The sequence below is a fragment of the Parabacteroides sp. FAFU027 genome (assembly GCF_022808675.1).
Lineage (GTDB): Bacteria > Bacteroidota > Bacteroidia > Bacteroidales > UBA7332 > CAXXIC01.
In genome coordinates this window covers 1-57,671 of the sequence record NZ_JAKZKV010000003.1, presented here as the reverse complement: position 1 = coordinate 57,671, position 57,671 = coordinate 1, and the positions used below count along the sequence as shown (strand labels likewise).

Here is a 57,671-nt window from a genome sequence, read left to right as displayed (position 1 = left end):
AATCCGGGTCGATGGGGTATTTGAGAATGGCTTCCGGATTGGTTTTAGCGACCTCTTCGATTTCCATGCCACCCTCTTTACTGGCCATTACCAATACCGATTTGGAAATCCGGTCAATGGTAAGCCCGACGTAGAATTCGGATTTAATCTCTACCCCATCGGCTACAATGACCTTTTCAACAGTGTAGTCTTTGATGTTCATGCCGAGAATATTACGGGCGGCATCCTGTGCTTTTTCGAGAGAAGTGGCAAATTTTACCCCGCCTGCTTTACCCCGCCCACCTGTCAAGACCTGAGCCTTGACCATAACCGGGAGTCCTATTTTCTCGACGGCGGCTGTTACTTCCGCTTCATTGTAGCACAGCACCCAGTCAGTGACCGGGATTCCGTAACGGGCAAAAATTTCCCGGGCTTGATACTCGTGAATCTTCATATCCTATAAGGTTAAATAAATGAGCAATGTTTATACGGTTTTATCACGCATTGTTTTTAAACGTTTTAAATAACGGGGTTGTTTTGTGGCAGAATATGTTTTACAAAACAAATTTTCGTTTCCGGATATGCTGTGAGAGGCCAGTGCCCGTATTACAGTGAAATGGTTACCTTTGTACTTCAAAATAATAACCGATATGGCTCAAATACTGTTTTTCCTGATAATCATTTTTGTTATTGCTGATTTTGCACTGGAACAAACGCTTTCCATTCTGAACCGAAAAATGCTCTCTCCTATCATTCCCGAAAAGCTAAAAGGAATATACGAGGAGGAGAAGTATGCCAAACAGCAAAACTATACGTTGACCAATAGCCGCTTTTCGGATTATACCCGACTGTTTACACTCGCGATTGAACTGGCTATGCTGTTGCTGGGTGGTTTTGCCTGGGTGGATGAATGGGTGAGAAGCTTTCCCCAAAATGAAATAGTGGTGTCGTTATCCTTTTTCGCCGTATTATATATAGGTAATGAAATACTGACTTTGCCATTTGCTATTTATAATACATTTTGGATTGAGGAGAAATTCGGGTTCAATAAAACCACTCCGAAGACTTTTGTGCTGGATTTGATTAAATCGCTGGTTTTGAGTGTTGTATTGATGGGTGGGGTATTGTGGTTAGTATTGTGGCTGTATCAAAAACTGGGAGATAGTTTCTGGTTGGCTACCTGGGGCGCATTGTCCCTGTTTTCGTTGGTCATGCTGCTGTTTTATTCCGAATGGATAGTTCCTTTGTTCAATAAGCAAAAACCATTGGAAGAGGGAGAGCTTCGCACGGCCATTGAGTCATTTTGCGGGAAAGCCGGATTTAGCCTGAAAAATATTTTCGTGATAGACGGCTCTAAACGCAGCACCAAGGCAAATGCCTATTTTACCGGTTTTGGCAAGAAGAAACGGGTGGTGTTGTTTGATACGTTGATAGAGCAACTCAATACCGAAGAGGTTGTGGCTGTTTTAGCGCACGAAGTCGGACACTACAAGCGCAAACATGTGGTTTCGTCGTTGATTATCTCTTTTGTGCAGTCGTTTGTCTTGCTTTATCTGTTGTCCATTTTCCTGAAATATCCTGTTTCTGCTGAAATATTAGGTGTGGCACAACCTTCGTTTCATATCGGTGTAGTGGTGTTTGGCTTACTTTACCAACCGGTTTCAACTGTATTGGGATTGGTGATGAATCTGTTTTCCCGTCGTAATGAATATCAGGCAGATGCTTTTGCAGGCAATTACGGATTGGGTGACGCTCTGGTAAGCGGATTGAAGAAAATTTCGGTGCATGCCCTGAGTAATCTTAATCCTCATCCGGCGTATGTTTTTGTGCACTATTCGCACCCAACACTTTTGCAAAGGATGGAGAAAATAAGAGACCTCACCCCGGCCCTCCCCAAAGGGAAGGGAGACGAGATGCTTATACTTTCGAAATGATTCAATCTAAATACATTCTAATAGCCCTTCTTGGGAGGTTTTTATGAAAACAGAAATAATAACCATAGGAGACGAACTGTTGATAGGACAGGTCGTCGATACGAACTCTGCATGGATGGCTAAGGAGCTGAATAAAATTGGCTTTGACGTGTTTCGTATTACTACGATTGGCGATGAGCGGGAAGAATTGCTCGAAGCCTTTGAAGCAGCATTAAGCCGTGTAGATGCTGTCCTCGTTACCGGAGGCATTGGCCCGACCAATGATGACATCACAAAAAAGACATTATGTGAATTTTTCAAGACCGAACTGGTTTTCAATGAATCGGTTTTGAGAAATATCGAGGAGATGTTTGCTCACCGGAATATGTCAATCAACGAACTAACCCGTGGACAGGCGAATGTGCCAAAGGATTGCATCGTGATTCCCAATACGGCAGGAACGGCTCCTATTACCTGGTTTGAACGGGGTGGAAAAGTGCTGGTTTCGATGCCTGGCGTTCCGTTTGAGATGAAAACGGTAATGACCAACGAGGTTCTTCCCCGCTTGCAAGCTAAATACGCGAAAGATATTCATATTCTCCACCGGACCTATTCGGTAAAGAATTATTCCGAGTCAGGGCTGGCTATGCACATTGCAGAGTGGGAGAGTGCTTTGCCTGATTTTTTCAGGTTGGCTTATTTGCCGGCTCCCGGAATTGTCCGTCTTCGTCTGACCGGACGGTCTGAAGATTGGGATACCCTTGTAGCTGCCGCAGATGAAGCTGAGGTTTGGTTGAAGGAATTGTTGGGAGAGAGTATCTTCGAATCTTCCGATGCTCCCATCGGTGAATTTATCGGTGCATTGTTGAAAAAACAGGGGCTGACTTTTGCATCCGCTGAAAGTTGCACCGGAGGTTACATTGCGCATCTGATTACGGCTGTTGCCGGTAGTTCAGCCTATTATAAAGGTGGAGTTGTGGCTTATGCCAATGAGGTAAAGCAAAACGTGTTAGGTGTCTCTGAATCGGATTTAATTGAACATGGCGCAGTAAGCGAGCAGGTGGTCCGTCAAATGGTGGAAGGTGTTGCCCGGATAACGGGAGCCGATGTGGCGGTAGCGACTACCGGAGTGGCAGGTCCGGATGGCGGTACACCGGAGAAACCTGTCGGTACGGTTTGGATTGCTGCAAAAGTCGGAGATAAAATTCGTGCGGAGCGTTTTCGTTTCGGAGCGCAACGAGAGGCAAATATTCAACGTTCTGCCAATGCTGCGCTGTTTATGGCTGCAGAAATGATTCAGAAGCGAAAATAAAGATTTGAACAGTATTTGCACTTTTGTTGGGTAATCTGTTGATTTTTAGTGGTGAGATTTTCTTTTTGCTCTTTTGGGGTTCTTCTAAATAAGAGAAAAAAGTACGTGGATATTTGTGTAGTTCGGAAGAAATGATTTACTTTGCGGACTGTTTGAGAAAATAGGAGAAAATAATAATAAAACACAAGATAGCAATGTCGAAGATTTGTCAAATTACCGGAAAAAAAGCGATGGTTGGCAACAACGTATCACACTCTAAAAGAAGAACAAAAAGAGTGTTCAATGTCAACTTGTTCAAGAAAAAGTTCTATTGGGTAGAGCAGGAAGAATGGATTACCTTGACCCTTTCAGCTGCAGGATTGAGAACCATCAATAAAGTTGGTTTGGATGCTGCAATTAAAAAAGCAATCAGCGGTGGTCATTTAAACGAAATTCGTATTTTAGGATAAGGGAGAGCATAAAAAATGGCAAAAAAAGCAAAAGGCAACAGAATCCAGGTTATCCTGGAGTGCACCGAACACAAAACTAGTGGCATGCCGGGTACATCTCGTTACGTAACCACTAAAAACAGAAAAAACACTACTGAGCGTTTGGAGTTGAAAAAATACAACCCAATCCTGAAAAAAGTGACAGTTCATAAAGAAATTAAATAAGCTAGACCATGGCAAAGAAGACCGTAGCATCATTACAAACAGGTGAAGGCCGTACTTATTCTAAAGTAATCAAAATGGTGAAATCACCAAAAACAGGCGCCTACACTTTCCAGGAAGAAATGGTTCCTAACGAAAAAGTAAAAGAATTTTTCGCGAAATAATTCTGAACACCATATACATGAAAAGCTTCTCATTACGGGAAGCTTTTTTTGTATTGCTATTTTGATTACTTTTGTTGCTGATAAACAGTATTTTGAATTAACATCATGGGAATATTTAACTTTTTCTCCAAAGAGAAGAAAGAAACCCTCGATAAGGGATTGGAAAAAACTAAAACCAGTGTTTTTTCTAAACTTTCAAGGGTTCTTGTCGGGAAATCAACCGTTGACGAAGATGTGCTTGATGAACTCGAAGAGATTCTGATTACCTCCGATGTAGGCGTTGAGACAACGCTGAAAATCATCAACCGGATTGAGAAACGTGTCGCTACGGATAAATATGTTGGACAGTCAGAGCTGAATGCGATTCTCCGAGATGAAATCGGGGCGTTGCTGACCGAGACCAATGCCGAAGATGTTGAGGAATTTACTGTACCAGCCGGAAGAAAGCCTTACGTAATCATGGTAGTGGGCGTTAACGGTGTGGGGAAAACTACGACTATCGGTAAACTCGCATACCAATTCAAGAAAAACGGATATTCGGTTGTGCTTGGTGCGGCTGATACTTTCCGTGCGGCAGCTGTGGAGCAGTTGGTGATTTGGGGAGAGCGAGTCGGTGTACCGGTGGTTAAGCAGAAGATGGGCTCTGACCCGGCTTCTGTGGCTTATGATACCCTGAGTTCTGCCAAAGCCGGTAATGCTGATGTCGTGATTATTGACACTGCGGGTCGTTTGCATAACAAAGTTGGCCTGATGAATGAACTATCCAAGATTAAAAACGTTATGAACAAAGTCGTTGAGGGAGCTCCCGATGAGATTTTGTTGGTATTGGACGGTTCCACCGGACAGAATGCTTTCGAGCAGGCTAAACAATTTACAGCAGCTACCGAGGTAAATGCCCTGGCAATTACGAAATTGGACGGCACTGCAAAAGGTGGTGTTGTTATTGGAATTTCAGACCAGTTCAAGACTCCGGTGAAATACATTGGACTTGGAGAGGGAATGGAAGATTTGCAGGTTTTTCGCAGAAAAGAATTTGTGGATTCCCTTTTTGGAGAATAACGACCTCCTTATCACTCGAATGGAGAGGGTGAAAAGTAATATTTCGATTGTGAAATTTGGACTGAAACTATATAGCAGATAAGATTTGACAGGGCTTTCTCGCAACTCTTCCTTTGAGGAGTAAGGGGAGCTCTTTTTTTATTTATGAAAAAGAACAAAGTTGATATTATTACCTTAGGCTGTTCCAAGAATCTGGTGGACAGCGAACAACTGATGCGCCAGTTTACGGCTAATGGCTATCAGGTAGAGCACGATTCGGAGAATCCGAACGGAGAGATTGTTGTTATTAATACCTGCGGATTTATCGGGGATGCTAAAGAGGAGTCTATTGATATGATTCTCCAGTTTGTGCAGGCTAAGAAAAAGCGTAAAATTGGTAAGTTGTATGTAATGGGTTGCCTTTCTGAGCGATATGTTTCAGAATTACGTGAAGAGATTCCGGAAGTGGATAAATTTTACGGAAAATTCAACTGGAAGGAGTTGCTTGGTGATTTGGGTAAGTCTTATGACCAGAATCTGGCATTGGAGCGTACTCTCACCACGCCGCAACACTATGCTTACCTGAAAATTGGTGAAGGATGTAACCGTACCTGTGCATATTGTGCTATACCTATTATTACCGGAAAATACCAATCGCGTCCGATGGATGAGATTGTAGAGGAGGTAAAAGGCCTGGTCGCAAAAGGCGTGAAGGAGTTTCAGGTAATAGCGCAGGATTTGACTTTTTACGGACTTGATTTATATAAGGAAAATAAGCTTGCCGAACTGATTGAACGCATATCAGATGTTCCGGGAGTAGAGTGGATTCGCCTGCATTACGCTTATCCGGCGCATTTCCCGATGGATTTGCTGCGTGTGATGCGTGAGCGTGATAATGTCTGCAAATATTTGGATATTGCGTTGCAACACATCAGTGACTCTGTTCTGAGCCGTATGCGTCGTAATGTGACCAAGGGGCAAACTTACGAGTTGCTTCGTGCGATGCGTCGTGAAATTCCCGGTATTCATTTGAGAACCACTTTGTTGGTGGGATTTCCGGGAGAGACGGAGCAAGACTTTGCAGAGCTGTTGGAGTTTGTACGGGAGATGCGTTTTGAGCGTTTGGGTGCATTCCCTTATTCGGAAGAAGAGGGTACTACCGCGGCGAAAGAATTTACTGACGATATTCCATTCGAAGTCAAACAGGCGCGTATGGATGAACTGATGACCGTACAAGAGCGTATTGCCGGGGAAATCAGCCAGGCTAAAATCGGACAGACATTGCGTGTGATTATCGACCGTGAAGAAGAGGATTTCTACGTGGGTCGCACTGAATTCGACTCACCAGAAGTTGACCCTGAGGTTTTAGTATCCAAAGATAAACCGTTGCAAATCGGGGAGCTGTATCCGGTATTGATTGAAAATGCCGATGTGTTTGATTTGTACGGTATTGTAAAATGATAAGTTTAAAATACACGATATGAAAACTTTAATCAAAAATGCAACCATCATCAATGAAGGAATCCGTTTTGTCGGTTCCGTATTGGTGGAAAACGATATAATTTCAGCTATTTATAAAGGAGAAATTCCGGCTGATGCAGAAGTAGCTAATGCAACTATCATTGATGCTACAGGTAAATGGTTAATTCCGGGAGTAATTGACGACCAGGTGCATTTCCGTGAGCCGGGGCTGACACAGAAAGGTGATTTGACCACAGAGTCACGTGCTGCTGTAGCCGGAGGTGTTACCTCTTTTATGGATATGCCTAATACTAAGCCGCAAACGACTACTATCGAAGCGTTGAATGTAAAGTTTGACCGCGCGGCAGAGGTTTCGGTAGCGAACTACTCCTTTTATATAGGAGCGACCAATGATAACCTTGACGAGGTGAAAAAGGCTGACCCGAAAAGAACCTGTGGGGTAAAGGTATTCATGGGTTCTTCTACCGGAAATATGCTGGTGGATAATAGAGATGCGCTGACCCGAATTTTCTCTGAGGTGGAAATGCTGATTGCCACCCATTGTGAGAAAGAGGAGGTCATCCAGGCGAATATTGCTAAATACAAAGCGCTTTACGGTGAAGATTTACCGGTAAAATACCACCCTCTGATTCGAGATGAAGAGGCTTGTTACCGTTCGTCATCCGAAGCTGTGGAATTGGCTGCAAAATGCGGAACCCGTCTCCACGTTCTTCATTTATCTACCGGCAAGGAGATGGCTTTGTTTGAAAACAAACCGCTTGCAGAAAAGAAGATTACCGGCGAGGTGTGTGTGCATCACCTATGGTTTAACGATTGCGATTACGAAAAATACGGTAACCGCATTAAGTGGAACCCGTCTATCAAGAGCAATTTCGATAAAGAGGCTCTGATTCAGGCTCTGAGAAATGGTCGCCTGGACGTAGTGGCTACCGACCACGCACCGCATTTACCCGCTGAAAAAGAGGGCTCATGCTTCAAGGCTGCATCAGGTGGTCCATTAGTGCAACACTCGTTAGTCGCTATGCTGGAATTGGCAGCACAAGGCGAGTTTACAACAGAATTAGTGATTGAGAAGATGTGTCATGCACCGGCTATATTATATAAGGTGGAAAAACGTGGATTTATCCGTGAAGGCTACTTTGCCGATTTGGTACTGGTCAATCCGGATAGCGAATGGACCGTTTCTCCGTCCAATATATTATACAAATGTGGCTGGTCTCCTTTTGAAGGAACAGCCTTCAAAGCTAAGGTTGAAAAGACATTTGTCAATGGCATTATCGCTTATGAAAACGGTCAAATCAACGAAAACTGCCGTGGCCGGGAATTGAGATTTGCATAAAGGTTTTGAGTCGATAAATTGAAGATGCCGTTTCACTCTATTGAATGAGGAAACGGCATTTTTTATGTGAATAGAGCTGAAAAACGAGGTTGTTATTTAGGGCGAATCTTGATAGTGGTCTGTTTTTGAGCGAAAAAGCCATTTTATGAAGGAAATCAGGCAGGTTGCTTAAAAAATATTCTCTCACTTAAGGCGCTGTAAATAAGGTTTTAAAAGTTGTGTTCTGCACACTTTTGGTTTGGTGTGTGCAAAAAAACTGGCCGTTTAACACTTCGGAGAGCAAAAACCCTTAATTTTGCATCGCTTTTTTTGAACAATTCAACAAGCTGTATTAGGTGTGTCGTTTGATATACATAATACTAAACTCAGACAAGGTATGATTAAAAAGATTTTGGTAGCTAACAGAGGCGAGATTGCCATTCGTGTAATGCGCTCCTGTAAAGAGATGGGAATTAAAACAGTTGCTGTTTATTCCGAAGCCGACCGTACATCGCGTCACGTATTTTATGCTGATGAGGCATGCTGTATCGGTCCAGCTCCTTCCAAAGAAAGTTATCTGGTGATTGACCGAATCATCGAAGCGGCAAAACGTTTCGGTGCAGATGCCATTCACCCCGGATATGGATTCCTTTCAGAAAGTGCAGAATTTGTTCGCCGTTGCGAAGCTGAAAATATCATTTTCATTGGTCCAAGCGCCGAGGCGATGATTAAGATGGGGGATAAGATTTCTGCCCGTCAGACTATGATTGAAGCAGGAGTGCCTGTTGTTCCCGGAACCCAGGAGAACATGGAAAACCTCGAACAGGTGAAATCCGTTATCGCTTCCATCGGTCTTCCCGTAATGTTGAAAGCATCTGCCGGAGGTGGCGGTAAAGGGATGCGTCTGATTCGCCAGGAGAGCGAAATCGAAAACGCATTCAACACTGCAAAATCCGAAGCGATGTCTTCATTCGGCGACGAAACCGTTTATATCGAAAAATACATTGAATCGCCACACCACATCGAATTCCAGATTCTGGGCGATAAACACGGCAACATTATCCACCTGTGTGAGCGTGAATGCTCGGTACAGCGCCGTCACCAGAAAATCGTAGAGGAGAGTCCGTCTCCATTGATGACCGACGCACTTCGCAAAGAGATGGGTGAAAAAGCCGTTGCCGCTGCTGCAGCAGTGAACTATGTTGGTGCAGGAACCATCGAATTCCTGGTGGATGACAACCATAATTATTACTTCCTTGAAATGAATACCCGTTTGCAGGTAGAGCACCCGATTACCGAAGAGGTGTTGGGCATTGACCTGGTGAAAGAACAGATTCACGTGGCAAACGGAGCTCCCCTCAGACTAAAACAATCGGATGTGGTACAACGCGGTCACGCTATCGAGTGCCGTATCTGTGCCGAAGATTCGGAAAATAACTTCATGCCATGTCCGGGTGTCATCAAACAGTTGACTGACCCGCTGGGTATCGGTACCCGTGTGGACAGCTACGTGTATGAAGGCTATGAAATCCCGATGCACTACGACCCGATGATTGGTAAGCTGATTGTTTGGGCGGTGACCCGTGAGTACGCCATCGAGCGTATGCGCCGTACTTTGTTTGAATACAAGATTACCGGTATCAAGACCAACATCAGCTACCTGCGTAAAATCATGGATACGCCTGATTTTGTACAGGGCAATTACAATACGCACTTCATCGAGAAAAACAGCGAAACCCTGCTGAAGACCCAATATGAGGTTTCAAAGGATGAAGATGAAGATGTGGCAATTATTGCCGCTTATATGGATTACCTTGTTAATCTGGAAGAGAATGCACCCAAAACTGCCGACAACTTGCCAATTAGTCGCTGGAGGGAGTTTGGTAAACGTAACGGAATGGTTCGCATTTAAGCCGACCTTTCCCTCAATTATTTTTCAACGATAAAAGCATTTAAGATTATGGAAATACATATCGGAGACAGAATTGCCAACGTCGAACTCGTTAGCAAAGACGACAATAAAGTGGTCATCAAAATCGACGAGAAGACTTACGAACTCGATGTCGTGATGGCTGAAAACGGAATCTGCTCTATTTTGCATGATGGCAAATCGTTTACAGCCGAATTGAAACGTGCCGAGAATGGCAAGAAATATACCGTAAATACGGCTTTCAACACCTTTCCTGTAGAGATTGTGGATACTCAGGCCAAATACCTCCGCAACCGCCGCAAAGACGAAACGGACGAGTCTCAGGACCGCATCTACTCGCCTATGCCCGGTAAAGTGGTGAAAATCCTGGTGGATAAAGGCACCGAGGTAGAAGCCGGCCAGCCTGTTATCGTGATTGAAGCGATGAAGATGCAGAGCGAGTACAAGGTGAAGAAAACCTGTACCATCAAGGATATTCTCGTGAAAGAGGGCGACGCAATCAACAGCGACCAGACCCTGATTACGCTGAACTAATTTACCCCGGCAATTATTATTTGACAACAACTAAAGCAAAAAACAATGAGTAAGATTGCTCAAATTCATAATAAATTCATTGAGAAAAACCGCGTAGCCGAATTGGGCGGCGGATCAGATAAAATCGTTAAACAACACCAGTCGGGTAAACTGACGGCTCGCGAACGCATCGACGTGTTGCTTGATAAAGGCACTTTCGTGGAGCTGGATAAGTTTGTGGTGCACAAGTGTACCAACTTTGGCATGGACAAAACCAAAATCCCCGGAGACGGTATCGTATCGGGTTATGGAAAAGTGGATGGACGTCTGGTGTACGTTTACGCGTATGACTTTACCGTGTTTGGCGGTTCGTTGAGCCGTACCAATGCTGATAAAATCGTGAAGCTTCAGAAGATGGCGCTTAAGATGGGTGCTCCCGTTATCGCGTTGAACGACTCGGGTGGTGCGCGTATCCAGGAAGGTGTTTCCAGCCTTGCCGGATATGGCGATATCTTCTTCCAGAATACTATTGCATCGGGGGTAATTCCTCAGCTTTCCGTGATTCTTGGCCCATGTGCCGGTGGTGCGTGTTATTCACCTGCATTGACCGACTTTATCTTTATGGTGAAGGAGAAAAGCCACATGTTTGTGACTGGTCCCGATGTCGTGAAGACTGTGACCCACGAAGATGTAAGCAAAGAAGAGCTTGGTGGCGCTGTTACCCACAGCACGAAGAGCGGTGTGGCTCACTTTATGGGCAATACTGAAGAAGAAACGCTGATGATGGTGCGTGAATTGTTGAGCTTCCTGCCTTCCAATAATATGGAAGATGCGCCGGTAGAGCCAACGATGGACGACGTTACCCGCGAAGATGTCAGCCTGAACGACATCGTTCCTGCTGACCCGAACAAACCTTACGACATCAAAGAACTGATTGAAGCAGTTGTTGACGATAAATATTTCTTCGAAGTGATGCCGGGTTTCGCACAGAATATCGTGGTAGGTTTTGCCCGCATGGGTGGAAAGACTGTCGGTATCGTGGCTAACCAGCCTGCATTCTATGCCGGAGTTCTTGATATCGACGCATCAGACAAAGGAGCTCGTTTCATCCGTTTCTGCGACTGTTTCAATATTCCGATTATTACTTTCGAAGATGTGCCGGGCTTCCTGCCGGGAACGCTTCAGGAGCAAAACGGTATTATTCGCCACGGTGCTAAAATCGTTTACGCTTACGTGGAGGCTACTGTGCCGAAGATTACCATCATCACCCGCAAGGCTTACGGCGGCGCTTACATCGTGATGTCGAGCAAGCATACCGGTAGTGATGTGAACTTTGCTTATCCGAATGCGGAGATTGCTGTAATGGGTGCTGCCGGTGCGGTTAATATTCTGTACCGTAACTCCAGCGAAGAAGAGAAAGCGGCTGCCCTGAAAGAGTACGAAGAGATGTTCTCCAACCCGTACCGCGCAGCTGAACTGGGCTACATAGACGAAATCATCCTGCCTCAGCAGACCCGTGCCAAAATCATCCAGGCGCTGGATATGACTCATACTAAAATCCGGACTAATCCGGCTAAGAAACACGGAAACATTCCGTTGTAATTCATCAGTTTACTTTTTCCAAAAGAGAAAGCCTTTCGGGTCCGGCGACGGACTTTGAAAGGCTTTTTTCTTGTTGGGTTGTTTCGAGTATATTGTTGTAAGAATCCGTTAGGATATCAGGGCTTTAACTTGCGTTAGAAGAATTTCTACTTCACGGAAATATTGTTGAGCCTGTTCTAAATCGTCATGAATAATGTTGTATCTCCCCTCTACAGCGAAGTCACTCAGTTCGATAAGCAGTTCAGTATCGGCTTGCAATTCAATTTTTAATGGATGAAGGAGATTTACCAATAGCTCTAGGTCATGTACTTTGGGAAAATTGACCTGATGGTAGGAGAGAATTGATTTAAAACATTTTTCGGCGCATTGCTGCAAGTGGAAATAGATAACTTCCAAATCAAGTTCGCTATCCCCCCGATTGAAGCTTTGAAATAAAACCTGTGCAGCATGATAATCTGTTCGGGCCTTATTGAATAGTAGCTGGTATTGACTCAGGAATTCTGCCATAACACTCGTCCTTTCATATCAATATCCATAAAAACCGAACCATATTGTTTGCGATAAAACTCATATTCTTCTTCCGATGGGATAAGAATATCCTTGGCGACCTCAATATCTTTCAGCTTTTCCCTGATTTCCCGTTTTTCTTTTGTTTTGGAAAGAATTTGTTTCTTGACTACACAAATATCCAGGTCACTATCTGATGTTGGTGTACCATAGGCATAGCTGCCGAAAAGAATAATTTTGGAAGGATTGAGTGGCAACAGTCTCTTTACGATTGTTCCCAATAAGGCTTCGATATTTTCGCGATTGATTTCCATTTCCCTCTTATTATGAATACAAAGATAACAAATATCTTATGCAATCAGTTGAACTGTTTGTCAGGCTTACTTTTCCAAAAGAGAAAGCCTTTCGGGTCAGGCAACGGATTTTGAAAGGCTTTTTTGTATAGGTTGTTTCGTAGTTTTATTCACAGGGGACTTCAAGTTACCAGGTGGATAGTGTGTAGTAAAAGACTCTAACAAACCGGGACAGACCTTGTCCCAACCCGGACGAAAGCTGTCCCAACTGGGACGGACTCTGTCCTACTTCGGACGACTCTTGTCCTAACTAGGACGAACTCCGTCCTACTTGGGACAAGTCTTGTCCTACTTGGGACGAACCTCGTCCTAAGTAGGACAGTGTCTGTCCGACTTGGGACAAACTCTATCCGGGATAAATTGAGCAATATCCCGATAAATTCTTTGGCAAATCGGGGTCTTAGATAGATTGTCCAATTAAAATATCCCATACCCTACATCTTTTTTATGGCAATATGTGTGCAACAATGTCTGCATTTAGTCGCCCCTATATTTCCACCTCATATCCGCAACAAAACCACTCCAATTTTATACCCATCTTTTCCATAAGAATCAGCCGGGCAGTCTGTCCGGTACAGTGCCCCGTAATCAATCGGATTCCCGGAAAATCAGTTGTCAGGGCATTTGCCATAGCCTTAATCTCGTCTTCACTTTCAAAGCTCTGTCCCTCCCGAGGGTCAATCAGGTGAGTGCCGCCGATGGCTGCAATGATAGGCGCTTCGGGAGCGAAACGGTGGGCTACGTGCAGGATGTTGAGCAATCCGTTATGGGCGCATCCGGTAAAGACGACGTTGCCTCTGCCGGTACGAACGACCAGTGCTATTTCATGCTCGAAGGTGTCGGGATGGTCTCCGTGATAGAGCATGCGATTCCCTTGGGGTTTGGGGTAATCGTTTCCGAAGTCGGAAATCACCGCTACCTCGGGAGTTATCCAACGATTGCCGGAGAGCCGGAAGAAGCGCTCCGGATACTGCTCAAACAATTCGTGGCGGATACCGATGTTTCGTTTGCCGTCATTGCGTTTGGAATAGTAGCTATTGTCGGTGATTTTATCGGATAGGAATACCGGAGCGTGGTCATTTTCCTTTAGAAAAACCTCCAGACCGCCGGTATGGTCGTAATGCGCATGAGTAAGCACGAGGTAGTCGATGTCGTTAAGGTCGATACCCATCTGTCTGGCATTTCCGGCAAAGAGTCCGGTAGCGCCGGTGTCGAGCAGCCATTGCTGACCGCCTATGCTGAATGTCAGGCTCAGCCCGTGTTCACATTGCAGCCGGCTTTCGCTATCCGGCGTGTTGTCCATTAAAATCCTGCACTTCATGGTGATAAGCAAATTGAAAGGCAAATGTAGAAAGTTTAATCCATTGAGAATAGCTATATTTGTGAGAGCTTCCATTTTGCTTCAAATAAAATCGCTATGAAGACCGCTATCATTTACATCTCCCACCACGGCACCACTGAGAAGGTTGCAAATTTTCTTGCCGAAAAATCCAAACAGGACGTTGAGGTTATCTCTCTGAAAAAGGTGAAGAATCCCGATTTGAGTACGTATGACCGCATCATTCTTGGCGGTTCCATTCATGCGGGAGGAATTCAAAAACGGATGAAGAAGTTTGTGGAAGCTAATCTGCAGACACTATTACAAAAAGAGTTTGGCCTCTTTATCTGTTGCATGGACCCACACAAGGAGAAGCAGGAGCTGGAGTTTGAGCAGGCTTTCCCCAATGAACTGAAAGAAGCCGCTAAAGCCAAAGGCATAATGGGCGGCGAGTTTTGTTTCGAGCGGATGAATTTCCTGGAAAAGATAATAGTGAAGAAAGTGGCAGGAGTTTCGGAGTCCGTTTCCCGCATCGACTGGGATGCCGTGACCCGCTTTCTGAACGAAATGGAACGGTAGCTAATTTCCCCTTAATAAACTCCCGCGAGCTGAACATCCGAAAGAATATTCGTGTTTAATGGAGAATCCGGCGCAGCAGATGCGGTCGGTTTTTTTATCTACCCTTATGATTTTTAATAAAATGAGATTGACAAACTATTCGACAATAACACCTGATACCCCTGTAGCAGAATTGGTCCTCTCCAATCCCTACGGGACTTTGATGCTCGAGCATTTCGAGGTCGATTTGATGCTTCAGGAAAAAACGGTGGCGCAGGTGTGTGCCGAAGCAGGGATTTCGCTAGAGCTTTTTTTGACCGTTGCCCAACTCTTTAATGGTGAACATAATTTCCCCAACCTGAAGTTCCAGCTGACCGACGTGCAACAGATAATCAGCTATCTGAAGCATTGCCACTATTACTATACGGAGGAAAAATATCCGCAGATAAAGGCCTACATCCAGCTCCTGAAGAAGTTTAACCCGGCGCCAGAAATCATTATGCTGGAACGTTTCTTCCAGGAATATTTCAATGAGGTAAAGGAGCATCTGGAGTACGAGAATAACTCCGTCTTCCCTTATGTGACCGCTCTTCTGGATAAATTGGCGGGACGAAATCCCCAAATCAGCTTTTCGGAATATGAAGTGTCGGACTACAAAGACCACCACGATAACATCGAGGAGAAGCTTTCCGACTTGAAGAACCTACTGATTAAATACCTTCCGGCACAAAATGACCGTCAGGTGCGGCGCAAACTGCTGTTCAGCCTTTCAGAGCTGGAGTTTGACCTGCATATTCACTCCGAAATTGAGGATTTGATACTGGTACCACTTGTTGAACAGATTGAAAACGAGCTGAAACGTAAGCATGAGAAATAGTCAGATACATATTATACTGGCCGAACCATCGCCCATCGTTCAGACCGGCATCGTGGAGCTGCTTGCCAAAAGCGGCCTGCACATCAAGTGGTATGAAGCGGACAGTTTTGCCGAGGTACAGCGATTGATAAAGATGGAAGCCATCAATCTGGTGATAATTAATCCTCAGTTGGTGGTCAATCTGGAGAAGAGCCTGCAAAACCTTCGCAGTGAAGATGAAAATATACATTGGATTGCACTGGTCTATGCGATGTATGATACACCTTTGATGGCTATGTTTGATGGTTCGGTACATCTGGGGGATTCGCCTGAGGCGATAGCATCGCTGATTCGTCACAGCATCAATGAAGATAAACCGGAGGATTCAGCCAACCGACAGCCATTGTCAGAACGAGAGATTGATGTACTGAAACTTCTGGTAACCGGATTTTCCAATAAAGAGATAGCTGATAAACTCGCCATAAGTACTTATACCGTTATTTCTCACCGAAAGAATATTACCCAGAAAACCGGAATCAAATCCGTCTCCGGGCTCACCATTTATGCCGTAGTCAAGGGAATTATTACCCTGAATAGTGTCGCTGAGTAGCACCTTATCCCCACATTTGGGGAGCGGAAGGATATGATTTCATCATTTTATGGGATTGTCAATCGTAGAAAAATGCACCAATTTTGCATTGTGAAATTGAAACTATACGATTTGATGATGAATGGTCGGTCATACTTGCTTGTCATATTTACCTGGGTGATGTCAATATATTCGCTTTCTGCGAATGAAAATATTGAGCTAAAGGATTCGCCTTTTTCTCTTCAGGGCGTTTATACAGGCGATGCTGTGGCTAATCTCTCTGGAGGAATCAAGACCGGAACAGCTTACCTGGGGATGGCTAATCTTCGGGTTGGATTCGATGCCGAAAAGGCAAAGCTATGGAAGGGAGGCTCATTTTATGCTAATCTGGCCAATACACATGGTGATACCCCTTCCGAAACGCTGATAGGCGACTTCCAAGTGGCATCCAACATCGAAGCCGGTGACCACACCTACATTCAGGAGTTGTGGTATGCACAGCAAATCGGACATGTGAAAGTCACCCTCGGACTTCAGGACCTGAATGTAGAGATGGCTAATTCAGAACACGGGGCGCTTTATCGCAATAGCTCGTTCGGCATTCACTCCACCATCTCGGATAATGTTCCCGCTCCGGTATTTCCATTGACCTCTCCCGGGGTCACAATATCCTGGGATTTCCTGCCTAAATGGAATTGGCATACGGCGGTCTATGACGGCACTCCTCTCGATTTTGACCGCAATCCGCACAATCTGGTCTGGAATTTTACTTCTCAGGATGGCGTACTTGTCGTGAATGAGTTAGAGCGGGAAGATATCATAAAATCATTACCCCACGGGATGTACAAAGTCGGCTCTTATTTCCATGACCATAAGCTGACCGCAGAGGAAGAGGCCGAAGGATTATCCGGAATCAACTATGGATTTTACGGGGTTGCAGACCAGATGATTTGGGCGAAAAAGGACCATCAGGGAGTTTCAATTTTTGCACAGGGAAGCTTCAGCCCGAAGCTTCAGAATGACCACTCTTACTATTGCGGAGGAGGAATTAACTGTTACGGCATTGGTAAGCGGGAAAAAGATATTGCTGGTATTGCATTGGCTCATGCCGGTTTTCGTGACAAAAAGAAAGAGGAAACTATAATAGAACTTACATATAAGGCTGCTTTGGGTGAAAATTTCTATCTTCAACCGAATTTTCAATATATCATACATCCGGCAGGTACCGATGAGGTACAGAAGAATGCAACAGTCGCAGCCCTGCGTTTCGGATTGAATTTTTAAGGTAAAATGAGAGTATGGAAGATCAGTTAATAATATCGCAATATTTATCAGAACTACGGACCGGTGAAGAGTGTGTGATTACCAAGGTAATGGGACACGGAGCGTTTCGTCGCCGCATCACCGAGATGGGTTTTGTCAAAGGTAAAAAGGTAAAGGTCATCAAGAATGCACCTTTGCAGGATCCTGTGGAATACGAAATCATGGGCTACCACGTGTCTCTTCGCCGCAGCGAAGCCAAACTGATCGAGGTGGTACTGGTGGATGATAGCGAAAACATTGGTAAATCGATCTACAGCGGAACGTTTGCGCTGGAAGCGATGCGCAAGATTCAGGAAAAGACCAAGGTGATCAACGTAGCGTTGGTGGGTAATCCCAATTGCGGTAAAACGTCGCTCTTTAACTATGCCTCTGGATCGCACGAGAAGGTTGGTAATTACAGCGGCGTAACGGTCGATGCCAAGTCGGCAGTACTGCAACTCAAAGGCTACACGATCAATATCGTTGACCTTCCCGGGACTTACTCCATCACCGAATATACACCGGAGGAGCTTTACGTCCGCGAACACATCTTCAATGAAATGCCCGATGTGGTGGTCAACGTGGTAGATGCTTCCAACCTCGAACGTAATCTTTTCCTCACCACCCAGCTTATCGATATGCACGTCAAAGTGGTGATGGCGCTCAATATGTACGATGAACTGGAACGTTCGGGTGCGCAGTTTGATTACGATTACCTGGGTAAAATGATCGGTATTCCTATTATCCCCACCGTGGCGGCCAAAGGTAGGGGCATTGACGATCTGTTTACCCGTGTGATCGAAGCGTTTGAAGACAAAGACCCGGTAGTGCGTCACGTTCACATCAACTATGGCGAAGAGATCGAGGGGGCAATCAAAAAGATTCAGGACGAGATCTGGAAAAACAAAGAGATTACAGATAAATATTCCTCCCGTTTCCTCTCCATCAAGTTATTGGAAAACGACCGGATTTTCCGCCACATGATTGATGAATTGCCGAATGGCAAAAAGATTCAGGAGCTTGTGGCTAAAGAGATCCACCGGTTGGAAAAGATGTACAAAGAGCCGGCCGACACGGTGATTACCGATGCCAAATACGGTTTCGTAGCGGGAGCGATCAATGAGACGCTGACTCCGGCTGTGGAGGAGAAACGCAGACGGACATCGGACCTGGATAACCTGTTGACCCACAAAATACTTGGTTTTCCCATCTTTATCTTTTTCATGTGGGTGATGTTTCAGGCCACTTTTACGCTGGGCAGTTATCCGATGGGTTGGATCGATGCCGGAGTTACCTGGTTTAGCAACTCGGTCTCGTCATGGATGTCGGAAGGCTCCCTGCGCGACCTGATTGTGAACGGGATCATCGGTGGGGTAGGTGGTGTGATTATATTTTTGCCTAATATCCTGTTGCTTTTCTTCTTCATTTCACTGATGGAAGATACCGGTTACATGGCTCGTTCGGCCTTTATCATGGACAAGCTGATGCACAAGATCGGATTGCACGGAAAGTCTTTTATACCCCTGTTGATGGGCTTCGGTTGCAACGTGCCTGCTGTGATGGCTACCCGCACGCTGCAAAGTAAGAAAGATCGCCTGCTCACCATGCTCATCACTCCGTTTATGTCGTGCAGCGCGCGTCTGCCAGTGTATGTATTGCTCATTGGAGCTTTCTTCCCGAAGAATCAGGGACTGGTGCTTTTCTCCATCTACGTGATCGGGGTGTTGACGGCTATCGTCGCTGCCACGGTGCTGAAGAAGACCTTCTTTTCAAAACGGGAAGAGCCGTTCGTGATGGAGCTGCCTCCATATCGTGTGCCGACGCTGAAGAATACCACCGTGCACATGTGGCACAAGGCAGTGCAATATTTGAAAAAAATGGGTACGGTGATCCTTACGGCCTCGATTCTAATCTGGGCATTGAGCTATTTCCCTAAAAATATTACCTTCTCTAAAAACTATGATGCCCTGTCGGCTCAGGTAGCGAATACCGCCGGATTGACCAAGGTGCAGAAGGAGGCTAAAGTTTCCGAAATTGAGCTACAGAAGGAGGCCGAACGCCAGGAGAAGAGCTACATCGGACAGATTGGCCACGCCATTGAGCCGGTCATTCGCCCGCTGGGCTTTGACTGGAAGATCGGGGTGAGCCTCGTGACCGGACTGGCTGCAAAGGAGATTGTGGTGAGTACGATGGGGATTCTTTACCAGGCCGATAAAAATGCCGGTGAAACCTCCGGACACCTTAAGAAGAAACTGATTGAACAGGTGCACAATACGGGTGACCACATCGGCGAACGGGTATTTAATCCGCTGGTAGCTTACGGTATGATGATATTTATCCTGATTTACTTCCCCTGCATCGCAGTGATTGCGGCCATTCGCAAGGAGGCCGGCTGGGGTTGGGCATCATTTGCGATGGTCTATACGACCGCTACGGCGTGGATTATGTCGTTCATAATCTATCAGGTAGGGAGTTTATTTATATGAAAATAATAGCTGGCAGGTTTTGAAAACCTGTCAGGTGTAAAAATCAACAAATCAACAAAACTATGACACAAGAGATAATTGTCATCTTGATAATTGTATTAGCCCTGACTTATGTTGGTTATAAGACTTATCGGAAAATGAATCCCAAAGTTTCGGATGATGGATGTGATTCGGGATGTGGGGGATGCGATTCTGATGATTGTGCATTGCGGAATGTGAAGAAAAGTGCTCCTCGTTCAAAGTCGCACGATTGCCATTAACTTATTTGGTGTTTAAATATAGTGATTTGAATTTTGGCCTCTCCGCCGTTTGGTGGAGGGGCCTTTTTTGTGTGCTGTACGGGTAGAGACGCGTCACGTGGCGCGTCTCTACGTGGGACGTTGTACGGCAGGTTTGGGTATTAATTCTGCCCGGTTGTCGGTGTCGTTGCACCTTCTACCGTTTTTACCGCACGTCCCTTACGGGCAGCCAGCGTGGTTTTGTGGTAGCTGATCAGTTGGTTGATGCGGTCGATTATCCCACCATACAGGGCTTCGTTGCGTTTAGCCAGGTAATTGATGGCATCCACCACTTCCTGAAATGCCGGGTCCACAGCTGCGCGTGTTTCCCGTACATTGCCTATCGAGCGGGAGGCAATGTCGTTGTTGCGGTCATTAAACAGGGTGATGAAATGGTTGTTAGCCTCTTCCACTTTGGCTGTCCATTCCACTCCGCCAAGGAGCGTGTTTTCGGCCAGGTAAGTGGTGGTCAATTCCCTGACCAACGCGGTGAGGGCGGCGCTCTCTTCATTATAGGGTTTTATTCGAAGGTTACCATATTGGCCAAAGAGGCGCGTGAGCTTACGGGCAGCCTCCCTTTTGGCCTCATCATAATGATAGGTGAATGAGTCAAAGTTAGTTTCCAGCCCTTTGTGGAGCTGGTCGCGGTAGGCATCGGCATCCACCAGTGGTTTGGTCAATACACTGCCCAGTTCGCTCTGGATGGCGTTACCCTCTACCTCCAGTACTTGTTTAAAAGAGGTGAATTCAGCAACTATCGCCAGCTTTTCAGGCATTTCGGTTTCGATTTGAGTTTTGACGTCACTCATCAGCTGGTAATGTTCTTCGTTGCGAAGATTGTACAGGTTGATTGATTGGATTTGTTTCATAAAGCTTTTCATTTAAAAGGTTACAAAAAATATCTCTGTGAAATTGCGGATTCTATGTTTTGAAGCCGAAGAAACCTCTTTGCGCTTGCGAAGACCCTGTTTCAGAACTCATTTGCCTTCTTCGCACTTGCGAATTCCTTGTTTTAGAATCAAAACATGACGTTCGCAAGCGCGAAGATCCTGTTTTAAGTCTGGTTTGTCCTCTTCGCAGTTGCAAAGTTCTTGTTTTAGATCCGGTTTGCCATATTCGCAAGTGCGAAGGGCTTTCCTGAGTATTGGTTTGCCAAATTCGCAAGGGAAGAGGTCTTAAATCATCATTTTAGCACCACTTTGCCACAAGCTGCATTCCTTCCGGAGGATGTGATCCGATAGAGATAGATGCCTGTAGACAGGTTCTGCAGATTCAACTCGTTGACGATATTGCCGAGTTTTGATTTCTGAACGGCCGTACCCGCCAGACTGATCAATTCCAATATGCAGGGAAGTTGCTCGGGAGCTACTTTTACAGTCAACTGTTTATTCTCGTTTATATTTACGGAAATGGGATTCTCTTGCACCGGTGTTGTCACGCCTGTGATTATGAGTTTGTTTCCCCATTCGGTGCTGCCTTTTTTGTAATAGACTAGATCACGCCTTGCTATACTAAAAGCGTCAAAACCATCGCAATAAAAATAAGGACCGCCCAATCCCCTTTGATAGTTTTTAGCGGCAAAACAACCATCGGCCATTATTTCATTCCAGCACGATTGAAGATTAACTAATGGAACTGCATTCGATTGTTTAGAATTTGAATCTGACTGAATCATGCAATTGAATTCATTTTTGGGGTATGAGCTGTTGTTTTCTTTTGATAGAAAATCAAATTGGAGATTAGGGTAGATTTTGTCCGTAATTATACCGTGAGTGATTTGTGTAGTTTTTTCTCCTACAGAGTCAATGCAAAAGCTCTCGGTTCTGTCAATGGTATATATAATTGTATCTGCTATTTGAGTTCGGGCAAGATATTTATCAATAGTTTTTGAGAATAATCTAATCGGACTCGGAATGCCGGCATAGTTTTCGGTAGTAATATGCAACTCATCCCCTGGCTGAAAATCCCACACATCCTTCCATGTCAGGTTTTGCACGCCCACTTGGGGATTGTCCATTCCTTCGAGTGAGTATGTGCTCAGGAAGCGGTTGGGGAAGTTGTAGAAATTGAGAGACTGAATAATGCCGTAATGTTTGCTTAACAGGATCGTTAGCGTATCGAGCATATGCGGGGTAGGCTTCATGGTGGCATCATATACCTTGAATGAAATGGTTTTGACTGAATCTTTCAATCCGAGAAAAACTCTCTGATCAAGGGCTGTAACTTCAGCGATCACGGTGGTCAGGTTTTGCTGATAAGCTGTCCAACTCTCCTTTAGGCCCGCTTGCGCCTTTAAACGGATGGTATCTCCGTCACAATTAATAAAGAAAACGGTTTCATCGGGCCGTACAATCACCTTTTTGCCAATCCACGACCATTCCGGAGAGTAACATTGGCCCCCATTATACTGAATGACAGGGTGGGGGAAGAAAACAGAGTCACAGTTAATCACCTTTGTTGAGTCGAATCGGAGGGAGGTGTAACCTTGTTCGTATTCTGCAAGATAAGCGTTTGGATCATGATGTTTAGCCAGATAGAGGCAGGTGCGTTTTGAGTAGACGGCCTTATAGGGTTGAGCCGAAAGGTTCATTATTAGAACCAGGCAAGAGAGTAGTAGGTAGAACTGTTTCATAGCGTACTTAAGTGTGGTGTTTATAGTATAAAAGCCAAACAATGACAACAAAGATATGGAATTTCATGAAATATTGCTTTTGATATTGTGAATAAACAAAAAAAAGCCGATGATCACTCACCGGCTTCCCTAACTAAATCTAATGTATATCTATGGCAATTAATTCTTAATGTTTGCTGAGGTAATCAGCAATACCTTCCTGGGTGGCTTTCAGGCCTTCTTTGCCTTTTTGCCAACCGGCAGGGCAAACTTCACCGTTTTGTTCGAAGAACTGCAAAGCTTCCACCATACGGATTGCTTCGTCAATATTGCGGCCAAGCGGCATATCATTCACCACCTGATGGCGTACGATACCTTGTTTGTCAATCAGGAAAAGGCCGCGGTATGCTTGTGGGTTACCCACAAATACGAAGTTGCCTTCTTCATCATAGTCGAACTCGCCGGCCAATACGTCGTAAGCGCGGGAGATATTCATGCTGGCATCAGCCACCAATGGATATTTCACCCCTTTGATGCCGCCCTGTTTTTTCTCGGTTTGCAGCCATTTCCAGTGTGAAAATTCAGAGTCGGTCGATACACCAATTACAACGGTGTTCAGTTGCTCGAATTCCGCCAGTTTTTCCTGGAAGGCAATGATCTCTGTCGGACATACGAAGGTAAAGTCCGCTGGATAGAAATAAAGAACAACATATTTATTGCCAATATACTGTTCCAATGAAAAGTTGTTTACGATTTCACCACCGTTTACTACTGCGTTTGCTGAAAAATGCGGCGCTTTTTTCCCTACCAATACTCCCATAATATTCTTACGTTTTTATTTATGATTAAAGTTCTGATTCAACTTTCAATCAAACAAGCGTTTTGCGGGGATGGTTCACGGTGTAAATTGTAATAAATACAAATTAATGGTTTTGAGGATAGTACCACTAAGGCACAAAGGACACAAAGTTTCACTAAGGAGAAGATTTAAAGAAAAAGCGCTGACTTCCCGTTTGTATAGAGAAATCAGCGCTTTGCAGTATTATAGCCCTTCCCTTTGGGGAGGGTTGGGAGAGGTCTTATTAGTTTACGCGGAAACGGTCAACACCATCTTTCAGGAAGCCAACGATTTGTTTCGCCGCAGCGATACCTGCGTTGATGTTTGCTTCAGCGGTCTGAGCACCCATTTTCTTCGGAGTGAAGAATACACGGCCTTCGAATTTTTCCAACAATTCAGCTTTGTTGTCCGGAGCGATGTCTGAAACGTATTTGAAGTCAGGACGTTCTTCCATAACTTTAACCAACTCCTCTTCGTTGATCACCTCTTTACGTGCAGTATTTACCAACATTGCACCTTTAGGCATTTTAGTCAACAAAGCGTGGTTGATTGATTTTTTAGTTTCTGGAGTAGCCGGGATATTGATAGAAAGGTACTGGCAAGAGCTGTACAATTCTTCAACAGAAGCAACTGGAGTAACGCCTTCTGCCTGCATAACTTCTGGTTTCACGTATGCATCGAAAGCACAAACTTCCATGCCGAAACCTTTTGCTACGCGAGCGATGTTGCGACCTACGTTACCGTAAGCGTGGATACCCAGTTTTTTGCCCATCAACTCAGTACCTGAAGTGCCGTTGTATTGGTTACGAGCCATGAATACCATCATACCCAGTGCCAATTCAGCTACTGCGTTAGCATTCTGACCCGGAGTGTTCATTGCTACGATACCTTTAGCAGTACATGCTGCCAGGTCAATGTTGTCGTAACCTGCACCTGCACGAACTACGATTTTGAGGTTTTTAGCAGCTTCCACTACCTCAGCATCAATAATATCGCTACGGATGATGATTGCGTTTGCATCTTTTACTGCGTCAAGCAGTTGAGCTTTTTCAGTATATTTTTCAAGCAAAGCCAATTCGAAACCGGCTGCTTCCACCACCTGGCGGATACCGTTTACAGCGACTGCTGCAAATGGTTTGTCTGTTGCAACTAATACTTTCATTTTCTTATTGTGGTTTGAAAACACAAAGACGCTAAGTGTAAAGCCGAAACAACTTTATGACTTAGCGTCTTCGCATATGGTGAAATTAATTAATGAGCTTTTTCGAATTCCTGCATAACGTCAATCAATGCCTGAACGCTTTCTTTCGGCAATGCATTGTAAGTTGAAGCGCGGAAACCACCTACTGAACGGTGTCCTTTGATACCCAACATACCTTTAGATTTTGCAAATGCTGCAAATTCAGCTTCAAGTTCTTTGTACTCATCGTTCATAACGAAGCAGATGTTCATGTAAGAACGGTCTTCAACTGCAGCAGTACCTTTGAACAGTTTGTTGCGGTCGATTTCGTTGTAAAGCATCATTGCTTTTTCTTCGTTCATCTTAGCAAGAACTTCGATACCACCCAATTGTTTGTACCATTTCAAAGTCTGAAGAGCTGCGTAAATAGGAAGTACAGGAGGAGTGTTGAACATTGACTCGTTTTCGATGTGAGTTTTGTAGTTCAACATGGTAGGGATTTTACGGGTAACGCGTCCCAAAGCATCTTCGCGAACGATAGCGATAGTTACACCGGCAGGAGCCAGGTTTTTCTGCGCACCGGCGTAAATCAAATCGTATTTAGAAATGTCGATCGGACGAGAGAAGATGTCAGATGACATATCTGCAATCAGACGGGTTTTTACATCCGGATCGAAACGCATTTGAGTTCCGAAAATGGTGTTGTTTGAGCAAAAGTGGAAATATTCTGCGTCTTCCGGAATAACGTAATCTTTTGGAATATAAGAGTAGTTTGCATCTTTTGAAGAAGCAACGATGTCAACTTCACCAAAAAGCTGAGCTTCTTTAAGTGCTTTTGTTGCCCAGGTACCTGTTTGCAGGTAAGCCGCTTTTTTCTCAAGAAAGTTGAAAGGAACCATGCAGAATTGCAAGCTTGCCCCACCGCCTAAGAAAACTACGTCGTACCCTGCAGGTACGTTCAAAAGTTCTTTTACTAACGCGCGAGCTTCGTCCACAACTGCGATGAACTCTTTCTCTCTGTGAGAAATCTCCAAGATAGACAATCCTGTTCCTGCGAAATCCAATACAGCAGCAGCTGTGTTTTTAATGGTGTATTCGCTTAGAATAGACGGTCCTGCAAAAAAATTGTGCTTTTTCATCTGAATTTATTTTAGTATATTCTGATACAGGGAAAAATGTGGGGCGAAATTAATACATTTTTCGCGTACCACAATCATTTTGTATTGCAAAATCTTCCAAAATTGCTTTCGGATATTGATTTGAAATTGAATTCTTTATCGGGAATACTTGTTGTTGCACAGTGTTTAAAACTTTGCGCAACAATTTTTACTGGAAGCGGTCTTTCCAAAGGCGGTTGAGGTGTTCTTTGAGCTTGGCTTCTGCCGGATTAGCTTGCGGAGTCCAGATGGTTTTACCTTTCAATTCGCGGGGAAGAAAGTCCTGTTTCACGAAGTTATTGGCAAAATCGTGAGAATATTTGTACTCTTTGCCGTAATCCAACTCTTTCATCAGTTGGGTCGGAGCATTTCGCAAATGAAGCGGGACCGGTAAATCTCCGGTTTCACGTACCATTGCCAAAGCGTCATCAATAGATAAGTAAGCCGAATTACTCTTGGGACTGGATGCCAGGTAAATTGTCGTTTCTGCCAATATGATACGACCTTCCGGCCATCCGATTTTCTGCAATGCATCGAATGTCGCATTTGCCAAAAGCAAAGCGTTTGGATTTGCCAGACCAATATCTTCGGCTGCTGAAATGACGAGGCGTCGGGCAATAAATTTCGGATCTTCACCACCCGCTACCATGCGAGCCAACCAATATATTGCTGCTTCGGGGTCACTGCCGCGGATTGATTTGATGAATGCGGAAATGATATCGTAATGCATTTCACCGCCTTTATCATACGCTGACGGATTCTCCTGAAGGCGTTCGGTGACTATCTGGTCGGTGATTTCGATGGCATCGCCGTGTTCGGCATTGATGACCAGTTCCAGAATATTGAGCAGTTTACGGGCGTCACCTCCGGAGAAACGAAGCAGAGCGTCAGTCTCCTTCAGAACGATATTTTTTTCTTTCAGCTCAATATCGGTGGTGATGGCTCTTTCCAGTAGTTCGAGCAGGTCTTTCTTTTCCAGCGATTTGAGCACATACACCTGTGCACGGGAAAGCAATGGACGAATGACTTCGAAAGAGGGATTTTCGGTGGTTGCACCGATTAGGGTAACCGTGCCGTTTTCCACCGCGCCGAGTAGCGAGTCCTGTTGCGCTTTGCTGAAACGGTGGATTTCATCTATGAAAAGAATCGGGCTGCGGGTATTGAAGAAGCGTTGGCTCTTTGCTTTGTCAATCACTTCACGAACATCCTTCACCCCTGCATTAATGGCACTCAATGTATAAAAAGGAACATCGAGTTGTGTGGAAATAATGCGGGCGAGCGTAGTTTTTCCCACTCCGGGAGGGCCCCAGAGGATAAACGACGATACATTTCCGGCATCAATCATCCGGCGAAGAATGGCATTTTTGCCTACCAGATGTTTTTGCCCGATGTATTCATCGAGGTTTTTGGGTCGAAGTCGCTCGGCTAAAGGTAAAGACATCGTTTATTTTGAGTTTTTGCATTTTTTCGGATAGTCGATGGTATAATGGAGTCCGCGGCTCTCTTTACGCGCCATGGCGTGCATGATGATGATGTATCCGCAGAATATACTGTTACGCAATTCGCAGATTTGCTTTGACACCACAGAGCGCTGGAACAGGCTTTCGGTCTCTTTATAGAGAATTTCAAGACGCTCAAATGCGCGTTTCAGACGAAGATTGCTTCGCACTATACCCACATAAGTGGACATAATCTGATTGACCTCCTTTACACTCTGGGTGATGAGTACCATCTCCTCATTCAGGGACGTACCTTCATCATTCCAGGCCGGAACTTTTTCATTGAAACTGATGGAGTCTATGATGGAGCAGGAATGTTTTGCTGCCGCATCGGCATAAACAATTGCCTCCAGAAGAGAATTGGATGCAAGTCGGTTGGCTCCGTGGAGGCCGGTACAACTACATTCTCCGGCAGCGTAAAGGCGGTTGATGGATGAACGGGCGTTCATATCCACTTCGATTCCACCACAAAGAAAGTGGGCAGCCGGTGCGACCTGGATATAGTCTTTGGTAATATCAATGCCCAGACTCAGGCATTTCTGGTAAATGTTGGGGAAGTGCGCTTTGGTCTCTTCCGCATTTTTATGGGTGACATCGAGATAGACATATTCGTCTCCCCGGTTTTTCATTTCGTTGTCGATAGCACGGGCTACAATGTCGCGGGGCGCAAGAGATTTGCGCTCATCGTATTTTTGCATAAACTCTTTCCCGTCCTTGGTGCGCAATACGGCTCCATAACCGCGCATGGCTTCCGTAATCAGGAAACAAGGGCGTTCATTCGGGTTGTAAAGCGCTGTCGGGTGAAATTGGATAAATTCCATATCCCTGACGGTGCCCTTTGCCCGGTAAACCATGGCAATACCATCGCCTGTGGCAATTGCCGGATTGGTTGTCGTTTGGTAAATGTTTCCGACGCCGCCCGTTGCCATCAGGGTGATTTTGGCCAGTATTGTATCAATATGGTTGGTTGCTTCGTCCAATACGTAAGCTCCGTAGCATTCAATATTTGAAGTTTGACGGGTTACCTTTTGCCCCAGGTGGTGCTGGGTGATTATCTCGATGGCAAAATGGTTTTCGAAAATTTCGATGTTCGGATGCTTCTTGATTTCTTCAATCAATGATTGCTGAATCTCGGCGCCCGTATTATCCTTGTGGTGCAGGATCCGGAATTCAGAGTGTCCACCCTCTTTGTGCAGGTCAAATTCACCGGATTTCTTTTTGTCGAAGTTAACGCCCCAATCTACCAGTTCCTTAATCTGGTCAGGTGCGTTTTTTACCACCATTTCCACGACCTGTTTGTTGCAGAGTCCGTCTCCGCAAATCAGGGTGTCTTCAATATGCTTTGTGAAATTATCGGTCAGTTCGTTTGTTACGGAAGCAATTCCGCCTTGCGCATAGTAGGTGTTGGCGTCTTCCAGCTCAGTTTTGCAGACGATGGCTACTTTTCCTTTTTGAGCTACTTTGAGGGCAAAACTCATACCGGCTAATCCCGAGCCGATCACCAAAAAGTCGAATTTTTTTACCATGAAATTTCCTTTTGAGAATGCAAAGTTAAGAATAATGTGGCTTAGGTGGCGAAAGTAACTTCTAATTTATATTTATAGTCAAGCGTTGTATAGCTGATGAAGAACTTCGTGAAGAAGTTCTTCATCAGCTATACAACTTCAATCCCTGTTCGGGGTTGTGTATAGGTTTAGCATTGGTTGACTTTATGTATTGATGATATTTTTGTGGTTGAATAACAATGTTATTACATAGATAAGATACTCCTTATAAAGAGTGTTTTATCACTATTATATCTCTATCTAACTACTGTGATATCACTATTATACCACAAAGTAAACTTTATCTGAACCAAAAGTAAACTTATTGTGAATCATGGTGGGACCTATCTCTGGCGCCAGGAAATCTTATTTCCCAATCCGAATAATTCAGACTATAAGCTTGTCAGAATTGGCCTTGCAACCGGGCCTTGTAAATGGCCGGATATTCTCTGCGGTGATCAATAACCTTGCTTTCGAATAAGATAATCTCGCGAACGAAAAACTCAGCACTTTTCTTCAGAAGGGGAAGTTGTTCCGCAAGTCTAGGGCGGGAAAGCAAGGTGATGTGCGGTACAAATGATGAAGATTGCACCTGAATTCCCTTTTCTATCAGAGCCGAATGGATTTCATTTCTGATTTGATTTAATATGTCTGTATCTCCTTTTACGTCAGCCCATAAGGTGTGGGCTCTTTTTATATTGGGAAAAGCATTGAGCCCTTCAATCATCAACCGGAACTCGTTCTTGTCGGATGCAGCCTGCTTCAGGATTTCGGATAATATTGGAACACTATCTTCCGGTAATTCGCCCAAAAACTCCAACGTAATGTGGAATGTCTCCTTTGATTTCCAGCTACCATTAGTTCCGGTCGTTTTGAGTTTGTGTTGGAAATGTTTGAGCTTGACCTTGATTTTTGGAGGAAGGTCTATTCCGATAAAGAGTCTCATAAATGGTCGGGATTATCTTTTTTGAGGAAGTGGCTGATGATAAATAATACCCCGACCACTACAAACGGAACCGTAATAATCAGGATAATGCCCAGACTCATCAGTACAGAATGATTCATGCTGAAATTGTGCTGGTAGATAACCGGGCTTAGAATACAACCGATTAAGGTAAATAAGATTCCTCCGAGAAGTTCTTTCTTCCAGGATAGAATCAGTAAGGCCAGTAGAATGAAGCTGGGAATTAAATGGATAAAGAACCCGCTGAGCTGTTGCCACAACGTGAATGTCGGGTTGAAGGCATCCAACGCAAAGATGCTGATAAAAAGGATGGCCAATATGCAGATGATACGGGGAGCCCAGTGGATTATCTTGATTCGGTTAAACATACGGAAAGATTTACTGAGGTTTATCTTATAACAAATAAGAAAGCCGGTCAGTTTTCCTGACCGGCCTGGGCGAGTATCTTGATGGTAGATGCCTTGGGTTTCATCCAATTACAAACTAGCTTAACACGAACTACCATAAATTTTCACCACGAATACATCTGTTTTTTTCATTCAGACTTTTTTCTGATTTCTGACAGACAACTCAGGTGTTATGAACTTGCGTCTTGTCGAAATCATCGTGGAACTGATTTTACCATAACGGCTTTCTGCCGCTGAGATGAATAAATTACCTTTAACCTGTAGTTTTGTTGTTGGCCAAAATCAGTCCCCGTATATGTTTCGATCATTTTCCTGATTGTCTGCAAGATTCCGATTTGATTTTACTTTCTTCTATAGAATAAAGAATTAGTTAAACTTTTAAAGGTTACCGCCCTCAAGCTATTGCTCGTGAAGGGCATTACTCAGTTTTAATTCACGATTAAAAATGGGTTTTGTTTCATAGGCAAAATGGCTAAGGGTTACATTCAATACTATAACAAAAGCGTTGAGAGAAAGGTTGTCTAATGCCTCTGTTTTCGGTGTTAAAATAACACTATTTAGACAAGTATAAAAATAGTGCCCTCGAAGGCAATATCCCGAGTAAGTCCTTTTTATCAAAATGCTGAAAAACAGGCCTCGAAAAAATGGCGTTTGGTCTTTGTCTTTTGATTTATTCCTATAAATTTGCGACTGAAACTTTGAAAAACACACTATGGCATTTGATGTAGCGATTATAGGCGGTGGCCCCGCCGGCTATACAGTAGCCGAACGTCTCGCAAAGGGCGGATTGAAGATAGTCCTCTTCGAAAAAAGAGCCCTGGGTGGAGTATGTCTCAATGAGGGTTGTATCCCGACTAAAACCATGCTCTACTCTGCTAAAATACTCGATACCATCAGGAACAGTGCCAAATATGGTATCACCTCCCCGGAACCTTCCTTTGATCTTCCCAAAATACTTCAACGCAAAACCAAAGTCGTCAAAAAGCTGACTGCCGGTATCCGTGCAAAACTTACAGCTCATAATGTTACGATGATCAACGGTGAAGCTAAGGTATTATCTGCTGCCAACGACCAGATATCAATAAAATGTGGAGAAGAAACGTATTCTGTTTCAAAGCTGATTTTGTGTACCGGCAGTGAAACTGTAATTCCTACTATTCCGGGATTGACAGAAACTGTTTACTGGACAAGTCGTGAAGCATTGGAAAGTAAAGAGGTGCCGGAATCGTTGACCATTGTGGGTGGCGGTGTAATCGGATTGGAGTTTGCCTCATTATACAATAGCCTTGGCTCCAGAGTGACCGTAGTGGAAATGCTTGATGAAATTCTGCCTGGTATGGATTGTGAAGTATCGGCTTTGCTCCGGGAAGAGTATACGCGCAAAGGTGTAAAATTTCTGTTGGGCACTAAAGTAACGTCCATAAATCAATCGGAAATCACCCTCGAAAAACAAGGTGAACAAACGGTTATGCCTTCGGAGAAAGTGCTGATCAGTGTTGGACGACGACCTGTATTAACCGGTTATGGCCTGGAAAACCTCACATTGGAGCGTTTCCGCAATGGTATTGCTGTAAATGAGGTTATGCAAACTTCGCAATCCAATATTTATGCTTGCGGCGATATAACCGGCTTCTCGTTGTTGGCCCACACAGCAGTGCGTGAAGCGGAGGTTGCTGCCAATCATATACTCGGCATTTCCGATAAAATGAATTACCCGTCGGTTCCGGCTGTAGTTTATACGAACCCCGAAATAGCCGGAGTGGGTGAGACTGAGGAATCCCTGAAAGAGAAAAACATCACCTATTCGGTTAAAAAACAGCCCATGACCTTTTCGGGACGTTTTGTGACTGAAAACGAACTGTTTAATGGCCTATGTAAGGTCATTATTGGTGAGAATGAAAAGATACTGGGTGTTCACATTTTCGGAAATCCGGCTTCTGAAATTATTGCTTTGGCGGGAATGGCCATTGAGCATGGCCTGACCCTTTCACAGTGGCAACGAACCGTTTTCCCGCATCCGACAGTCGGGGAAATTTTCAAAGAGGTTTAAGCCTCTTTTTTTACATGTCTTTTGAAAACACACTTATATTAATCTTTAAAACTAAATTCGATCAATGAGTTTGAAAATCATTGTTTTAGCAAAACAGGTGCCTGATACACGAAATGTGGGAAAGGATGCCATGAAAGCCGACGGTACAGTAAATCGTGCCGCGCTTCCTGCCATTTTCAATCCTGAGGATTTGAATGCGCTCGAACAGGCTTTAGCGTTAAAAGAAAAACACCCGGGTACAACCGTTCATTTGCTGACTATGGGGCCGGGACGCGCAGCCGATATCATTCGTGAGGGGCTTTACCGCGGTGCTGATGGTGGCATTTTGCTTACCGATAGGGCTTTTGCCGGTGCCGATACGTTGGCGACTTCCTATGCGTTGGCTTGTGCCATCCGGAAGTTGGGTGAATATGACCTGATCATTTGCGGTCGTCAGGCTATTGATGGCGACACAGCACAGGTAGGACCACAGGTGGCAGAGAAGTTGGGTATTTCGCAAATTACTTATGCTGAAGAAGTCCAGTCTGTTGATGCCGATAAAATTCGGGTGAAACGACGTCTGGAACGAGGTGTAGAAGTCGTGGAAGCCAAATTACCGATTTTGATTACGGTAAACGGAACTGCGCCGGAATGTCGCCCGCGCAATGCGAAGCTGATTCAGAAGTACAAGTATGCCAAGACCGTGACTGAAAAGCAGAATATGAATGTCGATTACACGGATTTGTTTGACAACCGTCCGTATCTCAATCTTATAGAATGGGGAGTGGCTGATGTGAATGCCGAACTGGAGCAGGTTGGTCTGTCGGGATCGCCCACTAAGGTGAAAAAGATCGAGAATGTGGTCTTTCAGGCGAAGGAAAGTCTCGTGATTTCTCCGTCTGACCGAGATATTGATATCCTGATGTATGACCTGATTGCCAACCATACTATTGGATGATTTCATCATAGCTAAACTCCTCAAACAATGAATAACTTATTTGTATATTGCGAAATAGAAGACGGCATCGTGGCTGATGTCAGTCTGGAACTGCTGACAAAAGGACGCAGCCTGGCCAACCAACTCAAATGCAAGCTCGAAGCGATTGTGATTGGTTCGAAACTCGAAGGGATAGAATCCCAGATATTCCCTTACGGAGCCGATACAGTCTATCTGGCAGACGATTCCCGTCTTTATCCGTACACCTCCCTTCCTCATACTTCGGTTTTGGTCAACCTGTTTAAAGAACAGAAACCACAAATCTGCCTGATGGGAGCGACCAGCATTGGCCGTGACCTGGGACCACGCGTTTCTTCAGCATTGCACAGCGGTCTGACTGCCGATTGTACTGCGCTCGAAATCGGGGACCATGAAGAGAAGAAGGAAAATAAAGTTTACAAAGACCTGCTTTATCAGATCCGTCCTGCGTTCGGTGGAAATATCGTAGCAACGATTATCAATCCGGAGTGTCGTCCGCAGATGGCAACCGTACGTGAAGGGGTGATGAGAAAAGAGATTTTCAACCTTCAGCACAAGGGCAAAGTGGTCAAACTGGACGTTGCAAAATATGTATCAGATGCCGACTTTGTGGTGGATGTGATCGAGCGTCATATAGAGAAGTCAAAAGTGAATCTGAAAGCTTCTCCTATCATTGTAGCCGGAGGTTACGGGGTAGGTTCGAAAGAGAATTTCCAGTTGCTGTATGATTTGGCTGCAACAATCGGGGGAGAAGTTGGCGCATCACGTGCTGCAGTTGATGCCGGATATGCCGGCCATGACCGACAGATTGGCCAGACGGGAGTGACTGTCCGTCCGAAACTGTACATCGCTTGTGGTATTTCCGGCCAAATCCAGCACATTGCTGGTATGCAGGAGAGCTCTATTATCATAGCTATAAATAATGATGAAAATGCGCCGATCAACACCATTGCTGATTATGTAATCAACGGCACGGTGGAAGAGGTGATTCCGAAGATGATCAAGTATTACAAGAAAAACAGTAAATAAACATTTTCATCAAAAGTAATATGTGCGGTTTGGGGATTTACCCTAAAACTCCTTTTACTCCCTAAAACTCCTTAAAGAAATAAAACAATGAACTTCTATCTCGATAATCCCGATTTAAAACACCACCTGGATCATCCGCTGATGCGGAGAATCGTGGAGTTGCGCGAGCGTAACTATACCGATGCGCAGCAATTTGATTATGCCCCTATGGATTTTGAAGATGCCATGGACAGTTACGAAAAAGTCCTTGACATTGTCGGCGAAATCTGCGGTGATATTGTCGCGCCTAATGCCGAAAGTATTGACCAGGAAGGTCCACACGTGGTGGATGGTCGTGTAGTGTATGCCAAAGGTACTAAGGAAAACCTCGATGCATTGGTAAAGGCCGGCCTGATGGGTATTTCCCTGCCTCGCCGTTATAACGGTATGAACTTTTCTCTTGTCCCATACATCATGGCGGCTGATATGGTGAGCCGTGCCGATGCCGGTTTTGTAAATATCTGGGGTTTGCAGGACTGTGCCGAGACAATTTACGAATTTGCCAATGACGATCAGCGCAAAAAATTCCTCCCACGCGTATGTGCCGGTGAAACGATGGCAATGGACCTGACAGAACCGGATGCAGGATCAGACCTTCAGGCTGTAATGCTCAAAGCCACATACAGCGAGCAGGATGGATGCTGGTATCTCAATGGTGTGAAACGCTTCATCACTAACGGTGACGGACACATTTCCCTCGTACTGGCCCGTTCGGAAGACGGAACCAAAGATGGTCGCGGTCTTTCCATGTTTCTTTATGATAAATACGATGGCGGTGTGACTGTGCGTCGTATTGAAAATAAAATGGGTATCAAAGGTTCGCCTACTTGCGAGCTGGTGTTCCGTAATGCAAAAGCCGAGCTTTGTGGCGACCGTAAAATGGGACTTATCAAATACGTAATGGCGTTGATGAACAGTGCCCGTCTGGGAATCACGGCTCAGTCTGTCGGCGTTTCGGAATCGGCTTATCGTGAAGCGTTGGCTTATGCCAAAGAGCGTAAGCAGTTTGGAAAATCCATCATTGAGTTTCCTGCTGTTTATGAAATGCTTTCAATCATGAAAGCAAAACTGGACGCTACCCGTTCGTTGCTTTATGAAACTACCCGTTTTGTGGATATGTACAAAACGCTGGAAGATATTGCCCGTGAGCGCAAACTGACTCCGGAAGAGCGCAACGAAATGAAGAAATATCAAAAGCTGGCTGATGCTTGCACGCCGCTGGGCAAAGGAATGGCCAGTGAGTATTGCAACCAGAATGCCTACGATTGTATTCAGATTCACGGTGGCTCAGGCTTCATGAAGGATTATGCCTGCGAACGCATCTACCGCGATGCCCGCATTACCTCTATTTATGAAGGTACAACACAGCTTCAGGTCGTGGCAGCCATTCGCCATGTAACTACCGGCTCTTATCTGGCGATGATTCGCGATTATGAGACACAGGAGATTGCACCGGAACTGACCAGCCTCCGCACCCGTTTGATTGCAATGACTAATGCTTTTGAAAAGACGGTAGAGGATGTCAAAGCCGTAGGGGATAATGAGTTTATCGACTTCCATGCCCGCCGTATGGTGGAGATGGCCGGCCATATTATTATGGGATATCTGCTGCTGCACGATGCCTCACGCTGTGAGGATTTCCGCAAGTCAGCAGAGGTTTACATCAATTTCGGAGAAGCCGCCGTTCAGGGGCATGCTCAGTTTATCGAAGGATTTACGGTAGAGTGCCTGGATATTTACCGGAAATAATAGTTGCTTAAACAATCTCTAAAAAAGCGGGATCGAACGAATAGTTCTTTCCCGCTTTTTGCTTTGGGAAAAGCTGATTTAGCCTTTTTGTTCTTCTTTCTTTCCCGGAAAATACTTCTCCAGCAATACTATCACCAGGTAAAACAGCAGCATAAAGATAAAAATGCTCAACATTCCTATCGCGGTTGCTGTCAGCGCTTTGAAAAAGTTGTCGAGTATCATAACCATCTTATATCTGATTAAAGGTTAGCTAAGCAAAGGGATGATAGCCAGGATAATACCTCCGGCAATGACCGACCCGATTTGACCGCCTACATTGGCGCTGGCTGCATACATCAGTAGGTAGTTATTCGGGTCATTATCCTGCCCCATCTTTTGAATAACACGGGCAGACATCGGAAAGGCAGATATTCCTGCTGCACCCACCATCGGGTTAACCTTCAGGTGTTTGGGTAGAACAAGATTTAAAAGTTTGGCAAAGAGAACCCCACCGGCTGTATCAAATATGAACGCAAACAACCCCAGCCCGAGAATCATCAGTGTATCTACTTTTAAAAAAGAATCGGCTGTCATGGTTGAGGCAATGGTAATACCCAACAGGATGGTGACCAGATTTGCCAGTTCATTCTGGGCAGATTTCGAAAGTGAATTCAATACCCCACACTCCCGAATCAGATTCCCAAACATCAGAAAGCCAATCAACGCGACCGAAGTGGGTGCAATTAATCCGGCAATCACAGTAACGATAATCGGAAAGAGAATCAGCGTCGTTTTGGAAATAGGCCGGCAATGCCCCGTCATTCTGATCATACGCTCCTGTTTGGTCGTTAGTGCGTTGATGATGGGAGGTTGAATAATGGGAACAAGCGCCATATAAGAATAAGCTGCAACAGATATCGGTCCGAGTAGATTTTGGGCAAAACGGGTCGCCACATAAATGGAAGTTGGCCCGTCTGCTGCACCGATAATGCCGATTGAGGCGGCTTCCTTGAGGTCGAATCCCAGCAACGTTGCAAAGGCCATCGTCATGAAGATGCCAAACTGGGCAGCCGCACCGAAAAGCAATAGCATCGGATTCCGGAACAGCGGTGTGAAGTCAATCATGGCACCTACCGCAACGAATATTAAGAGGGGAAATATTTCGGTGATAATTCCTGCATTAAAAAATACCGTCAATGCTCCGTCATGGCCGACAGCGGAGGAGAAAGGGATATTGGCCATGAGTGTACCGAATCCGATTGGGAGAAGCAGGGCCGGTTCATAGTTCTTTTTGATGGCCAGGTAGATAAGCGTAGCACCGACCAATAGCATGATAATCTCTCCAATACCAAGAGAAAGTATTCCGCTGAAGAAGGAGGTGAAAAGTCCTGAATTCATAACGGGCGTGTTATTGTGAACAATTCTTTATCCGTTATAACAATTCAAAACAGACTTTTCCCTCGGTTATGGTGATTATTTTCGGATGTCTTAAAGATAGACGTAGGTTAATGCTCCGGCGATATATCCGAGGGTCGCCAGCCAGGAGAAGTATTTCAGGTAGTACCCGAAGGTGATTTTCTCCATCCCCATCACGGCAACACCCGTAGCAGACCCGATAATGAGGAGGCTTCCTCCGTTTACTGCACAGTAAGCAATGAACGTCCAGAATCCGCCATCTGCCACAAAGTAATGAAGATGTTGTGTTATTGCGTCCGCTGCCGGTATGACATGATACATGCCCATCGTACCTGCCACCAACGCGACATTATCTATAAATGAAGACATGACCCCGAGGATGAAACTGACAATAAACGGGCTTTTGACGTGAGTGTCGATAAATCCGGCAATATCACCTAACTGACCTGCGGATTGGAGCGCGGCAACCGACATCAAAATGCCAAGGAAAAACAGAATAGTGGGCATGTCAATCAGGGAGGTCATTCGCGAAACTTTCAGCTTTTGATGTTCCTCGATGTCAATGATTTTTCTATATAAAAAGTCAGTGTAAATCCACAATAGTACCAACCCAAACATCACACCCATGAAGGGGGGGAGTCCGGTCAGTTCCCGGAAAACAGGAACCAATGCTAACGAGGATATTCCGATGGCCAGGATGGTTAATCTGGATTTTGAGGATAGATGAAATGATAATGGATTATCACTTAAGTCGGATGGCATTACATCCCATTCCTCTCCTTTTTTGTAATGAAAGGTCATAATAGAAAGTGGGATCAACATTGTGATTAGGCTCGGTATAAAAAGATGGACGATTTGATGCAATGCCGAAATATTTCCTCCCGTCCAGAGCAGAATGGTGGTTACATCGCCAATAGGAGAGAATGAACCGCCCGCATTGGCCGAAATAATAACGAGGCAGGCGATTTTGATTCGTTCCCGGTGGTTGTGTGGGATAAGTTTGCGCAGTAGAGCGATGATAACGATAGCACAAGCCATATTATTGATTAAAGCTGCCATAAAGAAGGTCAGCAGCGAGATTATCCATAGTAATTTTCGCTTGTTTCGGGTTGTAATAAGTGATGAAACTGCTCTGAAACCACCGTGGGAGTCTATCAACTCTATGATAATCATGGTACTCATCACGAAAAAGAGTGTTTGGGAGACATCCCCGATGTGTGTCAGCATCGCATTATCGACAATGTATTGCATGTATTGCTCCTTTTTGGGCAGTGACATTATATCCTGGTGATGCATGAAGAATTCACGGAAGTAAGCATTGGGATGGGAGTCCAGTATATGAACAGCATCCAGTGCAAATAAACACCAGAGAAGTAAAGCCATCAGCAGGGCCGAGGCTGCTTTGTTTATCTGAATTTTCTCTTCCAGGGCAATCGCCAGGATCCCCAGCAGAAAGAGGACAGGCATGAGTGTGTAGATCATCTCAGAGTAGTATTCCGTTTGTCCTATAACCTTGGAAACAGATGTTTTGTTTTAGCTGGGTTGATTTCCTGAACTTTCCTGTCGAATACAACTTGAATTTGTAGCTATCAAACTATTCGATAAAACCAGCAAAAGCTAATAAACCTAATTTGTCCACTTTATATGGGGAGCAATTAACGAAAAAAATCTACCTTTGCGAATCAAATTGGAACTGAGGATATTCAATCATATTTATTTAGAGATAATGGAAAATATAAATTGGTCAGAGTTGTCTTTTGGCTATATGACAACGGACTGTAATGTTCGTTGCAGCTATAAAGACGGGGCCTGGGGAGACCTGGAGTTTACCTCTTCAGAATACATCCCCATGCACATGGCGGCCACATGTTTACATTACGGACAAGAGGCTTTCGAGGGATTGAAGGCTTTCCGTGGAAAAGACGGTAAAATCCGTGTTTTCCGTATAGAAGAGAACGCCAAACGTATGCAGCATACCAGCGAAGGTATCCTGATGGCAAAGTTTCCAATCGATAAATTCCGTGAGGCAGTGATTGAGGCGGTCAAAAGAAACGAGCGTTTCGTACCGCCTTACGAAAGTGGTGCCTCTTTATATATTCGTCCGTTGTTGATTGGTACCAGCGCCCAGGTAGGTGTGAAACCGGCTACGGAATACATGTTCCTGATTTTTGTTACTCCTGTTGGTCCTTACTTTAAGGAAGGATTTAAACCGACACCTGTAGTGATCCTGCGCCAATATGACCGTGCAGCTCCGCTGGGTACAGGTAAATACAAAGTGGGCGGTAACTATGCGGCAAGTCTTTCTGCTGGTGAAAAAGCGCATGAGATGGGTTATTCGATGGTACTTTACCTCGATGCCCGTTATAAGAAATATGTGGATGAATGTGGTCCTGCAAACTTCTTCGGAATCAAAGATAACACCTATATCACTCCGCAATCAGAATCTATTCTGCCTTCCATTACCAACGACAGTCTTCAGCAGATTGCCAAATCAATGGGCATGAAAGTGGAACAGCGTCCGATTCCGGAAGAGGAGTTGGCTACATTCGAAGAGGCCGGTGCTTGTGGTACTGCGGCTGTTATCAGCCCAATCCTGCGCATTGATGACATCGATGAGAACAAGTCGTATGTCTTCTCTAAAGATGGAGAGGCGGGCCCAACCTGTCTGAAACTTTACAACAAGTTACGTGCAATCCAGTATGGTGATGAGCCGGATACATTCGGATTTGTAACTGTAATCGAATAATATCAGAAAGGATGCTTTGGCATCTTTTGGAGAGCAAACCTCCAAGGTTTTTGAAACCTTGGAGGTTTCTTTCTTTTACGCAAAAGAATTATTGCTAAATTTGCGACTCAAATTTCATTAACTCATTTATTTATGATAAGAAAATACGTTCGTCTGATTATTGCATCACTCATACTGATCGGGGCTGTGCTTTTATTTTTTAAAGGCTTTATCTTCATCGGTATCTTAGTCGTTTTGGTCTCTGTATTTGTAACATTGTCACACTTCAGAAACGAAAATATCATCCTCGCTTTCTATTTTATTAAAAAGAATAATATTCCTTCGGCAATGAATGCCGTATCACGCATCAAGCATCCGGAATACCTGATTAAGAGCCAGGAGGCATACTACTACCTCTTGAACGGTATGCTCGAAAGCCAGCAGCACAACATTTCCAAAGCAGAAAAAAGCTTCAAAAAAGCACTTTCGGTAGGATTGCGTATGGACAGCGACCAGGCGGTGGCGAAACTGAATCTGGCAGGTATCTACCTGGCCCAGCGCAACAAGAAACTGGCTCAGCACTATCTTCAGGATGCGAAGAAGCTTGACAAACAGAAGATGCTGAAGGCCCAGATTCGCGAAGTGGAAGAAATGATGAAACGCGTTTAATCGAAAAGATAACTTAACCCTGAAAAAGCCGAGATGATCGGCTTTTTTTGTATCCGGCACATTTTAACCTAATATAGACTGTTATGAAAGTAGTAGCAATCAACGGTAGTCCCCGCAAAGAGGGAAACACCTTCCACGCCCTGAATATTGTAGGCGAAGAACTGAAAAAAGCGGGCATTGACTTTGAAATTATCCATGTTGGTAACAAGAACATCAGAGGCTGTATGGCTTGCGGCAAATGCGCACAAACGAAAGACGAGAAATGCAGTATGGCCGGTGATACGGTCAATGAAGCAATACAGCAGATGAAAGTGGCTGACGGCATCGTCATCTCCTCTCCGGTATATTTTGCGGGAATTGCCGGTACGATGAAAAGCTTTCTCGATCGGGCTTTTATGGTGGCAGGAGTGAATGGCGGTCTTTTCCGTCAGAAGGTGGGGGCATCGGTCGTGGCCCTTCGTCGCACAGGTGGTTCGTCTACGTTCGACCAACTAAACCATTATCTGACCTATTGTGAGATGATTCATGCTAATTCCAACTACTGGACGATCGTGCATGGCAGAGGTCCGGGCGAGATGGCGCAAGATGAAGAGGGCGTTCAAATCATGGAGGTGTTGGGCCGCAACATGGCGTGGATGCTGAAGATGCGCGAGCAAACCAAAGAAACCGTTCTGGCTCCTGCTCCAGTGGCAAAAGTGATGACCAACTTTATCCGCTGATGATATATGCTCAAACCTAACAGGTTTCCCAAACCTGTTAGGTTTTTTCTTATGGTTGAAAGTCAATTCCCGCCTTTACAGCCTGAGTGTGCTGGTCTTTTCGCGGGATATGATACAATCGTCCGTCCTTGACAAACTTCGCACCGGTCTGCCGGAAATAAAACGGCACACCTTTCTCTACGCATTGCCGGCGAAGATCAAGCACCCAATTGTAATTGCAGACGCGGGCCTCTTTGCCCGACTCCCCGCCGATAACGACCTCCTCAATCGAGGAATCCAGCCACGGAGAAATATCTATCTGTTCCAATAGCGGTTCGCAAATAATAGCTTTGTGCCGGATGGGAAGGCTCAGGAAAATGGGCAGGCGAAAATTAGCCCTATCCTGATTCTCACAGGTGGAGCAGATGGTGACATTCTCATATCCATCTCCCCAATCCTCAGGAAGACTGACTGTAAAACGATGAATACGCTTGGTGATGATGAAAAAGTGCAGGTCGCTTCGTTGCCGCATCATCCGCCATGCCTCGATGCGCCATTCATCCGCCTCTTCCAGAAAGAAATCGGAGGAGAAGCAGGTGAATACCGTCTCACCCGCCGGTAGTTTGTATTCGCCGTTGCGCTTTTTCTTCAGGGGCAAATCGAAACTGGCCGTCCGTGTTACTACCGAAGGGTCTTTGTCAAATGCCGCATCGATGCGGTACACGTAGCAATGTTGGCAACCGGGGCTGATTTTACGGCAACCGTGCCAGGGATTCCAGCCGGACATAATTGTGGGTAAAAGTTTCTTTTGGTCGAAACCTGACAGGTTTTTGAAACCTGTCAGGTTTGGCGATGCTTTCTCCAACAAATGTAATTCGAATTGCCTGATTTTGCAAAGCTACTCTATTACTTTCTTCTTCAATGCTTATATTTGCAAATACCATAAAGAAAAGATAATGCTATGGAAACGACCGACAAGAACCGCGTAATTGTAGAGCTGCACGACACCCCGTTTACCGAACACAAAGAGGAGCGCATCGGGAAAGTAGTTACTACCGCCTCGATTACCGAAGACGACCTGGTGGCTGACATCGTGGCGCATCGCACTGATATCAGTGCCGTAACACTAAAAGCGGCCTTCGAACTGCTCACCGAAGCGGCCATGCAGCGGGTAGCCAACGGGGCCTCCGTGCGCTTTGGACTGGCGCATTTCCAGCTTGGGGTGAATGGTATATTTGTCGGCAAGGGGGCACAATGGGACGATGAAGCGCATCGTCTCAATGTGCAGGTGACGCCGACTGCCCACCTGCGCGATGTTGTGCGTAACGTGGATGTGCAGGTTCGGGGAGTGGCTTCGTCGGGCATTGGGGTCAATACCGTGACGGATGTGGTGACAGGAACAGTCAACGATCGCATCACACCGGGCAATGGCATCCACCTCACCGGAAGTCGTCTCAAGATCGCTGGCGAACATCCCGACGTGGGGGTAGCTCTCATTCATCAGGTCACCCATGAGACATTTGCGATAGACCTCAAATCCATCGTGGTCAATTACCCGACCCGCATGACGTTGATCTTGCCCGCGTCTCTGCCCGCCGGGGAATATAAATTGTCAATCTGCACCCAATACTCGATGTCGGGCCGGTTAAACGCATCGCCCGGCTACTACACCTTCCCTTTTGTGTTGAAGGTGATCTGACCTTCTGCTTCTTTTCCCTATTCCCAAACCTCAATTCGGCTTATTCCCATCTCGATTGGTCTCTGATTAGCGTAGCGAAATGAATCACACGACCATGTGATTGTGGATCATACGAGTGTGTGACTGATAATCACACGATCGTGTGATTTCTTTTCAGATGGGAATCAGGAATAATCGATGATGGATGAAACGGGTGATGTAACAACTGTATGGGTAGAAACGCCTGATTTTGCGTCTATTGTAATTGACGTGGGGGCGATGCGGTGCGGGCGTGGTACGGGTGTGGTACGGGTAGAGACGCGCCACGTGGCGCGTCTCTACGACGAACGATGGATAAAACAACACCACCCGGTATCAAGGATGGATTGATACCGGGTGGTGATTGTAATTCTGTTTCTATAGAAATAAATTCATTTGCCTGACGTGTAGTTGTGTATGAACGTCAATATAGTTTCTCCAATTGTAATATCATTAACGCTATCAATTACGATTCTAATTATTAGTCCTTTTTCCCTTTTTAAATCAGTCAAATCATTAATTGTTTTCAGTATATCAATGACTCTATTTAAAGCTATATCTTTAGCCTTTTCATTTTGACTCTCAAGGTTTTGAACTAACTCTATAAGATTACCTTTAAACGACATAGTTTTCTATTTATCTGTATAATTATGGATTCAAATTCTATATACAATACACCCACTTCCCCCTTTTCGCAATCACTTCACCGATAACCGCAGCCTGAGGATGGAACTGCTTCAACGCCTCCAGCATCGCCTCGGCCTTATCCGCATCCACACCCATCAGCAGGCCGCCGGATGTCTGTGCATCGCAGGCAAGCATCTTGCGTTCGTAGGAGCAGGTGGGGGCGTAGAAGGTATGTTCCTTCACGTAGTCGGCATTGCGGAAGGCCGCTCCGGGGATGCAGCCGTCGGTGAGCAGCGACACGGCCTGAGGCAGTGCCGGGATTTTATCCAGCGCAATCTGGATAGTAACGCCCGAGGCCTCCGCCATCTTCATCGCGTGACCGAGCAGACCGAAGCCCGTCACGTCAGTTGCACCCTTCACGCCAAACTGCTGCATGCAGGTACAACCGGATTTGTTGAGCGTTTTCATCTGGAGGAGGGCTTCGGTATAGGCCGCTTCATCAGCCATGCCCATGCGTTGGGCAGCCATGAGTACGCCCACGCCGAGCGGCTTGGTCAGGATGAGTACCTGACCCGCTTTCAGTCCGGCGTTGGTAATCAGGCGGTCGGGATGCACCGTGCCCACCACGGCCAGACCGTATTTCGGGGGATTGTCGTCGATGGTATGGCCGCCCATCGTGAGGGCGCCTGATTCGTTGATTTTCTCCTGTCCCCCGGCAAGGATTTGCCCCAACACTTCCAGCGGAATATTTTGCGAAGGAAACATGGTGAGATTCAATGCCAGCAACGGCGTTCCCCCCATCGCATAGACATCGCTCAGGGCGTTGGTGGCCGCTATTTGCCCGAAGGTAAATGCATCGGAGCAGACGGGCGGAAAGAAGTCGGTAGTGACGATGAGCGCCGTCTCTTCATTCAGCTTATAGACCCCGGCATCGTCGTGCGTCTCAATGTCCACGAGGATGTTGGCATCCTTCACCAACGGGATGTTGGCAAGCAGTTCGGAGAGGGCAGAGGGCGCCAGTTTGGCCGAACAGCCACCGTATTGAGTCGTACTTAACAGGTCAAAGGAAGGTGTAGTCATATATTTTCGTTTCAATGGCCACCGACTCCATCAGTGCGATGAATTCGGCCAGTTGAGTATTTTCAATTCGTAAGCACATTCCGCATTCCGAAGAAATAGTTGGTGGCACGGCAATCACGCGCGCGGCAAGACCAGCCTGTTTGCAGGCTTTGTCGGCTTTCATCACCGAGCGGGTGGTGCGAAATGTGGCTATTTTACAGGGTTGTGACATCAGCGATGGCTTTAATTAAATATGCAAGGTCGTCCGGCGTGTGGTACGGCGAGAGCGAAAAGCGTACCGTGCCCGACGGAAAGGTTCCCAATGTGCGGTGAGCCAACGGTGCGCAATGCAGGCCGGAGCGTGTCTCAATGCCGTGACGGTCATAGAGCAGTTGCGCAAAGTCACCCGTCGAAAGGCGTTCGTGCGTCAGGGAAAAGAGTTCGCCCTGCTGCTCCGGGTTATTGGCTTTATATAGGCGAACGCCGGGCAATTTTTCAATCGCGTTGAGGCATTCGAAGAAGTCATTGTGTGTATGTTGAGGCATTGGCCGGTTCTCCAATGCAGCCAGCAGACCGATAATTCCTGCCACGTTCGGTGTCCCCGGTTGGAAACGGTCGGGCAATTCATCCGGCATGTCGTAGGATTCTGATAAGCTGCCTGTTCCGCCGAATATTGTGGGTTGTAGTAATGACGGATTCTTTGCATAAAAACCACCCGTCCCCGTTGGTCCGAGTAATCCCTTATGCCCGGTAAAGGCAATAAAATCAACTCCCCAGTCTCCTGCATTTACCGGAATTTCTCCCAAAGATTGAGAAGCATCGAGTATGATGAACCAACCTTTCGTGTGGGCAATCTGCGCTATTTCCCGAATCGGCTGAATCACCCCGTTGACGTTGCTGAGGTGGTTGATGACCAGCAGATCGCAATCGTTGGCCGGAAGACTTTCCAGTGCGGCAATATCAATGCTCCCGTCATTTCCGGCAGGTAAGGTTTTTATCTCAAGGCCTTTGGTCTCCTGCAAATGCCGGAGTGGACGCATCACCGCATTGTGCTCCAACGGTGACACCCATACGCGGGCACCTAGTTTCAATTCCAGACCGAATAAAATAGCGTTGAGGCCGGTGGTCGCATTGGCAGTGAAGGCGATGTTTTCGGCATCATTCACTCCCAACAGATGAGCCAGCGCATCGCGACAATCCTCCACTTGCATGGTGGCATTGCGCACCCGTTCGTAAGCGGCACGACCGTACGTTCCGCCTTCCTCGTTGAGGTAACGGGAGATGGCTTCGGCCACTTGCGGTGGCTTAGGAAAGGAGGTGGCGGCGTTGTCGAAATAGGAGTTGTGCATTGTTTCTTTGCTTTTGTTACCCGGGGTGTTGCCCCAGGCTGATGATATATAAGGCTTTCAGCCTTGACAAAGCTTTACGGATACACCACGTGCCCCGCTTCGGACAAATATTTCGTGATGGTGTACATGTTGCTGATCATGCCCACAGCAAGGGATTCTTTAACTCCGAAGTATTCCACGCAGGTACCGCAGGCGATTATGGCCACACCTTTATCTTCCAGTTCTTGTAACGACAAGGCGGTGTCGGTATCTTTCAGGGCAACCTTCACGCCGCTATTGTACAGTAAAATAGCAGTCGGTAATTTATCCGCGGCATTCAGCGAATTGATAAAGGCTCGCATCAGCAGATGGCCAAGATCATCATCGCCAATTCCCATCGCATCGGACTTGATGGCCACCACGTAATCATTTGCCGGAGTTGCGCAGTAGGATTCGGGGGATGGAGCCGAGGCAATAGTTTCAGGAGTGGTCAGAGAGAAAATATGGACATTGCCTTCTGTGCGCACTTGCGGATTGAGCTTCAGTTCGGTCAGGTAGTTTTGCAGATTCTGGCAGGCGGTATCGTTGTCGGTCAGGATTTCGATGGCTTCGCCGGATGCGGCTTCCTGGATGCCTTTTTTTGCCATAATCAGCGGAGCGGGACAAAGGTGTCCGCGGGTATCGATAGTCTTCATAGTTATTTTAATGAGTGAATGAGTTCAATGAGTTTGTTGGCGCTGGCTTCGGTATCTGAATTGATAGACAAGCAACTGGTGATATTAGGCCAATGCTTTTGCATAGAAGCGGTATAGCCTTTGTCGTAATAATGCAGGGCAATGGTGACAGCTTCGGCCAGTTCCCCGTTTTGCACATGTTCGATGGCCTGTTTGGTGGCTTTGTTGCCCAACCGTTTCTCAATCTTCAGGAACGAACCGATAAGTTCTTCAGCGGAGAAGTTGCCATAATCCTTGAGAATGTGCTGTACCCGGTCTTCATTTGGCAAATCAAGTTTGATGAACGTGGCGGCAAGCATCATCGCATGAAATTCCGCCGGAATAAATACCCGTCCGATACTCAGACTTTCTCCTTCGCACCATACCGGGAGTTCCGGATTCATCTTCCGCATCTGTTCGTGTAGCAGGTTCATAAAGTGTTCGGTAGTAGGTTGCTCCGGTTCGCCCAACGCCCCGAAAGCAGAGCCTTTGTGATGAGCTAGTCCTTCCAGATCAACCACCTGTTGCCCTTTTTCCTGCAAACGATGGAGAATTTCAGTCTTGCCGCAACCGGTAGGTCCGCCCAACACAACGATTTTCCACGGCTGTTTTGCCAGCAAATCAATGAAGGAACGACGGTACGCCTTGTAGCCTCCTTTCAGCAGAAAGGTTTTAAAGCCTGCTGTGCGGAAGAGCCAGGCCATACTTCCGCTACGCATTCCTCCGCGCCAGCAGTAGAGAAAGAGCGGTTTGCCTTGCGATAATTCCCGTGCTTGTCGAACAAAATCTGCCAGTTTAGGGCCGACCAGTTCCAGCCCTTTTTCTACAGCCGGGTCTTTGCCCACCTGTACATAGAGCGTACCCACGATGGCACGTTCCTCGTTGGTGAAGAGCGGAATATTGAGTGCGCCGGGGATATGTCCGGCGGTGTATTCGGCCGGAGTGCGGACATCAATCACCACTCCTTCACGGCTTTGCTCCAGAAATTCATCCGGAAAAAGAGTCTCTTTCATTTCAATGTAATATTGGAGGCTCAAAGGTAGAAATAATATGGGAAAGGAGGAGCCGTCAGAATCCACAGATCGGGATAGAAATAAAAAACCACAATTGATATTTTCAATTGTGGTTTTGTGACCCCGACAGGACTCAAACCTGTGACCTTCAGAACCGGAATCTGACGTTCTATTCAACTAAACTACGGGGCCATTCCTTTGTGGTCTGCAAAAGTAAATATATTTCCCGAATTAACAAATATCTTAAACTCTATTCTCCGTGGATATTGGCTTTCAGTAAAGGATTGGATGGGTTATTCAGCAGAAATTCTGATATTTGCATTCCCATTTAACCATCATTGATAATTTGCCGTTATGTCAGTAAAAATAGAGCCAAGCTGGAATGAACATCTCAAGGATGAATTTGAGAAACCATACTTCACTAACCTAACCAATTTTGTCCGTCAGGAATATGCTTCGACGACGGTTTATCCTCCCGGATCGCAGATTTTTAATGCCTTCGATAATTGCCCGTTTGATGATGTTGAGGTCGTGATTTTAGGACAAGACCCTTATCATGAACCCCGTCAGGCGCATGGCCTTTGCTTTTCGGTGCAGGATGGTGTGCCATTTCCCCCTTCGTTATTAAACATTTTCAAGGAGATTCATGCTGACTTGGGTAAGCCGATGCCTACAAGTGGTGATTTGAGTCGTTGGGCCCGTCAGGGAGTCCTGTTGCTCAATGCCACGTTGACCGTTCGTGCTCATCAGGCCGGTTCGCACCAAAATAAAGGATGGGAAACCTTTACCGATGCGGTGATTCACCGGTTAGCAGAGCAACGGGACGGTTTGGTTTTTATCCTGTGGGGAGCTTATGCTCAGAAAAAAGGTGCGTTTATCAATCCTCAGAAGCATCTGGTTTTAAAATCGCCGCACCCGTCTCCACTATCTGCTCACAGGGGATTTTTCGGTAATCACCATTTCAGTCTGGCGAATGACTATTTGAGAAAACAAGGAAAGAGAGAGATTGATTGGTGAGTTGTTTTGAACAATTCCAGATAAACGGCGTTATTTGAATTAATCGCTAACTTTGCAGCGATTTTTTGGGGGTGCTTGGTGCAAATCAGGCTGAGAATATACCCTTTGAACCTGATGCAGGTAATGCTGCCGCAGGGAAAAAGCATATCTTTTCACATTTTCTGCTTTCGCATTCGAACTCCCCCGATCGTGTTAATCATGCAAATATTTTCTTTCGTCAGATTGAATGGGATTTATTTGCCTAAACCTCAAATGTTTTATGAGAAAATTGATTTTTACCTTACTCCTGATTGGTGGAGGATTTTGCGCATCAGCGCAGCGAAAAAATGTTCAACCTAAAGATTCCATTGCTCGCGATATCCGTCTGGATGAGATGGTAGTGACCGGTACCCGTGCTTCGGGAAAGACACCGGTTGCCTTTACCAATGTCTCGAAAGAAGAGATTAAGAAGCTCAATTTCGGTCAGGACCTACCTTACCTGCTTTCACTTACCCCTTCAATGGTTATAACTTCGGATGCCGGTGCCGGAGTGGGTTATACCGGATTACGTATCCGCGGAACAGATGCCTCCCGTATCAATGTGACTACAAACGGTATTCCTTTCAATGACCCCGAATCACACGGAACTTATTGGGTGGATATGCCCGATTTTGCTTCAACCGTTGAGGATGTTCAGGTACAGCGGGGTGTAGGTACTTCTACCAACGGTGCGGGAGCTTTCGGAGCCAGTATCAATATGAAGACGGACAATATTCCAATGAAATCGTTTGCCGAATTCAATGGAACTTACGGTTCGTTCAACACATCAAAGGAGACTTTCAAATTGGGAACCGGGCTGATTAACGGTCATTGGGCATTCGAAGGCCGTTTTTCCAATATTCATTCCGATGGTTATATTGACCGGGCCACGAGCAATATGCAATCTTACTTTGGTCAGGGTGGTTACTTCAGTAAAAATACGGTGCTGAAGTTTATCACCTTCGGGGGGACTGAACACACTTATCATGCCTGGAATGGCGTGCCAAAAGATTCTCTGGCTACTCACCGAACTTACAATCCTAGCGGTTATATGGGAACAGATGCGTCGGGTAACCCATTGTATTATAAGAATCAAACCGATAATTATACCCAAAATCATTACCAACTGATTCTATCACATATGATTAATCCAAATTTGAGCCTGAATGCTGCTTTGTTTTACATCAAAGGAAAAGGGTATTATGAAGAGTATAAAGATTCGGCTTCAGAAGCAGATTCGTATAAAACACTGGAATATTATGGACTGAAGTCGTTTCAATACAACGGACAAAACGTGACGATGCGTGACCGTATTCAACAAAAATGGCTGGATAATGATTTCGGAGGAATGATTTTTTCATTGATGTATAAGAAAGATAAACTCGATGTAACATTTGGTGGAGGGGCTAACCGATATATCGGATATAGTTTTGGTAAAAATATGTGGGTGAAGAATTACCCTGACGAAAACTTTACTTTCGGAAATGAATTTTACCGTAGCAAAGGTGATAAATATGATGCCAATGTATATGCCAAAGCCAGTTATCAGCTGGCAAATGGGTTGAATGCTTATGCTGACCTGCAATATAGACACATTGATTATTCAATTAAGGGTACAAATGATAAGTACAACGGCATGGAATTACAACCGTTGGATATTCACAAACAGTTTAATTTCTTTAATCCTAAAGCCGGCTTGTTTTACCAAATCAATAAGAATAACCAGACCTATATTTCTGTATCTGTGGCGCATCGCGAACCGACACGCAATAACTTTACCGATGCGGTCAACAGCATTGAACCCACCTCGGAACGATTGATTGATTATGAGGCTGGTTATACTTTTGCCAATAAAACATTTACTGCCGAGGCTAATCTCTATTTCATGGATTACAAAAATCAGCTAATTTTGAACGGCCAAATCAATGCGGTAGGAGAAGCCTTAACAACCAATATTCCTGAGAGTTATCGTGCCGGTATCGAATTGATGGCAGGAGTGAAGATTACCGACTGGCTGAAATGGAACGGAAATGCGACTTTGAGCCAAAACCGGATAAAGAATTTCACCGAATATGTGGATGACTGGACCAACTGGCCTGCTCAAAGGCAGTTTAATCTGGGGGATACTCCGATTGCTTTCTCTCCGGACGTAACCGCTGCAAGTGTCTTTAGTGCTGATTACCGAAAGTGGAGTGCGGGCCTGATGTCAAACTATGTAGGAAAACAATACATAGACAATACAGGAAATAATGACCGTTCACTGAAGGCTTTTTTCGTAAATAACTTGCGTATTGGCTATGTGCTTAATCAGAAATCTGTAAAAGAGGTAGGTATCAGCCTTTTAGTGAATAATATTTTCAATGTCAAATACGAAAGCAATGCCTGGGTATATTCATATTACGAAAATGATGTTCGCAAGACAATGGATGGTTACTTCCCTCAGGCTGGCACCAACGTTTTGGCAAATGTAACCCTGAAGTTTTAATGTTAGATTACATCCAAAATAACTGGTTAGAGTGGTTCGGTGTCCTTACCGGACTACTCTATATTTTTCTGGAGATTCGTCAGCGTACATCTATGTGGGTGATTGGATTTTTTTCTTCATTCGTATTTGTGATAGTGTTTTTCAAATCAAAGCTCTACGCTGATATGGTGTTGAATATCTATTATGTCACGATGAGTGTCTATGGCTTTTGGTTGTGGAAGAAAAACGGGAATGAGGCTGAGCCCATTGACCGCAAAGACGAGATTACTTATCAGAACCTTGGTTTATGGCTTGGCGCTATTCTTTTATTGATATCGACTGTTTTATATCTTGGAATCGCCAGTGTGTTGCATCATTACACTGATTCGCCGGTTCCTTACAGTGACGCCTTCCCAACTGCGCTGAGCCTGATTGCCACGTGGTTGTTGGCCAAGAAATACCTGGAGCAATGGTTGGTCTGGATTGTGGTGAATGTTTTCTCTATCGGCCTTTTTACTTATCGCGGTTTATATCCTACAGCGTTTCTTTTCCTGGTGTATGGTATTCTATCGGTTGTGGGTTATCTCAAATGGAAGGCTGATTACAAGCCTATTATGACTAATGTAAATGAGTGATTTTAATACGAAATACGAAGCCGTTATCATCGCTGATGGGCTTTTTCCGCAAAGTGAATCTGTTTTGGAGCTGATACGTGACGCAGGAGTGGTAGTTTGCTGCGATGGTGCTACGCGAAAGGCATTAGCCAATGGCTTTACTCCGGATTATATCGTGGGAGATCTCGATAGTCTGGAAGAGAAATTCAAGGTGCAGTTTGCTGACCGCTTATACCGCTTTCCGGAGCAGGATACCAATGACCTGACCAAGGCTGTTCGATTTACCCGTTCCAAGGGAATAAAAAATCTGTTGATTGTTGGTGCTACCGGTTTGCGCGAGGATCATACGCTGGGCAATATCTCTTTGTTGGCACAATATGCAGAACTCTTTGATTCGGTTGAAATGGTGTCTGATTATGGCACATTTATCGCCATCAATCAAACGATTGAACTGCAATCTTTTCCCGGTCAACAGGTCTCTATTTTCGCCTTAACTCCCGATTGTCTTATTTCCACTAAAGGATTGAAATATCCGGTCGAAAAACGCTCTTTTTCTTTCTGGTGGGAGGGAACCCTGAATGAATCATTGGGAGATTCATTTACTATTGAGGTTCATGGTTCAGGTAGATTAATAATCTATAAGGTGACAGGCTGATATCAACCAATCCGCATAGCTATTTGTTTTATTATAAAGTAAATATAAATCAGTAGGCTATGAGAACAAGTGTTATTCTTTTCGTTCTGTTGCTGGCTGGATTTATGCAACTTTTTAGCCAGCACGTCGTTGTGGCCACCTTAAAGGTTGACTATAACTCTTATGTGTTTGAAGGCGGAAACTTGTCGGAATACAACTGTAAAGATTGTGATAACACGACACTTCCGTTTGTTACAGACTTCCATTCTCCCGGCGATTTTGGTAGTATAACTTTCCTGTTAAAACCTACATCAGATACAATCTTTTACGCCACCATCATCTGGATGGGAACCGGTCAAATTTATTATCCGAAGAATTTTACAACTGATTTTCCATACCTTTCACCAGGTCTGTCACAACGTGTCATTCCGATGCCTGTCAATGTCACCTGGTATGATATGGATGGAAAAGTAACCGTTGATTCATCTTTTATCAAAAAAGCAATTCCTGCCTGGCATGCCATTGACACACTGTTGATTACCCGTGCATTTTCAAATCATCCTTATCAGGCGGCGATTTATTTGTATCCACCTTCTGTCGGTGTTTTTAACCCTGATGTAGCCAAATGGATTGTTTTCCTTTATTTGTCAGGAAAAGGACTTGTGACGAATGAAGAAATCAACGAAGAAAAAATTGGTATTTTCCCAAATCCGACATCTGAATATCTTGTTGTTTCAGGCTTTGCGGGAAGATTCGTGAAGTATGCATTAGTAGATGTTAGTGGAAGAGTGATCCAATCCGGTCGTTTGTCCGGAAATACGATTTCAATGTCAGGGTTGAGCAGCGGAATGTATCTGTTGAGGTTGTTTGATAGCAAAGAGTTTGCACTTGAACCTATAAAAGTCTTCAAGCGCTAATTTGATAAAGGATAGATAAATGCACCTTGTTTACCAACATTGTGACAGTAAATATTTTGAGCAGTACAGTCCGATTCGATTCTATCGGCATAATATCGGCTCATATTTGCACTCAAGACCAGCGATTTAAACCGGTAGAGCTTCTGTAAATCGGTGATATTCCCTTTGAATCCCTTTGACAGGATGATGATGTCGCCTTTCAAAGGGATTCTTGTTTGCGTATGCCGGATGTCTTCACTCAGATGAATCACTCTTTTTCCTTCAAACCAAACATATTGGTTATTTTTTCCATAAATCTCCCGCTTTTCAGAGGAGGTGCACTCCAATGTGGTCTCGCCCATTTGATTGTAAACCAGTATCTCTTGCCGATGTGACTTTTGAATGTACTGGAACAAACTAATTCCCTGTAAGGCAAGTATAGTCACCATTCCGAAGAGCAGTTTCCTGAAATCCTTCTTATAGGTAAATGATACAGCCAGAATGATAATCAGATAATAACAAAGTATTTGCATGAATGACGGATTCAAATCCCGGATTTGGGCAAAGGTAAATTGAGCAAAATAACGGGTGATAAAGTCCAGTCCCCCAAGCATTTGTTCCAAAATAACTCCGAACCATTTATATGGCCATCCCCAGGCCGCCAACACCAGACATCCGACCGACAGATACACCTGCATGCCTGAAAGTGGTAAGACTATAAGATTGACAATCAGGAAAAGAAGCGGGAATTGATGAAAATAGAAGATGCTCAGAGGAGTTGTCCCCAGTTGAGCCGCCAGAGTCATCAATAGCAGATTGTAAATATATCTGGGGACTTTTTTCTTTTGATTTATACTGTCACTCAAAAATGCCTGGGCTATCAGAATCGAAATAACCGCAGCATAACTTAGCTGGAATCCAATATCAAACAATGTCATTGGATTTAGAAGGAGAATAATAAATCCGGAAAAGGCCAGAGAATTGAAAGGTGAAACAGGGCGTTCAAACAACCCCCCCAATAGAAAAACAGAGAGCATAAGGCTCGCCCGGACGACAGAAGGCGATAACCCTGTTACAAACGTAAACACCCACAATATAACCAGGGTTATGACAAACTTAATCTTGAACCATTTCGTATTCTTTGGAATAAAGCCGAGTAAAAACATAACCATGGCAAAAATCATTGCCGTTTGCATTCCGCTTACCGCCATCAGGTGAGATAGTCCGACCGCACTGAAGTTACCTTTTTGTTCCGGTGATAATTCATCGGTATAGCCGATGGTCGTAGCCGTCAATAGAGCAAATTCATTTTCTCTGAAATGAAAGGTTCGGAATGTTTCAATGATGTTGTTTCGCAATTCATTTGCCAAATAGTAAAGATTGAAAGAGCGCTCACCCGGTATTTTCTTCCAATAAGCCGAATCAATATATGCCGTTCCGCAAATGCCTTTACGGTTGAGGTACGCAGCATAATCAAATCCTCCCGGTCGGTTGGTATTTACCAGCGGTTTTATCTCTGCACAAAACCGGACTTTATCCCCTTGTCGGAGTTTCATGGTTTGCGGGTCTTTATGAAAATAGGCGGATAGTTGTTTGTCGGTAGTCTGAAAATTGCCCGATGAATCTTTTCTGTCCGAGACTTTCATATAACAGGTAATACTGTGTTCCTTTTCCTCGGGTTGTGATATGATTTCTGCAACACCAAATGTTTTTCCCTGAGGGAAGTCAAAGGAGACAGCCTGAGCTCTTCTTTCTGACAGGTAAAATCCCAAAGTTAGAAAAGCCAGAGAAACGCCGATGCCAAATATTTCTCTGAATCGGAAAGATTGGACGGTAGGAAGAGGAATAACCGGAAAAAGAAGAAAAAGTAAAGAGATTGCTCCAAAAAGATAAGTTGGCCAACTATGAGGATAGAGCTGATAAAAAAGAATGCCCACAATCATTGGCAGAAGCATCCTGAGAAATGGTATCTGATGGATTGTAGGCAATTTCATATTCTAAAAAAGTTAGAGGTCTTTTAATTCAGAAATCGTCTTCATCGGGTCTGCCGAATTAAAGACGAAACTTCCTGCTACAAGGATATCCGTTCCGGCATCGACCAGTTGACGACCAGTCTCCAGATTCACTCCTCCATCTACCTGAATCAGCGTATTGGCATTTTTACGAAGAATCATCTCTTTCAGACGTCTGATTTTATCCAGCGAGTAGGGGATAAACTTCTGGTTGCCGTATCCCGGATTCACCGACATGATCAATACCATGTCTATATCATTGATAATATCTTCGAGCAAATATTCCGGCGTGTGAGGATTGAGGCTGACTCCCGCCTTCATTCCCGCTTCCTTTATTTGATGGATTGTTCTGTCCAGATGTGTGCAGGCTTCGTAATGTACCGTCATCATGTGAGCCCCGATATTACGTACTTCCGGAATAAACTTCGCCGGGTCCACAATCATCAGGTGAGCGTCCAACGGTTTCGTACTGATTTTATTCACATATTCCAGCACCGGAAATCCAAATGAAATATTCGGAACAAATACCCCATCCATGATATCAAGGTGTACCCAATCGGCTTCACTGGCGTTTAACATCTCAATATCCCGCTGTAGATTCCCGAAATCTGCCGATAAAATCGACGGAGCTACCATCGTTTTCTTTACATCTGTCATTTTCTATACAATATATAATAGCCTGAAACGCTATTTCTGATTAATTGACTGCAAAATTAAGAAAATCCACATAAACATCATCCAATATTCTCGTTCCTTTGGGCGCACCCCTCGTATCCTCGGGTCGGGCTATTCGCTTCAAGTCCTCGCTCGCGCACTCACTGCGGGCTTTCCGCTGCTATCCCTCGCGCGGAGGTTACTAACATATATTACTATCCTTTATTCTTCTTATAATTCATAGCAAGTTCCCTTCTTCTATTCATCCGGCCTGTATCTTCTCTATTTTAGTAGCATAAAAGTATTGTTATAATTGAGGTAAAGCATAGATATAGCATATCTTTAAAGGTATACTATATCTATACTATAATAGATAATATGGGGAGAAACAACAACGGAGGAAGATATAATATGTTCCGGATAAAACCCGTAGAGTAGCCGCCTTTAAACATATATCTTACACGTGGAGTCCCAGCAAATCTATAGGTGCGTAAGCCTACCTGGCTTTTTCGCAAATCAGATGTTATTTTATCTGCTACTTTCCCCTAACGTATCATACTCTGGAAGACATTTTCTCGTGGAAAGACCATTTTATAACGAGTCCCCCATTAATATCCCCGAAATAACCACAAAATCGCACTGCCTCCTAACCCAATTTTCGCACTGTTTTTCCCGGAGATCCACCATTGCAACAAGCGCCCACAAAAAAAACTCACCAGAAGGCCCACTTACGCTCAGTAGGTTATGTTCTTTAACAGAAAAAAGGCGTCGTATAATTTGGAGCGAATAGATGAACCGACTACTTTTGCACTCGCTAAACAGGAAGGGCAGCGGCCCAACGGAGTAAGCTTGAAACTTTTGAAAATAAAAATCTGAAAAGATTTGGAAGATAAAAAAGAAAAGCGTTATCTTTGCAGCCGTTTCGCTAAAACTTTTGGTGGAGCAAAATGAAAAGAGTTCATTGAAGAAATTATAGATAGACAAGTAGTACAAAAACTGCTTTGTTCAATAAAGACCAGTGATGGTAAAGAATAAAGCAAGGGAAAAATTAAACCGTCAATTAGCAATAGTTGGAGTAGGGATTAGCTTGAAGGTATTAAAACGAATCGCCTTAAAACGATTCACAAAAAACAAATAATACAACGAAGAGTTTGATCCTGGCTCAGGATGAACGCTAGCGATAGGCCTAACACATGCAAGTCGAGGGGCAGCACTTCGGGTGGCGACCGGCGCACGGGTGAGTAACGC

The 57,671-nt window shown here is 45.0% G+C and carries 55 protein-coding genes, 1 tRNA gene, 1 rRNA gene and 1 riboswitch (1 of these 58 running past the window's edge); of the genes, 31 read left to right on the top strand and 26 right to left on the bottom strand.

What is annotated here, in order from left to right; genetic code table 11:
- Positions 1-433: the beginning of an ADP-forming succinate--CoA ligase subunit beta gene (gene sucC, locus MLE17_RS05545; RefSeq protein WP_243347766.1), read on the bottom strand. Its footprint begins 698 nt before the window's first position; only the first 433 of its 1,131 coding nucleotides appear in the window; it begins with the start codon at positions 431-433; the stop codon falls past the left edge of the window.
- Positions 434-629: 196 nt separating this feature from the next.
- Between sucC and MLE17_RS05540 the strand changes: the two genes are divergently transcribed.
- From MLE17_RS05540 to MLE17_RS05490, 11 genes are all read left to right on the top strand, one after another.
- A complete protein-coding gene (locus MLE17_RS05540; protein ID WP_243347765.1) occupies positions 630-1,913 on the top strand; it encodes a M48 family metallopeptidase in 1,284 nt (427 codons plus the stop codon).
- Positions 1,914-1,956: 43 nt separating this feature from the next.
- Positions 1,957-3,204: a CinA family nicotinamide mononucleotide deamidase-related protein gene (locus tag MLE17_RS05535; protein WP_243347764.1), complete on the top strand. Its 1,248-nt coding sequence runs from the start codon at positions 1,957-1,959 to the stop codon at positions 3,202-3,204.
- Positions 3,205-3,398: 194 nt separating this feature from the next.
- On the top strand, positions 3,399-3,653 hold the full coding sequence (rpmB, locus tag MLE17_RS05530; RefSeq protein WP_243347763.1) for a 50S ribosomal protein L28: 255 nt from the start codon (positions 3,399-3,401) through the stop codon (positions 3,651-3,653).
- Between the two features lie 15 nt (positions 3,654-3,668).
- Positions 3,669-3,857, top strand: a complete 189-nt coding sequence (gene rpmG / locus MLE17_RS05525) for a 50S ribosomal protein L33 (protein WP_243347762.1) — start codon at positions 3,669-3,671, stop codon at positions 3,855-3,857.
- An 8-nt stretch (positions 3,858-3,865) separates the two neighbouring features.
- Positions 3,866-4,018, top strand: coding sequence for a DUF4295 domain-containing protein (locus MLE17_RS05520; protein ID WP_243347761.1), 153 nt, complete (start codon positions 3,866-3,868; stop codon positions 4,016-4,018).
- Positions 4,019-4,123: 105 nt separating this feature from the next.
- Positions 4,124-5,077: a signal recognition particle-docking protein FtsY gene (gene ftsY, locus MLE17_RS05515; RefSeq protein ID WP_243347760.1), complete on the top strand. Its 954-nt coding sequence runs from the start codon at positions 4,124-4,126 to the stop codon at positions 5,075-5,077.
- Between the two features lie 144 nt (positions 5,078-5,221).
- Entirely contained in the window at positions 5,222-6,517 is a 1,296-nt protein-coding gene (gene rimO / locus MLE17_RS05510) for a 30S ribosomal protein S12 methylthiotransferase RimO (protein WP_243347759.1), read from the top strand.
- A gap of 19 nt (positions 6,518-6,536) precedes the next feature.
- Complete coding sequence (locus MLE17_RS05505; protein ID WP_243347758.1) at positions 6,537-7,877, top strand: dihydroorotase; 1,341 nt, start codon at positions 6,537-6,539, stop codon at positions 7,875-7,877.
- 376 nt (positions 7,878-8,253) lie between these two features.
- Positions 8,254-9,768, top strand: coding sequence for an acetyl-CoA carboxylase biotin carboxylase subunit (gene accC / locus MLE17_RS05500; RefSeq protein WP_243347757.1), 1,515 nt, complete (start codon positions 8,254-8,256; stop codon positions 9,766-9,768).
- Between the two features lie 48 nt (positions 9,769-9,816).
- The gene (locus tag MLE17_RS05495) at positions 9,817-10,320 is read left to right on the top strand and encodes an acetyl-CoA carboxylase biotin carboxyl carrier protein subunit (RefSeq protein WP_243347756.1); all 504 of its coding nucleotides are present in this window, start codon (positions 9,817-9,819) and stop codon (positions 10,318-10,320) included.
- A gap of 45 nt (positions 10,321-10,365) precedes the next feature.
- Positions 10,366-11,901 (top strand): acyl-CoA carboxylase subunit beta, encoded by a 1,536-nt coding sequence (locus MLE17_RS05490; protein ID WP_243347755.1) that lies wholly within the window; start codon positions 10,366-10,368, stop codon positions 11,899-11,901.
- A gap of 108 nt (positions 11,902-12,009) precedes the next feature.
- On the opposite strand, the gene MLE17_RS05485 is transcribed toward MLE17_RS05490, so the two are convergent.
- The 3 genes from MLE17_RS05485 to MLE17_RS05475 all read right to left on the bottom strand — a co-directional run bounded on the left by MLE17_RS05485 (position 12,010) and on the right by MLE17_RS05475 (position 14,082).
- Entirely contained in the window at positions 12,010-12,408 is a 399-nt protein-coding gene (locus MLE17_RS05485) for a HEPN domain-containing protein (RefSeq protein WP_243347754.1), read from the bottom strand.
- Positions 12,393-12,722: a nucleotidyltransferase domain-containing protein gene (locus MLE17_RS05480; RefSeq protein WP_243347753.1), complete on the bottom strand. Its 330-nt coding sequence runs from the start codon at positions 12,720-12,722 to the stop codon at positions 12,393-12,395. Before MLE17_RS05480 ends, MLE17_RS05485 begins: the two co-directional genes overlap by 16 nt.
- Positions 12,723-13,248: 526 nt before the next feature.
- Positions 13,249-14,082: an MBL fold metallo-hydrolase gene (locus MLE17_RS05475; RefSeq protein WP_243347752.1), complete on the bottom strand. Its 834-nt coding sequence runs from the start codon at positions 14,080-14,082 to the stop codon at positions 13,249-13,251.
- 96 nt (positions 14,083-14,178) lie between these two features.
- Between MLE17_RS05475 and MLE17_RS05470 the strand changes: the two genes are divergently transcribed.
- The 6 genes from MLE17_RS05470 (at position 14,179) to MLE17_RS05445 (ending at position 20,130) form a co-directional block, all read left to right on the top strand.
- Positions 14,179-14,658 carry a flavodoxin domain-containing protein gene (locus MLE17_RS05470; RefSeq protein WP_243347751.1) on the top strand — a complete coding sequence of 160 codons (480 nt, stop codon included), beginning with the start codon at positions 14,179-14,181 and terminating at the stop codon, positions 14,656-14,658.
- 121 nt (positions 14,659-14,779) lie between these two features.
- Entirely contained in the window at positions 14,780-15,514 is a 735-nt protein-coding gene (locus MLE17_RS05465; protein ID WP_243347750.1) for a hypothetical protein, read from the top strand.
- Positions 15,504-16,103, top strand: a complete 600-nt coding sequence (locus MLE17_RS05460; protein ID WP_243347749.1) for a response regulator transcription factor — start codon at positions 15,504-15,506, stop codon at positions 16,101-16,103. Before MLE17_RS05465 ends, MLE17_RS05460 begins: the two co-directional genes overlap by 11 nt.
- Before the next feature lie 90 nt (positions 16,104-16,193).
- Positions 16,194-17,366: a carbohydrate porin gene (locus MLE17_RS05455; RefSeq protein WP_243347748.1), complete on the top strand. Its 1,173-nt coding sequence runs from the start codon at positions 16,194-16,196 to the stop codon at positions 17,364-17,366.
- A 14-nt stretch (positions 17,367-17,380) separates the two neighbouring features.
- On the top strand, positions 17,381-19,870 hold the full coding sequence (feoB, locus tag MLE17_RS05450; protein WP_243347747.1) for a ferrous iron transport protein B: 2,490 nt from the start codon (positions 17,381-17,383) through the stop codon (positions 19,868-19,870).
- Between the two features lie 62 nt (positions 19,871-19,932).
- A complete protein-coding gene (locus MLE17_RS05445) occupies positions 19,933-20,130 on the top strand; it encodes a FeoB-associated Cys-rich membrane protein (RefSeq protein WP_243347746.1) in 198 nt (65 codons plus the stop codon).
- 140 nt (positions 20,131-20,270) lie between these two features.
- Here the strand turns inward: MLE17_RS05445 and MLE17_RS05440 are convergent, their stop codons facing one another.
- The 9 genes from MLE17_RS05440 to MLE17_RS05400 all read right to left on the bottom strand — a co-directional run bounded on the left by MLE17_RS05440 (position 20,271) and on the right by MLE17_RS05400 (position 30,309).
- Entirely contained in the window at positions 20,271-21,017 is a 747-nt protein-coding gene (locus MLE17_RS05440; RefSeq protein WP_243347745.1) for a DUF6261 family protein, read from the bottom strand.
- 314 nt (positions 21,018-21,331) lie between these two features.
- Positions 21,332-22,780, bottom strand: coding sequence for a T9SS type A sorting domain-containing protein (locus MLE17_RS05435; protein WP_243347744.1), 1,449 nt, complete (start codon positions 22,778-22,780; stop codon positions 21,332-21,334).
- A 166-nt stretch (positions 22,781-22,946) separates the two neighbouring features.
- Complete coding sequence (locus tag MLE17_RS05430) at positions 22,947-23,579, bottom strand: peroxiredoxin (RefSeq protein ID WP_243347743.1); 633 nt, start codon at positions 23,577-23,579, stop codon at positions 22,947-22,949.
- A gap of 262 nt (positions 23,580-23,841) precedes the next feature.
- Entirely contained in the window at positions 23,842-24,759 is a 918-nt protein-coding gene (locus tag MLE17_RS05425; RefSeq protein WP_243347742.1) for an NAD(P)-dependent oxidoreductase, read from the bottom strand.
- A gap of 89 nt (positions 24,760-24,848) precedes the next feature.
- Positions 24,849-25,916: a 3-phosphoserine/phosphohydroxythreonine transaminase gene (gene serC, locus MLE17_RS05420; RefSeq protein WP_243347741.1), complete on the bottom strand. Its 1,068-nt coding sequence runs from the start codon at positions 25,914-25,916 to the stop codon at positions 24,849-24,851.
- A 187-nt stretch (positions 25,917-26,103) separates the two neighbouring features.
- On the bottom strand, positions 26,104-27,375 hold the full coding sequence (locus MLE17_RS05415; protein WP_243347740.1) for a replication-associated recombination protein A: 1,272 nt from the start codon (positions 27,373-27,375) through the stop codon (positions 26,104-26,106).
- A gap of 3 nt (positions 27,376-27,378) precedes the next feature.
- Positions 27,379-28,959, bottom strand: coding sequence for an L-aspartate oxidase (gene nadB / locus MLE17_RS05410; RefSeq protein WP_243347739.1), 1,581 nt, complete (start codon positions 28,957-28,959; stop codon positions 27,379-27,381).
- Positions 28,960-29,380: 421 nt separating this feature from the next.
- The gene (gene thpR / locus MLE17_RS05405) at positions 29,381-29,923 is read right to left on the bottom strand and encodes an RNA 2',3'-cyclic phosphodiesterase (RefSeq protein WP_243347738.1); all 543 of its coding nucleotides are present in this window, start codon (positions 29,921-29,923) and stop codon (positions 29,381-29,383) included.
- Positions 29,920-30,309, bottom strand: coding sequence for a hypothetical protein (locus MLE17_RS05400; protein WP_243347737.1), 390 nt, complete (start codon positions 30,307-30,309; stop codon positions 29,920-29,922). The genes thpR and MLE17_RS05400 overlap by 4 nt, the downstream gene beginning before the upstream one ends.
- Positions 30,310-31,060: 751 nt before the next feature.
- Between MLE17_RS05400 and lpdA the strand changes: the two genes are divergently transcribed.
- The 4 genes from lpdA to MLE17_RS05380 all read left to right on the top strand — a co-directional run bounded on the left by lpdA (position 31,061) and on the right by MLE17_RS05380 (position 36,170).
- Positions 31,061-32,398: a dihydrolipoyl dehydrogenase gene (gene lpdA / locus MLE17_RS05395; RefSeq protein ID WP_243347736.1), complete on the top strand. Its 1,338-nt coding sequence runs from the start codon at positions 31,061-31,063 to the stop codon at positions 32,396-32,398.
- A 64-nt stretch (positions 32,399-32,462) separates the two neighbouring features.
- Positions 32,463-33,335 (top strand): electron transfer flavoprotein subunit beta/FixA family protein, encoded by an 873-nt coding sequence (locus MLE17_RS05390; RefSeq protein ID WP_243347735.1) that lies wholly within the window; start codon positions 32,463-32,465, stop codon positions 33,333-33,335.
- 27 nt (positions 33,336-33,362) lie between these two features.
- The gene (locus MLE17_RS05385; RefSeq protein ID WP_243347734.1) at positions 33,363-34,382 is read left to right on the top strand and encodes an electron transfer flavoprotein subunit alpha/FixB family protein; all 1,020 of its coding nucleotides are present in this window, start codon (positions 33,363-33,365) and stop codon (positions 34,380-34,382) included.
- 87 nt (positions 34,383-34,469) lie between these two features.
- Positions 34,470-36,170 (top strand): acyl-CoA dehydrogenase family protein, encoded by a 1,701-nt coding sequence (locus MLE17_RS05380; RefSeq protein ID WP_243347733.1) that lies wholly within the window; start codon positions 34,470-34,472, stop codon positions 36,168-36,170.
- Positions 36,171-36,248: 78 nt separating this feature from the next.
- On the opposite strand, the gene MLE17_RS05375 is transcribed toward MLE17_RS05380, so the two are convergent.
- From MLE17_RS05375 to nhaD, 3 genes are all read right to left on the bottom strand, one after another.
- A complete protein-coding gene (locus MLE17_RS05375; protein ID WP_243347732.1) occupies positions 36,249-36,398 on the bottom strand; it encodes a hypothetical protein in 150 nt (49 codons plus the stop codon).
- Between the two features lie 18 nt (positions 36,399-36,416).
- Positions 36,417-37,547: a sodium ion-translocating decarboxylase subunit beta gene (locus tag MLE17_RS05370; RefSeq protein WP_243347731.1), complete on the bottom strand. Its 1,131-nt coding sequence runs from the start codon at positions 37,545-37,547 to the stop codon at positions 36,417-36,419.
- A 90-nt stretch (positions 37,548-37,637) separates the two neighbouring features.
- Entirely contained in the window at positions 37,638-39,047 is a 1,410-nt protein-coding gene (nhaD, locus tag MLE17_RS05365; RefSeq protein WP_243347730.1) for a sodium:proton antiporter NhaD, read from the bottom strand.
- A gap of 244 nt (positions 39,048-39,291) precedes the next feature.
- Between nhaD and MLE17_RS05360 the strand changes: the two genes are divergently transcribed.
- From MLE17_RS05360 to MLE17_RS05350, 3 genes are all read left to right on the top strand, one after another.
- A complete protein-coding gene (locus tag MLE17_RS05360; protein WP_243347729.1) occupies positions 39,292-40,311 on the top strand; it encodes a branched-chain amino acid aminotransferase in 1,020 nt (339 codons plus the stop codon).
- 132 nt (positions 40,312-40,443) lie between these two features.
- Positions 40,444-40,959, top strand: coding sequence for a tetratricopeptide repeat protein (locus tag MLE17_RS05355; RefSeq protein ID WP_243347728.1), 516 nt, complete (start codon positions 40,444-40,446; stop codon positions 40,957-40,959).
- An 83-nt stretch (positions 40,960-41,042) separates the two neighbouring features.
- Positions 41,043-41,678, top strand: coding sequence for a flavodoxin family protein (locus tag MLE17_RS05350; RefSeq protein ID WP_243347727.1), 636 nt, complete (start codon positions 41,043-41,045; stop codon positions 41,676-41,678).
- 49 nt (positions 41,679-41,727) lie between these two features.
- Here MLE17_RS05350 and MLE17_RS05345 read toward each other — a convergent pair whose 3' ends face one another.
- Positions 41,728-42,444, bottom strand: a complete 717-nt coding sequence (locus tag MLE17_RS05345; protein ID WP_243348125.1) for a DUF5131 family protein — start codon at positions 42,442-42,444, stop codon at positions 41,728-41,730.
- A gap of 174 nt (positions 42,445-42,618) precedes the next feature.
- Between MLE17_RS05345 and MLE17_RS05340 the strand changes: the two genes are divergently transcribed.
- Entirely contained in the window at positions 42,619-43,356 is a 738-nt protein-coding gene (locus MLE17_RS05340) for a DNA-binding domain-containing protein (protein ID WP_243347726.1), read from the top strand.
- A gap of 410 nt (positions 43,357-43,766) precedes the next feature.
- Here MLE17_RS05340 and MLE17_RS05335 read toward each other — a convergent pair whose 3' ends face one another.
- The 7 genes from MLE17_RS05335 to MLE17_RS05305 form a co-directional block, all read right to left on the bottom strand.
- The gene (locus MLE17_RS05335; RefSeq protein ID WP_243347725.1) at positions 43,767-44,000 is read right to left on the bottom strand and encodes a hypothetical protein; all 234 of its coding nucleotides are present in this window, start codon (positions 43,998-44,000) and stop codon (positions 43,767-43,769) included.
- A gap of 37 nt (positions 44,001-44,037) precedes the next feature.
- Complete coding sequence (selD, locus tag MLE17_RS05330; RefSeq protein ID WP_243347724.1) at positions 44,038-45,081, bottom strand: selenide, water dikinase SelD; 1,044 nt, start codon at positions 45,079-45,081, stop codon at positions 44,038-44,040.
- A complete protein-coding gene (locus MLE17_RS05325; protein ID WP_243347723.1) occupies positions 45,062-45,292 on the bottom strand; it encodes a DUF3343 domain-containing protein in 231 nt (76 codons plus the stop codon). Before MLE17_RS05325 ends, selD begins: the two co-directional genes overlap by 20 nt.
- Positions 45,276-46,409: an aminotransferase class V-fold PLP-dependent enzyme gene (locus MLE17_RS05320; protein WP_262920291.1), complete on the bottom strand. Its 1,134-nt coding sequence runs from the start codon at positions 46,407-46,409 to the stop codon at positions 45,276-45,278. The genes MLE17_RS05325 and MLE17_RS05320 overlap by 17 nt, the downstream gene beginning before the upstream one ends.
- A 74-nt stretch (positions 46,410-46,483) precedes the next feature.
- Positions 46,484-47,083, bottom strand: coding sequence for a sulfurtransferase-like selenium metabolism protein YedF (yedF, locus tag MLE17_RS05315; RefSeq protein WP_243347721.1), 600 nt, complete (start codon positions 47,081-47,083; stop codon positions 46,484-46,486).
- Between the two features lie 2 nt (positions 47,084-47,085).
- Positions 47,086-48,114, bottom strand: a complete 1,029-nt coding sequence (gene mnmH / locus MLE17_RS05310; protein WP_243347720.1) for a tRNA 2-selenouridine(34) synthase MnmH — start codon at positions 48,112-48,114, stop codon at positions 47,086-47,088.
- A gap of 118 nt (positions 48,115-48,232) precedes the next feature.
- Positions 48,233-48,306, bottom strand: a tRNA-Arg gene (locus MLE17_RS05305).
- Positions 48,307-48,468: 162 nt separating this feature from the next.
- Here MLE17_RS05305 and ung point away from each other — a divergent pair.
- From ung to MLE17_RS05280, 5 genes are all read left to right on the top strand, one after another.
- Entirely contained in the window at positions 48,469-49,131 is a 663-nt protein-coding gene (gene ung / locus MLE17_RS05300) for a uracil-DNA glycosylase (RefSeq protein ID WP_243347719.1), read from the top strand.
- Positions 49,132-49,188: 57 nt separating this feature from the next.
- Positions 49,189-49,286, top strand: a riboswitch (TPP riboswitch).
- 104 nt (positions 49,287-49,390) lie between these two features.
- The gene (locus MLE17_RS05295; RefSeq protein WP_243347718.1) at positions 49,391-51,634 is read left to right on the top strand and encodes a TonB-dependent receptor; all 2,244 of its coding nucleotides are present in this window, start codon (positions 49,391-49,393) and stop codon (positions 51,632-51,634) included.
- Positions 51,634-52,248 (top strand): nicotinamide riboside transporter PnuC, encoded by a 615-nt coding sequence (pnuC, locus tag MLE17_RS05290; RefSeq protein ID WP_243347717.1) that lies wholly within the window; start codon positions 51,634-51,636, stop codon positions 52,246-52,248. The genes MLE17_RS05295 and pnuC overlap by 1 nt, the downstream gene beginning before the upstream one ends.
- Entirely contained in the window at positions 52,241-52,882 is a 642-nt protein-coding gene (locus tag MLE17_RS05285; protein WP_243347716.1) for a thiamine diphosphokinase, read from the top strand. The genes pnuC and MLE17_RS05285 overlap by 8 nt, the downstream gene beginning before the upstream one ends.
- 59 nt (positions 52,883-52,941) lie before the next feature.
- Positions 52,942-53,778, top strand: a complete 837-nt coding sequence (locus MLE17_RS05280) for a T9SS type A sorting domain-containing protein (RefSeq protein WP_243347715.1) — start codon at positions 52,942-52,944, stop codon at positions 53,776-53,778.
- On the opposite strand, the gene MLE17_RS05275 is transcribed toward MLE17_RS05280, so the two are convergent.
- Entirely contained in the window at positions 53,775-55,751 is a 1,977-nt protein-coding gene (locus MLE17_RS05275) for a ComEC/Rec2 family competence protein (RefSeq protein ID WP_243347714.1), read from the bottom strand. The genes MLE17_RS05280 and MLE17_RS05275 overlap by 4 nt on opposite strands.
- Before the next feature lie 12 nt (positions 55,752-55,763).
- Positions 55,764-56,426: a ribulose-phosphate 3-epimerase gene (gene rpe, locus MLE17_RS05270; RefSeq protein ID WP_243347713.1), complete on the bottom strand. Its 663-nt coding sequence runs from the start codon at positions 56,424-56,426 to the stop codon at positions 55,764-55,766.
- Between the two features lie 1,136 nt (positions 56,427-57,562).
- Here rpe and MLE17_RS05265 point away from each other — a divergent pair.
- A 16S ribosomal RNA gene (locus MLE17_RS05265) occupies positions 57,563-57,671 on the top strand; the annotation flags it as partial.

Bases quoted from the DNA above. Each gene is read 5' to 3' on its own strand.
- MLE17_RS05535 (WP_243347764.1), top strand. From the start codon at position 1,957: ATGAAAACAGAAATAATAACCATAGGAGACGAACTGTTGATAGGACAG.
- MLE17_RS05335 (WP_243347725.1), bottom strand. From the start codon at position 44,000: ATGTCGTTTAAAGGTAATCTTATAGAGTTAGTTCAAAACCTTGAGAGT.
- MLE17_RS05460 (WP_243347749.1), top strand. From the start codon at position 15,504: ATGAGAAATAGTCAGATACATATTATACTGGCCGAACCATCGCCCATC.
- selD (WP_243347724.1), bottom strand. From the start codon at position 45,081: ATGACTACACCTTCCTTTGACCTGTTAAGTACGACTCAATACGGTGGC.
- thpR (WP_243347738.1), bottom strand. From the start codon at position 29,923: ATGAGACTCTTTATCGGAATAGACCTTCCTCCAAAAATCAAGGTCAAG.
- MLE17_RS05275 (WP_243347714.1), bottom strand. From the start codon at position 55,751: ATGAAATTGCCTACAATCCATCAGATACCATTTCTCAGGATGCTTCTG.
- ftsY (WP_243347760.1), top strand. From the start codon at position 4,124: ATGGGAATATTTAACTTTTTCTCCAAAGAGAAGAAAGAAACCCTCGAT.
- MLE17_RS05495 (WP_243347756.1), top strand. From the start codon at position 9,817: ATGGAAATACATATCGGAGACAGAATTGCCAACGTCGAACTCGTTAGC.
- MLE17_RS05380 (WP_243347733.1), top strand. From the start codon at position 34,470: ATGAACTTCTATCTCGATAATCCCGATTTAAAACACCACCTGGATCAT.
- pnuC (WP_243347717.1), top strand. From the start codon at position 51,634: ATGTTAGATTACATCCAAAATAACTGGTTAGAGTGGTTCGGTGTCCTT.
- MLE17_RS05430 (WP_243347743.1), bottom strand. From the start codon at position 23,579: ATGGGAGTATTGGTAGGGAAAAAAGCGCCGCATTTTTCAGCAAACGCA.
- rimO (WP_243347759.1), top strand. From the start codon at position 5,222: ATGAAAAAGAACAAAGTTGATATTATTACCTTAGGCTGTTCCAAGAAT.
- rpmB (WP_243347763.1), top strand. From the start codon at position 3,399: ATGTCGAAGATTTGTCAAATTACCGGAAAAAAAGCGATGGTTGGCAAC.
- MLE17_RS05445 (WP_243347746.1), top strand. From the start codon at position 19,933: ATGACACAAGAGATAATTGTCATCTTGATAATTGTATTAGCCCTGACT.
- MLE17_RS05285 (WP_243347716.1), top strand. From the start codon at position 52,241: ATGAGTGATTTTAATACGAAATACGAAGCCGTTATCATCGCTGATGGG.
- MLE17_RS05540 (WP_243347765.1), top strand. From the start codon at position 630: ATGGCTCAAATACTGTTTTTCCTGATAATCATTTTTGTTATTGCTGAT.
- serC (WP_243347741.1), bottom strand. From the start codon at position 25,916: ATGAAAAAGCACAATTTTTTTGCAGGACCGTCTATTCTAAGCGAATAC.
- rpmG (WP_243347762.1), top strand. From the start codon at position 3,669: ATGGCAAAAAAAGCAAAAGGCAACAGAATCCAGGTTATCCTGGAGTGC.
- MLE17_RS05375 (WP_243347732.1), bottom strand. From the start codon at position 36,398: ATGGTTATGATACTCGACAACTTTTTCAAAGCGCTGACAGCAACCGCG.
- MLE17_RS05295 (WP_243347718.1), top strand. From the start codon at position 49,391: ATGAGAAAATTGATTTTTACCTTACTCCTGATTGGTGGAGGATTTTGC.
- MLE17_RS05360 (WP_243347729.1), top strand. From the start codon at position 39,292: ATGGAAAATATAAATTGGTCAGAGTTGTCTTTTGGCTATATGACAACG.
- MLE17_RS05465 (WP_243347750.1), top strand. From the start codon at position 14,780: ATGAGATTGACAAACTATTCGACAATAACACCTGATACCCCTGTAGCA.
- MLE17_RS05370 (WP_243347731.1), bottom strand. From the start codon at position 37,547: ATGAATTCAGGACTTTTCACCTCCTTCTTCAGCGGAATACTTTCTCTT.
- MLE17_RS05340 (WP_243347726.1), top strand. From the start codon at position 42,619: ATGGAAACGACCGACAAGAACCGCGTAATTGTAGAGCTGCACGACACC.
- MLE17_RS05280 (WP_243347715.1), top strand. From the start codon at position 52,942: ATGAGAACAAGTGTTATTCTTTTCGTTCTGTTGCTGGCTGGATTTATG.
- MLE17_RS05325 (WP_243347723.1), bottom strand. From the start codon at position 45,292: ATGTCACAACCCTGTAAAATAGCCACATTTCGCACCACCCGCTCGGTG.
- feoB (WP_243347747.1), top strand. From the start codon at position 17,381: ATGGAAGATCAGTTAATAATATCGCAATATTTATCAGAACTACGGACC.
- MLE17_RS05350 (WP_243347727.1), top strand. From the start codon at position 41,043: ATGAAAGTAGTAGCAATCAACGGTAGTCCCCGCAAAGAGGGAAACACC.
- MLE17_RS05440 (WP_243347745.1), bottom strand. From the start codon at position 21,017: ATGAAACAAATCCAATCAATCAACCTGTACAATCTTCGCAACGAAGAA.
- MLE17_RS05345 (WP_243348125.1), bottom strand. From the start codon at position 42,444: ATGTCCGGCTGGAATCCCTGGCACGGTTGCCGTAAAATCAGCCCCGGT.
- nhaD (WP_243347730.1), bottom strand. From the start codon at position 39,047: ATGATCTACACACTCATGCCTGTCCTCTTTCTGCTGGGGATCCTGGCG.
- MLE17_RS05505 (WP_243347758.1), top strand. From the start codon at position 6,537: ATGAAAACTTTAATCAAAAATGCAACCATCATCAATGAAGGAATCCGT.
- MLE17_RS05400 (WP_243347737.1), bottom strand. From the start codon at position 30,309: ATGTTTAACCGAATCAAGATAATCCACTGGGCTCCCCGTATCATCTGC.
- MLE17_RS05490 (WP_243347755.1), top strand. From the start codon at position 10,366: ATGAGTAAGATTGCTCAAATTCATAATAAATTCATTGAGAAAAACCGC.
- MLE17_RS05390 (WP_243347735.1), top strand. From the start codon at position 32,463: ATGAGTTTGAAAATCATTGTTTTAGCAAAACAGGTGCCTGATACACGA.
- MLE17_RS05385 (WP_243347734.1), top strand. From the start codon at position 33,363: ATGAATAACTTATTTGTATATTGCGAAATAGAAGACGGCATCGTGGCT.
- nadB (WP_243347739.1), bottom strand. From the start codon at position 28,959: ATGGTAAAAAAATTCGACTTTTTGGTGATCGGCTCGGGATTAGCCGGT.
- yedF (WP_243347721.1), bottom strand. From the start codon at position 47,083: ATGAAGACTATCGATACCCGCGGACACCTTTGTCCCGCTCCGCTGATT.
- accC (WP_243347757.1), top strand. From the start codon at position 8,254: ATGATTAAAAAGATTTTGGTAGCTAACAGAGGCGAGATTGCCATTCGT.
- ung (WP_243347719.1), top strand. From the start codon at position 48,469: ATGTCAGTAAAAATAGAGCCAAGCTGGAATGAACATCTCAAGGATGAA.
- mnmH (WP_243347720.1), bottom strand. From the start codon at position 48,114: ATGAAAGAGACTCTTTTTCCGGATGAATTTCTGGAGCAAAGCCGTGAA.
- MLE17_RS05485 (WP_243347754.1), bottom strand. From the start codon at position 12,408: ATGGCAGAATTCCTGAGTCAATACCAGCTACTATTCAATAAGGCCCGA.
- lpdA (WP_243347736.1), top strand. From the start codon at position 31,061: ATGGCATTTGATGTAGCGATTATAGGCGGTGGCCCCGCCGGCTATACA.
- MLE17_RS05320 (WP_262920291.1), bottom strand. From the start codon at position 46,409: ATGCACAACTCCTATTTCGACAACGCCGCCACCTCCTTTCCTAAGCCA.
- MLE17_RS05470 (WP_243347751.1), top strand. From the start codon at position 14,179: ATGAAGACCGCTATCATTTACATCTCCCACCACGGCACCACTGAGAAG.
- MLE17_RS05415 (WP_243347740.1), bottom strand. From the start codon at position 27,375: ATGTCTTTACCTTTAGCCGAGCGACTTCGACCCAAAAACCTCGATGAA.
- MLE17_RS05480 (WP_243347753.1), bottom strand. From the start codon at position 12,722: ATGGAAATCAATCGCGAAAATATCGAAGCCTTATTGGGAACAATCGTA.
- rpe (WP_243347713.1), bottom strand. From the start codon at position 56,426: ATGACAGATGTAAAGAAAACGATGGTAGCTCCGTCGATTTTATCGGCA.
- MLE17_RS05355 (WP_243347728.1), top strand. From the start codon at position 40,444: ATGATAAGAAAATACGTTCGTCTGATTATTGCATCACTCATACTGATC.
- MLE17_RS05425 (WP_243347742.1), bottom strand. From the start codon at position 24,759: ATGAAAGTATTAGTTGCAACAGACAAACCATTTGCAGCAGTCGCTGTA.
- MLE17_RS05435 (WP_243347744.1), bottom strand. From the start codon at position 22,780: ATGAAACAGTTCTACCTACTACTCTCTTGCCTGGTTCTAATAATGAAC.
- MLE17_RS05475 (WP_243347752.1), bottom strand. From the start codon at position 14,082: ATGAAGTGCAGGATTTTAATGGACAACACGCCGGATAGCGAAAGCCGG.
- MLE17_RS05520 (WP_243347761.1), top strand. From the start codon at position 3,866: ATGGCAAAGAAGACCGTAGCATCATTACAAACAGGTGAAGGCCGTACT.